The sequence below is a fragment of the Solicola agrisoli genome (assembly GCF_049059935.1).
Taxonomy (GTDB): domain Bacteria; phylum Actinomycetota; class Actinomycetes; order Propionibacteriales; family Nocardioidaceae; genus JAURVT01.
In genome coordinates, this window is sequence record NZ_JBMGQR010000007.1 from 57,002 (window position 1) to 103,096 (window position 46,095).

Annotated in this window: 46 protein-coding genes and 1 tRNA gene (1 of these 47 running past the window's edge); 16 read left to right on the forward strand and 31 right to left on the reverse strand. The window is 73.2% G+C overall.

All coding sequences use genetic code 11. The annotated features are described in order from the left end of the window. The 4 genes in view from ACI6PP_RS04395 to ACI6PP_RS04410 are tightly spaced (at most 36 nt apart) and all read left to right on the forward strand, a layout consistent with a single transcriptional unit that may run on beyond the window. Nucleotides 1–523, forward strand: the 3' portion of a protein-coding gene (locus ACI6PP_RS04395) for a glutathione S-transferase family protein (protein ID WP_421109443.1). Its footprint begins 485 nt before the window's first position; the window shows 523 of its 1,008 coding nt (coding positions 486–1,008); its start codon lies beyond the left edge, outside the window; it ends in the stop codon at nucleotides 521–523. A gap of 36 nt (nucleotides 524–559) precedes the next feature. Further along, the gene (locus ACI6PP_RS04400; protein ID WP_421109444.1) at nucleotides 560–1,366 is read left to right on the forward strand and encodes a CDP-alcohol phosphatidyltransferase family protein; all 807 of its coding nucleotides are present in this window, start codon (nucleotides 560–562) and stop codon (nucleotides 1,364–1,366) included. Between the two features lie 2 nt (nucleotides 1,367–1,368). Further along, the gene (locus tag ACI6PP_RS04405; RefSeq protein WP_421109446.1) at nucleotides 1,369–3,132 is read left to right on the forward strand and encodes a CDP-glycerol glycerophosphotransferase family protein; all 1,764 of its coding nucleotides are present in this window, start codon (nucleotides 1,369–1,371) and stop codon (nucleotides 3,130–3,132) included. Beyond that, the gene (locus ACI6PP_RS04410) at nucleotides 3,125–4,351 is read left to right on the forward strand and encodes a CDP-glycerol glycerophosphotransferase family protein (protein ID WP_421109447.1); all 1,227 of its coding nucleotides are present in this window, start codon (nucleotides 3,125–3,127) and stop codon (nucleotides 4,349–4,351) included. Before ACI6PP_RS04405 ends, ACI6PP_RS04410 begins: the two co-directional genes overlap by 8 nt. On the opposite strand, the gene ACI6PP_RS04415 is transcribed toward ACI6PP_RS04410, so the two are convergent. The 3 genes from ACI6PP_RS04415 to ACI6PP_RS04425 all read right to left on the reverse strand — a co-directional run bounded on the left by ACI6PP_RS04415 (nucleotide 4,348) and on the right by ACI6PP_RS04425 (nucleotide 8,207). Further along, on the reverse strand, nucleotides 4,348–5,658 hold the full coding sequence (locus ACI6PP_RS04415) for a polysaccharide pyruvyl transferase family protein (protein ID WP_421109448.1): 1,311 nt from the start codon (nucleotides 5,656–5,658) through the stop codon (nucleotides 4,348–4,350). The two genes, ACI6PP_RS04410 and ACI6PP_RS04415, sit on opposite strands and share 4 nt — an antisense overlap. A 175-nt stretch (nucleotides 5,659–5,833) precedes the next feature. Continuing rightward, nucleotides 5,834–6,808, reverse strand: coding sequence for a glycosyltransferase family 2 protein (locus tag ACI6PP_RS04420; RefSeq protein ID WP_421109450.1), 975 nt, complete (start codon nucleotides 6,806–6,808; stop codon nucleotides 5,834–5,836). After that, a complete protein-coding gene (locus ACI6PP_RS04425) occupies nucleotides 6,801–8,207 on the reverse strand; it encodes an SDR family NAD(P)-dependent oxidoreductase (RefSeq protein ID WP_421109452.1) in 1,407 nt (468 codons plus the stop codon). Before ACI6PP_RS04425 ends, ACI6PP_RS04420 begins: the two co-directional genes overlap by 8 nt. 143 nt (nucleotides 8,208–8,350) lie before the next feature. Between ACI6PP_RS04425 and ACI6PP_RS04430 the strand changes: the two genes are divergently transcribed. Both ACI6PP_RS04430 and ACI6PP_RS04435 read left to right on the forward strand, forming a co-directional pair. Continuing rightward, nucleotides 8,351–9,163, forward strand: coding sequence for an ABC transporter permease (locus tag ACI6PP_RS04430; protein ID WP_421109453.1), 813 nt, complete (start codon nucleotides 8,351–8,353; stop codon nucleotides 9,161–9,163). Further along, nucleotides 9,163–10,053, forward strand: coding sequence for an ABC transporter ATP-binding protein (locus ACI6PP_RS04435; RefSeq protein WP_421109455.1), 891 nt, complete (start codon nucleotides 9,163–9,165; stop codon nucleotides 10,051–10,053). Before ACI6PP_RS04430 ends, ACI6PP_RS04435 begins: the two co-directional genes overlap by 1 nt. A 6-nt stretch (nucleotides 10,054–10,059) precedes the next feature. Here ACI6PP_RS04435 and ACI6PP_RS04440 read toward each other — a convergent pair whose 3' ends face one another. Both ACI6PP_RS04440 and ACI6PP_RS04445 read right to left on the reverse strand, forming a co-directional pair. Then, nucleotides 10,060–10,944 carry a glycosyltransferase family 2 protein gene (locus ACI6PP_RS04440; protein ID WP_421109456.1) on the reverse strand — a complete coding sequence of 295 codons (885 nt, stop codon included), beginning with the start codon at nucleotides 10,942–10,944 and terminating at the stop codon, nucleotides 10,060–10,062. Between the two features lie 212 nt (nucleotides 10,945–11,156). Then, nucleotides 11,157–12,611: an amino acid permease gene (locus ACI6PP_RS04445; RefSeq protein WP_421109458.1), complete on the reverse strand. Its 1,455-nt coding sequence runs from the start codon at nucleotides 12,609–12,611 to the stop codon at nucleotides 11,157–11,159. Between the two features lie 82 nt (nucleotides 12,612–12,693). On the opposite strand from ACI6PP_RS04445, the gene ACI6PP_RS04450 reads away from it, so the two are divergent. Beyond that, entirely contained in the window at nucleotides 12,694–13,815 is a 1,122-nt protein-coding gene (locus ACI6PP_RS04450; protein ID WP_421109460.1) for a winged helix DNA-binding domain-containing protein, read from the forward strand. Between the two features lie 45 nt (nucleotides 13,816–13,860). On the opposite strand, the gene ACI6PP_RS04455 is transcribed toward ACI6PP_RS04450, so the two are convergent. Then, nucleotides 13,861–13,933 (reverse strand) — tRNA-Ala (locus ACI6PP_RS04455). 109 nt (nucleotides 13,934–14,042) lie between these two features. Between ACI6PP_RS04455 and ACI6PP_RS04460 the strand changes: the two genes are divergently transcribed. Both ACI6PP_RS04460 and ACI6PP_RS04465 read left to right on the forward strand, forming a co-directional pair. Beyond that, nucleotides 14,043–14,756, forward strand: a complete 714-nt coding sequence (locus ACI6PP_RS04460; RefSeq protein ID WP_421109462.1) for an SDR family NAD(P)-dependent oxidoreductase — start codon at nucleotides 14,043–14,045, stop codon at nucleotides 14,754–14,756. Beyond that, nucleotides 14,753–15,802, forward strand: a complete 1,050-nt coding sequence (locus ACI6PP_RS04465) for an S-adenosylmethionine:tRNA ribosyltransferase-isomerase (RefSeq protein WP_421109464.1) — start codon at nucleotides 14,753–14,755, stop codon at nucleotides 15,800–15,802. The genes ACI6PP_RS04460 and ACI6PP_RS04465 overlap by 4 nt, the downstream gene beginning before the upstream one ends. An 82-nt stretch (nucleotides 15,803–15,884) precedes the next feature. Here the strand turns inward: ACI6PP_RS04465 and ACI6PP_RS04470 are convergent, their stop codons facing one another. The 14 genes from ACI6PP_RS04470 to fdhA form a co-directional block, all read right to left on the reverse strand. Continuing rightward, entirely contained in the window at nucleotides 15,885–16,517 is a 633-nt protein-coding gene (locus ACI6PP_RS04470) for a histidine phosphatase family protein (RefSeq protein ID WP_421109466.1), read from the reverse strand. Beyond that, entirely contained in the window at nucleotides 16,514–16,882 is a 369-nt protein-coding gene (gene rsfS, locus ACI6PP_RS04475) for a ribosome silencing factor (RefSeq protein WP_421109468.1), read from the reverse strand. The genes ACI6PP_RS04470 and rsfS overlap by 4 nt, the downstream gene beginning before the upstream one ends. Beyond that, nucleotides 16,879–17,529 carry a nicotinate-nucleotide adenylyltransferase gene (gene nadD, locus ACI6PP_RS04480; protein ID WP_421109469.1) on the reverse strand — a complete coding sequence of 217 codons (651 nt, stop codon included), beginning with the start codon at nucleotides 17,527–17,529 and terminating at the stop codon, nucleotides 16,879–16,881. The genes rsfS and nadD overlap by 4 nt, the downstream gene beginning before the upstream one ends. Then, the gene (locus ACI6PP_RS04485; RefSeq protein WP_421109471.1) at nucleotides 17,529–17,669 is read right to left on the reverse strand and encodes a hypothetical protein; all 141 of its coding nucleotides are present in this window, start codon (nucleotides 17,667–17,669) and stop codon (nucleotides 17,529–17,531) included. The genes nadD and ACI6PP_RS04485 overlap by 1 nt, the downstream gene beginning before the upstream one ends. 29 nt (nucleotides 17,670–17,698) lie before the next feature. Next, on the reverse strand, nucleotides 17,699–18,958 hold the full coding sequence (locus tag ACI6PP_RS04490) for a glutamate-5-semialdehyde dehydrogenase (RefSeq protein ID WP_421109472.1): 1,260 nt from the start codon (nucleotides 18,956–18,958) through the stop codon (nucleotides 17,699–17,701). 94 nt (nucleotides 18,959–19,052) lie between these two features. Beyond that, nucleotides 19,053–19,910 carry a hypothetical protein gene (locus ACI6PP_RS04495; RefSeq protein ID WP_421109474.1) on the reverse strand — a complete coding sequence of 286 codons (858 nt, stop codon included), beginning with the start codon at nucleotides 19,908–19,910 and terminating at the stop codon, nucleotides 19,053–19,055. A 6-nt stretch (nucleotides 19,911–19,916) separates the two neighbouring features. Continuing rightward, a complete protein-coding gene (locus tag ACI6PP_RS04500; protein WP_421109475.1) occupies nucleotides 19,917–20,282 on the reverse strand; it encodes a hypothetical protein in 366 nt (121 codons plus the stop codon). Nucleotides 20,283–20,336: 54 nt separating this feature from the next. Then, nucleotides 20,337–21,431, reverse strand: coding sequence for a glutamate 5-kinase (gene proB, locus ACI6PP_RS04505; protein WP_421109477.1), 1,095 nt, complete (start codon nucleotides 21,429–21,431; stop codon nucleotides 20,337–20,339). Further along, entirely contained in the window at nucleotides 21,428–22,954 is a 1,527-nt protein-coding gene (obgE, locus tag ACI6PP_RS04510; protein ID WP_421109478.1) for a GTPase ObgE, read from the reverse strand. Before obgE ends, proB begins: the two co-directional genes overlap by 4 nt. Before the next feature lie 94 nt (nucleotides 22,955–23,048). Next, nucleotides 23,049–23,303 (reverse strand): 50S ribosomal protein L27, encoded by a 255-nt coding sequence (gene rpmA, locus ACI6PP_RS04515; RefSeq protein WP_421109480.1) that lies wholly within the window; start codon nucleotides 23,301–23,303, stop codon nucleotides 23,049–23,051. 24 nt (nucleotides 23,304–23,327) lie between these two features. Next, on the reverse strand, nucleotides 23,328–23,636 hold the full coding sequence (gene rplU, locus ACI6PP_RS04520; RefSeq protein WP_421109482.1) for a 50S ribosomal protein L21: 309 nt from the start codon (nucleotides 23,634–23,636) through the stop codon (nucleotides 23,328–23,330). A 135-nt stretch (nucleotides 23,637–23,771) separates the two neighbouring features. Next, nucleotides 23,772–26,735 carry an Rne/Rng family ribonuclease gene (locus ACI6PP_RS04525; protein WP_421109484.1) on the reverse strand — a complete coding sequence of 988 codons (2,964 nt, stop codon included), beginning with the start codon at nucleotides 26,733–26,735 and terminating at the stop codon, nucleotides 23,772–23,774. Between the two features lie 247 nt (nucleotides 26,736–26,982). Then, complete coding sequence (locus tag ACI6PP_RS04530) at nucleotides 26,983–27,753, reverse strand: TIGR03936 family radical SAM-associated protein (RefSeq protein ID WP_421109485.1); 771 nt, start codon at nucleotides 27,751–27,753, stop codon at nucleotides 26,983–26,985. A 9-nt stretch (nucleotides 27,754–27,762) separates the two neighbouring features. Further along, nucleotides 27,763–28,998, reverse strand: coding sequence for a formaldehyde dehydrogenase, glutathione-independent (gene fdhA / locus ACI6PP_RS04535; protein WP_421109487.1), 1,236 nt, complete (start codon nucleotides 28,996–28,998; stop codon nucleotides 27,763–27,765). 124 nt (nucleotides 28,999–29,122) lie between these two features. Here fdhA and ACI6PP_RS04540 point away from each other — a divergent pair, with 124 nt between their 5' ends. Continuing rightward, on the forward strand, nucleotides 29,123–30,331 hold the full coding sequence (locus tag ACI6PP_RS04540) for an MFS transporter (protein ID WP_421109488.1): 1,209 nt from the start codon (nucleotides 29,123–29,125) through the stop codon (nucleotides 30,329–30,331). 6 nt (nucleotides 30,332–30,337) lie between these two features. Here ACI6PP_RS04540 and ACI6PP_RS04545 read toward each other — a convergent pair whose 3' ends face one another. From ACI6PP_RS04545 to ACI6PP_RS04575, 7 genes are all read right to left on the reverse strand, one after another. Further along, entirely contained in the window at nucleotides 30,338–30,802 is a 465-nt protein-coding gene (locus ACI6PP_RS04545) for a GNAT family N-acetyltransferase (RefSeq protein WP_421109490.1), read from the reverse strand. A gap of 3 nt (nucleotides 30,803–30,805) precedes the next feature. After that, nucleotides 30,806–32,767, reverse strand: a complete 1,962-nt coding sequence (locus ACI6PP_RS04550) for a TIGR03960 family B12-binding radical SAM protein (protein WP_421109491.1) — start codon at nucleotides 32,765–32,767, stop codon at nucleotides 30,806–30,808. Nucleotides 32,768–32,895: 128 nt separating this feature from the next. Continuing rightward, nucleotides 32,896–34,116, reverse strand: coding sequence for a rod shape-determining protein RodA (gene rodA, locus ACI6PP_RS04555; protein ID WP_421109493.1), 1,221 nt, complete (start codon nucleotides 34,114–34,116; stop codon nucleotides 32,896–32,898). Further along, entirely contained in the window at nucleotides 34,113–36,215 is a 2,103-nt protein-coding gene (gene mrdA / locus ACI6PP_RS04560; protein WP_421109494.1) for a penicillin-binding protein 2, read from the reverse strand. The genes rodA and mrdA overlap by 4 nt, the downstream gene beginning before the upstream one ends. Then, nucleotides 36,212–36,745 carry a rod shape-determining protein MreD gene (gene mreD, locus ACI6PP_RS04565; protein WP_421109496.1) on the reverse strand — a complete coding sequence of 178 codons (534 nt, stop codon included), beginning with the start codon at nucleotides 36,743–36,745 and terminating at the stop codon, nucleotides 36,212–36,214. Before mreD ends, mrdA begins: the two co-directional genes overlap by 4 nt. Before the next feature lies 1 nt (nucleotide 36,746). Further along, nucleotides 36,747–37,631 (reverse strand): rod shape-determining protein MreC, encoded by an 885-nt coding sequence (mreC, locus tag ACI6PP_RS04570; protein WP_421109498.1) that lies wholly within the window; start codon nucleotides 37,629–37,631, stop codon nucleotides 36,747–36,749. 4 nt (nucleotides 37,632–37,635) lie between these two features. Further along, entirely contained in the window at nucleotides 37,636–38,676 is a 1,041-nt protein-coding gene (locus ACI6PP_RS04575; protein WP_421109500.1) for a rod shape-determining protein, read from the reverse strand. Nucleotides 38,677–38,737: 61 nt separating this feature from the next. Between ACI6PP_RS04575 and ACI6PP_RS04580 the strand changes: the two genes are divergently transcribed. After that, on the forward strand, nucleotides 38,738–39,046 hold the full coding sequence (locus tag ACI6PP_RS04580) for a PTS sugar transporter subunit IIBC family protein (protein WP_421109501.1): 309 nt from the start codon (nucleotides 38,738–38,740) through the stop codon (nucleotides 39,044–39,046). A 3-nt stretch (nucleotides 39,047–39,049) separates the two neighbouring features. Further along, on the forward strand, nucleotides 39,050–39,484 hold the full coding sequence (locus tag ACI6PP_RS04585; RefSeq protein WP_421109502.1) for a PTS mannitol transporter subunit IIA: 435 nt from the start codon (nucleotides 39,050–39,052) through the stop codon (nucleotides 39,482–39,484). Between the two features lie 4 nt (nucleotides 39,485–39,488). Here ACI6PP_RS04585 and ACI6PP_RS04590 read toward each other — a convergent pair whose 3' ends face one another. Then, nucleotides 39,489–41,153: a phosphoenolpyruvate--protein phosphotransferase gene (locus ACI6PP_RS04590; protein WP_421109504.1), complete on the reverse strand. Its 1,665-nt coding sequence runs from the start codon at nucleotides 41,151–41,153 to the stop codon at nucleotides 39,489–39,491. A gap of 183 nt (nucleotides 41,154–41,336) precedes the next feature. Here ACI6PP_RS04590 and ACI6PP_RS04595 point away from each other — a divergent pair, with 183 nt between their 5' ends. The 4 genes from ACI6PP_RS04595 to ACI6PP_RS04610 all read left to right on the forward strand — a co-directional run bounded on the left by ACI6PP_RS04595 (nucleotide 41,337) and on the right by ACI6PP_RS04610 (nucleotide 43,915). Next, nucleotides 41,337–42,104, forward strand: a complete 768-nt coding sequence (locus ACI6PP_RS04595) for a DeoR/GlpR family DNA-binding transcription regulator (protein ID WP_421109506.1) — start codon at nucleotides 41,337–41,339, stop codon at nucleotides 42,102–42,104. After that, complete coding sequence (locus ACI6PP_RS04600) at nucleotides 42,101–43,060, forward strand: 1-phosphofructokinase family hexose kinase (RefSeq protein WP_421109508.1); 960 nt, start codon at nucleotides 42,101–42,103, stop codon at nucleotides 43,058–43,060. Before ACI6PP_RS04595 ends, ACI6PP_RS04600 begins: the two co-directional genes overlap by 4 nt. A gap of 51 nt (nucleotides 43,061–43,111) precedes the next feature. Beyond that, nucleotides 43,112–43,369 (forward strand): HPr family phosphocarrier protein, encoded by a 258-nt coding sequence (locus tag ACI6PP_RS04605; RefSeq protein ID WP_421109510.1) that lies wholly within the window; start codon nucleotides 43,112–43,114, stop codon nucleotides 43,367–43,369. A gap of 132 nt (nucleotides 43,370–43,501) precedes the next feature. Beyond that, nucleotides 43,502–43,915, forward strand: coding sequence for a hypothetical protein (locus tag ACI6PP_RS04610; RefSeq protein WP_421109512.1), 414 nt, complete (start codon nucleotides 43,502–43,504; stop codon nucleotides 43,913–43,915). 113 nt (nucleotides 43,916–44,028) lie between these two features. On the opposite strand, the gene ndk is transcribed toward ACI6PP_RS04610, so the two are convergent. The 3 genes from ndk to ACI6PP_RS04625 all read right to left on the reverse strand — a co-directional run. Further along, the gene (gene ndk / locus ACI6PP_RS04615; protein ID WP_421109513.1) at nucleotides 44,029–44,442 is read right to left on the reverse strand and encodes a nucleoside-diphosphate kinase; all 414 of its coding nucleotides are present in this window, start codon (nucleotides 44,440–44,442) and stop codon (nucleotides 44,029–44,031) included. 10 nt (nucleotides 44,443–44,452) lie between these two features. Further along, nucleotides 44,453–44,800, reverse strand: coding sequence for a DUF4233 domain-containing protein (locus ACI6PP_RS04620; RefSeq protein ID WP_421109515.1), 348 nt, complete (start codon nucleotides 44,798–44,800; stop codon nucleotides 44,453–44,455). Continuing rightward, nucleotides 44,800–46,095: bifunctional folylpolyglutamate synthase/dihydrofolate synthase (locus ACI6PP_RS04625; RefSeq protein ID WP_421109516.1), on the reverse strand; the 1,296-nt coding region annotated here is incomplete at its 5' end. The genes ACI6PP_RS04620 and ACI6PP_RS04625, both read right to left, overlap by 1 nt.

A 46,095-nucleotide genomic window follows, 5' to 3' on the forward strand; every position in this document is an offset into this window, starting at 1 on the left:
GTACCCCGAGGCGCTGCGCGCCGAGATCGACGAGGTCGCCGACCTGGTCTTCCACGACGTCAACAACGGCGTCTACAAGTGCGGGTTCGCCGGGTCGCAGCGTGGCTACGAGCGCGCCTACGACAGCCTGTTCGCCCGACTCGACTGGCTCAGCGACCGCCTGGAGCACCAGCGCTACCTCGTGGGCGACACCATCACCGAGGCCGACGTGCGGCTGTTCACCACGCTCGTGCGCTTCGACGCCGTCTACCACGGGCACTTCAAGTGCAACCGCCAGAAGCTGAGCGAGATGCCGGTGCTGTGGGACTACGCGCGCGACCTGTTCCAGACTCCCGGGTTCGGCGACACCGTGGAGTGGCAGCAGATCAAGGACCACTACTACGTCGTCCACACCGACCTGAACCCGACGCAGATCGTCCCCAAGGGCCCCGACACCGGCAACTGGTACGTGCCCCACACGCGCGCCGCGCTCGGCGGCCGTCCCTTCGGCGACGGCACCCCGCCCGAGCCCCTGCACGCCTGACCGGACGCGGCGGCCGCCGGTGCTACGTTGGCCGCCGTGTCTGACGCCCCTCGCCCCGCCCGGCCCACGTTCGCCGAGTTCCGGGCGATCGCCCAGCCGCCGGAGATCCGGGCCCGCAAGTCGGCCGAGCACTGGACCGCCGACCTGTACCTGCGCGACATCTCGCCCTACCTGAGCCGGCCGCTCGTCCGCCTCGGGTTCAGCGCCAACGGCGTCACCGGTCTGATGATCCTGTGCGGCTGGGCCGCCGCCGCCTCCCTGCTGCTCCCGGGCCTCGGCGGTGTCGTCCTGGCCGTGTTCTTCGGGCAGCTGCAGATGCTGGTCGACTGCTGCGACGGCGAGGTCGCGCGGTGGCGCGGCACGTCGTCGCCCGCCGGCGTCTTCCTGGACAAGATCGGCCACTACACGACCGAGGCGCTGATCCCGATCGCGCTGGGCGTGCGCGCCGCGGGCGGGGTCGGCGACGCCGCCGAGCACCCCGGCTGGATCGCCGTGGGCGCGCTGCTCGCCGTCGTCATCATGTTCAACAAGGCGCTCAACGACATGGTGCACGTGTCGCGGGCGTTCGCCGGGCTCCCCCGGGTGCCCGACAGCGCCGAGGCCACCGCCCCCCGTCCGGGCCTGGTGGCCAGGCTGCGCCGCGCTGCGCGGTTCGTGCCGTTCCACCGGCTCTACCACTCGGTCGAGCTGACGCTCCTCGCGCTCGCGGCCGCCGTCGTCGACCTGCTCGTCGGGGGCACCGACGCCACCCGGGTGCTCGTCACCGCGCTGCTGCCGCTGGCGCTGCTGGCGGTCGTCGGCCACGTCGCGGCGATCATGGCGTCGTCGCGCCTGAAGGCCTGACCGTGGCGCGACTCCCCACCACCACCCTGGCTCCCGCCGCCGCCCTCGCCTCCACGGCCGGCGCGCTCGTGTCGGGCGTGCTCGGCCCGCCGCTGCTCACCGCCCTGCTCCTCGCCGTGTCGGTGGCCGCCGACGCGTGGACCGTGCGGTCCTCCCCCGCCCGCGAGCTCGTCCTCGAGCAGGGCACCGTCGGACGCTCGTCGCGCGTGCTGCTGCGTGCGCTGGCCGTCGCGTTCACCGGCGTGGACCTGTGGACCACCGGCCAGGCCGTCGCCTACGCCGTCGTGCTCGCCGTGTTCCTGCTCGGCCACGGCACGTGGGTGTTCTGCCAGCGCCAGCTGGGCAAGCGACACGCCCGACCGGTGCGCGTGCGCAACATCGACGTGCCCGACGCCGGCCCGCGCCGGGTGCTCGGCCTCCGCCGCCACCACTGGCGACGCGAGGTGCCCGCCGAGCTGGCCGTGCTGCTGCCGTCGGTGCTGGCCGAGGTCTTCGACGTCTGGGCCGTGCTGCTGCTCGGCGCCGCGGCCGCCGTCCTCATGCTCGCGCTCGTCGCCGGCCCGGTGGCCGACGTGCTCGCCAACCGCCGCGCACGGGTGCCCGAGGGCGAGATGGCGCCCAAGCTGCGCCCGCTGCAGGCGTTCGTCCACGAGCACCGGCCCGAGGTCGTCCTGCACCTCGCGGGCGGCGCCACGTCGGCCTACCAGGTCAACGTCTGGCTGCGCACGCTCGAGTCGCTCGACCAGCGGGTGCTGCTGCTGCTGCGCGACGACGAGCTGTTCGACCACCTGGCCCCCACCACGCTGCCCGCGGCCTGCGTCGTCGCCGGCACCGACGTGATGAGCCTCGACCTGTCGTGCGTGACGGTCGCGCTGTTCCCCACGCACGTCGGCAGCAACCTGCACGTCCTGCGCCTGCCCACCTTGATGTCGACGTTCATCGGCCACGGCGACAGCGACAAGAACGCTTCGGTCAACCCCTACGGCCGCGTCTACGACGAGCTCTGGGTGGCCGGCGAGGCCGGCGCAGACCGCTGGCGCCGCGCGCACGTCGGCATCGACGAGGACCAGCTGGTGGCCGTGGGCCGTCCCCAGATCGCCGGGGTCGAGCGGGTGGGCTCCCGCGCGCGCGGCCCGCGTCCGACGCTGCTCTACGCCCCCACGTGGGAGGGCTGGAACTTCGGCCAGGAGTACTCCTCGGTCGGGCCCATCGGCGTCCGCGTCGTCGAGGCCGCGCTCGCGCACCCCGCGGGGTTCCGCGTGATCTACAAGCCGCACCCGCTGCTCGGCGTCCGCGACCCGAAGGTCCGCGGCGCCCACCAGCGCATCGTGCGCCTGCTGGCCGCCGCCGATGGCGACCACGAGGTGGTCCAGGGCCCGTCCGGCCGCGAGCTGTTCGCCTGCTTCAACGACGCCGACGCGCTCGTCACCGACATCTCCAGCGTCGTCAGCGACTTCCTCGCCAGCGAGAAGCCCTACGCGGTGTTCGACTTCTCCGGGAGCACCCGCGAGCACTTCGTCGCCGAGTACCCGTCGGCGTCGGCGTCGACCGTGCTCGGACGCGACGGCTCGGGCGTCGCGGAGTTCCTCGACGTGGTCGGCGGCGTCGTGCCCGACGAGCAGGTCGAGGCGCGGGCCCGGCTCGCGACCTACCTGATCGGCCCGCCGGAGGACCGCTCGCTCGAGCCGTTCGCGCGCGCCGTCACCGCGCTGTCGGCCCGCGCCCGCGCCGAGCGCGCCCAGCACCGCGAGACCGCCCGTGGCTAGCCGCCGCGTGGCCCGCGCCCGCCACGTCGCCCGTCAGCTGCGGGCGAGCGTCACCAACCGGCTCGGCGCCGACGCGTTCGCCGCCGAGTGCGCCGCGCGCGGCCCCGTCCCCACCGGGGCGGTGTGCCTGTGGTTCGCGTCGGGCCCGGAGAACACCTACCAGCTGACGCACTGGCTCGGGCCGCTGGAGCGGTTGGCCGAGTCGGTGCCCGTCGCGATCGTCGTGGCCCGCCCCGACACCGGGCGCGCGGTGCTGGCCGCCACGTCATTGCCCGTCGCGTTCGCGCCCAGCTCGCGCGCGCTCGAGACGCTCGTGCACGAGGCCGACGTGCCGGTGGTGCTCTACGTCAACCACGTCGAGCTCAACTTCCGGATGCTGCGCTTCGCCTCCCCCGTGCACGTCTACCTCGGGCACGGCGAGAGCGACAAGGACTCGAGCGTCTCCAACCAGAACCGCGCCTACGACCGCGTCTTCGTCGCCGGACGCGCCGCCCAGGACCGCATCGCGTCGCACCTGCGCGGCTTCGACGTCGACCGTCTGACCCGCACGATCGGCAGCCCGCAGCTCGACGACGACCACGCCGGCGCACCGGACTGGGCGCCCGACGGGTCGATCCGCGTGCTCTACGCCCCCACATGGGAGGGCGACCGCCCGCGCATGGCGTACGGCTCGGTGCCCACGCACGGCGTCGCGCTCGTCCGCGCCCTGGTCGCCGACCCGCGGTTCCGGGTCGTGTACCGCCCCCACCCGCGGGCCGGCTACAACGACCCCGCCACGCGCGAGGCCGACGCCGCCGTCCGGGCGGTCCTCGCCGAGCACGGCGACCGGCACCTGGTCGACATCGGCGCCTACGGGTGGCAGTGGGACTTCTGCGACGTCTGCGTGACCGACGTGTCCTCGGTGGCCTACGACTGGCTGGCCACGGGCAAGCCGCTGCTCGTCACCCGCCCGGCCGACGCCCGCGCGTTCCTTCCCGACTCCCCGCTGCTGCGCACCACGCCCACGCTCGACGCCGCCGACGCCCCGCAGGCGGCCGACGTCGTCGGGGCTCTGGCCGCCGACGACCGGGGCGACGCCCGCGCCCGCCGGCTGGAGGCCGCCGCCTACTACTTCGGCGACACCGCGGACGGTGCGAGCACCCGACGCTTCGGCGAGGCCGTGCGCGAGGCCGTGGCCTACGCGCGCGAGCACCCCGTCCCGGTGGTGCCCGACCACTAGCCCCTGCGGAGCCTCCGGGCCACCGAGGCGGCGCGCTGGCGCACCGTCGAGCGCAGCTCGGCGGCCACCGGCGGGGTGGAGCGCAGGGCGTCGAGCTCGGCCTTCATCGCGTAGAGCTCGGCCGGGGTCAGACCCATCAGGGTCTGCACCGGGGCCGGGAAGTCGAGCGAGTCGAGTCGTGCGTCGAACGCCGACGGGTCCTGACCGTCCTGGTACACGTGCGGCAGCCCGTGGCGCGCGAGGAAGGCCTGGAAGACCTCCCAGCGCTGCTGGTGCCCCTGGTTCATCGGCTCCCAGTCGGCCTTGGCGTACAGCTCGGCGGCGTCGACGTCGTCGGTGATCTCGTTGACGGGGACGCGCGGGATCTGGTGGTAGTCGGCGAGCTCGAGGGTGCGCGAGTCGTGCGCGAGCACCAGCGCCGGCGTGCCCGCGAGCAGCGCGGCGATGTTGCCGTGGATGCGGGTGCCGAAGGAGAAGTCGTAGCCCTTCAGGTGGTCGAACCAGGTGACGGGGTCGACGAAGAACCGCACGCGGTCCTGGGCGATCAGCGGGTGGTCGAGGTACACCGGCACCCCGGCCGCGATCTGGCGCTTCTTCACGCCGGGGTACGCGCCGGTGAGCATCAGCTCGAGCGTGAGGTGGTCCTGGGCCATGTAGCGCAGGTTCGGGTACGCCGCGGCGTGCCGCTGCGAGATCGCGCCGGTGGGCAGCACGTAGGGCGAGACGTTGAACGCGATCGGCGACTCCGACGTCAGCGCGTCGACCTTCTTGTGCACGCTCAGGTCGGGGCCGTTCATGAACATCGACGGGCAGCCGATGACGTCGACGACGTCGTCGCCGAAGCCGAGGCCCGCGAGGTACTCGGCGGTGAAGCCGCCGCGGACGCCGATGGACGGCGAGCGCTCCAGCACCGCCTTGACGAAGCGGCTGACGGGGCGGGCGAGGTCGTCGAAGCGACCGTTCTCGCCGCCGAGGGTGGCCTGCGCCCCGACGCCGACGACGCTCACCGGGATCGTCAGGTTCTCGATGATCTCGCTCATGGCGTCGAGCGGCTCGATGAAGCTGAACCGGAAGGCGTTGGCGAGCGGGATGACGACGTGGTCGTACCGCTCGTTGATCGCCTTGGCCTTGTCGCGACGCAGGCGCGCCGCCTCGAGCTCGGTGCCCTCGGTCGAGAGCAGCCGGAAGACGGACTGGCTGAAGACCAGGTTGCCGGTGTTGTCACCGATCAGGTTGCGCTCGCGGGTCTCCTCGACCGAGGCGACGCGGAACGGGCTCTTGTGAGCACGGACGAGGATCCTCGTCACTATTCTGGCCTCCGGGGTCGACGGCACCGGTCGCTCCGGCCCGCCGCGATGCTACCAACGACCCGCTCCTCACCCTGAGCCGCTCCGCGCCGCGTGGGCAAGGCGCCGGCGCGAAGGCGAGCTGGGTTCGCTCGTCGAGTGCCGAGCAACGCAGCGCACGTGGATGCGGAGGGGCTCAGGCCCTTCGCAGGAAGCCCGCGCCCCAGGACAGATGCATGGTGGCGAGGACGGCGGGGAGCAGACGGCGGGCCTGGGGGTCGAGGTCGGCCCCTTCGCGCAGGCCGACGACGGTGACGCCGGCGGCGTATGCCACGGGGGCGCTGAAGCCCAGCCGCAGCCAGCGGGGCCCGACCAGCCCGACGACGCCCGCGACCGTCCCACCGACGACGGCGGCCGTGGCGGCCGGCGGGGCGAGGTAGCGCAGGCTCAGGGTGCGCGGGTGGCGCTCGACGACCCGGCGACGCCAGCCGCCGGTGGTGTACTGCTGCCGGGCGAAGGAGCGCCAGGTGCTGCGCGGGTGGTAGACGACCGCGAGCGACGGGTCGAACCAGATCGTCTCCCCGGCCTCGCGCAGCCGGTGGTTCAGCTCCCAGTCCTGCGCGCGCCGGAAGAACTCGTCGTACCCGCCGACGGCCTCCAGCGCGTCGCGACGGAACGAGCCGAGGTACACCGTGGGCTGCGGGCCCGGCTCGCCGCCGGTGTGGAACGCCGCCCCGCCGATGCCCCAGCGCGACGACATCGCCCGGGCCACCGCGCGTCCCAGGGTGTTGGTGCCCTGGGGCTGCATCCGCCCGCCCACGTTGGCGGCACCGGTGGACAGCAGCAGGTCGACGACCCGCGCCACGTAGTCCGGCGGCAGCAGCGCGTGCCCGTCGGCGCGCACGAGCAGGTCGTGACGGGCGGCGCCCACCGCGGCGTTCAGCCCCTGCGGCGTCCACCCGGCCGGGTTCTGCACCACCGTCAGCGCGGCGTGCTCGCGTGCGAGCCCCGCGGCGATCTCGGCCGTGCGGTCCTTCGAGGGCCCCACCGCGACGACGAGCTCGAGGTCGCCGTCGTACTCCTGGGCCAGGATGCGCTCGACGCAGTCGCGCAGGTCGCGCTCCTCGTCGCGCACGGTCATGAAGACCGAGACGCCGGGGAGGTCAGCCATTCGCGATGGCGGCCGGGCCGTCCTCGCGGCGCACGTCGATCACGTGGCCGGTCTGCTGCGACACCATCACGTCGAGCGACTGGGTCGCGACCTCCTGCGAGCTGAGCAGGGTGCCGGCGGGCTCTTCGCCGAAGGCCTTGGTGCGCATCGGGGTGCCGGTGCGCTCGGGGTTCACGCAGTTGACGCGCACCTGGCCCGACCACTCGTCGGCGAGCGCCTGGGTGAGGTTGACGACGGCCGCCTTGGCCGAGCTGTACAGCGAGTAGCCGCTGCGCCCGCGCGTGTAGGACGAGGAGGTGAACAGCAGCAGCGAGCCGCGGGTGCGAGCCAGGTGCGGGAAGAACTCCTGGGCGATGAAGATCGGTGCCAGGTAGTTGACCTCGGTGGCGTTGTAGATGTCCTCCTCGGACGTCGAGGCCAGCTCGCCGCGCGGCAGCACGCCGGCGGTGTTGACCACGAAGTCGACCTGCCCGCGCTCGGCGAAGACCTGCGCGGCCGCCGCGGCGACGTCCTCGCGACGCTCGACGTGGGTGCCGGTGGACGACCGGGAGAAGGAGTGGACGTGGGCGCCGTGCTTGGTGGCGAGAGCGGCGATGTCGCCGCCGATGCCGTACGAGCCGCCGAACACCACGACGGTCCTGCCCTCGAGCGCGGCGCGGTACTGGTCGTCGTCGAGCGCGGTGGGCTTGTCGGCCGACGTCAGCTGGAAGAGCTTGTCGGCGATGTAGACGTCGATCGGCTCGGTGACCTTCATGTTGCGCTCGTGGCCGTGGACCACGCCGATCGGCACCTCGGGGGTGTAGCGCAGCACGACGGTGCAGTCGTCGGTGGCGGTGAAGTCGGGGTCCTTGGCGGCCTCGGCGTAGGCGCGGCGGATCACCGAGGCGCGGAAGCACTGCGGGGTCTGGCCACGGCGCAGCAGGTGGCGCGGCAGCACGTCGGAGATGACCTCGCGGTCGTCGTGCACCTGCACCACGGTGTCGGCCGACGGGATCGCGGTGTCGACGGCCTCGTACTCGGCGAGCGCGGCGACGCAGTCCTCGATGATCGTCTGGCTCAGCAGCGGGCGGACGGCGTCGTGGAACAGGACGTTGCACTCCTCGTCGCCGAGGGCGTCGAGCGCGCGGCTGGTGGTGCCGTTGCGGGTGTCGGCGCCCTCGAGGATCTGGGTGACCTTGTCGTAACCGCCCTTCTGGACGATCGCGCGCACCGGGTCGAGGTGACCGGGCGTCATCATCACGATGATCTCGTCGACCAGCGGCGAGGCGTTGATGGTGGCGATCGTGTGCTCGATGATCGGCTTCCCGGCGATCTTGATGAGCTGCTTGGGGATGGACAGGCCGACGCGCGACCCCGTCCCGCCCGCGAGGACGACGGCCACGTTGCGCAGGGCTTCCACGCGACGAGGGTAACGTGACCCGGGCCTCGGCAGCCGCCGGGTCGTCAGGGGTCCGGGACGTCCGCGCCGTAGAGTGGCCGCGGCCCCGCACCGTCCCGCGACGGGCCTGCGCCACCTCCGACGACAGCAAGGAACCCACGCACGTGACAGTGGACACGACCGTCAGCCGGTCGCCCTGGGCGCGCATCTCGGGCATCTGGGCGGCCCGCAAGGTGCTCGCCCTGCTGATCCGGCGTGACCTCAAGGTGCGCTACGCCAGCTCGGCGCTCGGCTACGTCTGGGCCGTGCTGGACCCGCTGCTGATGGCCGGCGTGTACTGGGTGGTCTTCACCCAGATCTTCGTCCGCCTCGACGTCGGGGCCGACCCCTACATCGTCTTCCTGGTCTCGGGCCTGCTGCCGTGGCAGTGGTTCACCGCCGCGGTCAACAAGTCGGGCAAGGCGCTCAACGCGAGCGCCAAGCTGATCCGCGCCCAGAACCTGCCGCGCGAGATCTGGGTGCTGCGCCCGGTCCTGACCGGTGCGGTGGAGTACGTGTTCGCGCTGCCGGTCCTGGCGCTGTTCGTGATCGTCTACGGCGCCGAGATCACCTGGTACCTGGCGCTGCTGCCCGTGGCGATGCTCATGATGATCGTCCTGCTCACGGGCATCGGCCTGCTGCTCGCCCCGCTCATCGTCCTGATCAAGGACCTCGACCCCATCGTCAGCGTCGTCGTGCGGCTGCTGTTCTACGCCTCGCCCATCATCTACAGCCACCGCGACCTCCCCGCGGGCTACGAGTGGGCGTCGGTGGTCAACCCGCTCAACGGCATCCTCAGCGTGTTCCGGTCGGCGTTCTTCCCCGACCAGTTCCAGCTCACCAACGTGCTGACGGCCGGCGCCGTCTCGCTCGGCTTCCTCCTGGTGGGCTGGGTGGTCTTCGCCCGCCTCGAGCGCACGGTGCTGAAGGAGATCTGATGAGCAGCGACGTCACCACCGCCTCCGCCGAGGGGCTGCCGATCATCGAGGTCGACGACCTGTCGGTCCGCTTCCACAAGTCGCGTCGCCACCGCAGCATCCGCGACCTGCTGTTCCGGGGCCAGACCGGCGTGCGCGCCGGCGAGTTCTGGGCCCTGAACGGTGTCTCGTTCACGGTGCAGCCCGGCGAGGCGATCGGCGTCGTCGGCGCCAACGGCCAGGGCAAGTCCACCCTGCTCAAGGCCCTGACGGGCACGCTGATGCCCGACGGCGGCTCGGTGAAGGTGCGCGGCGGCATCTCCCCGCTCATCGAGATCACCGGCGGCTTCGTCGGCGAGCTCACCGTCCGCGAGAACATCCAGGTGGTCGCCGGCCTGCACGGCATGAGCCGCAAGGAGATCGCCGACGCGTTCGACGAGATCGTCGAGTTCGCCGAGATCGGCGGCTCGCTCGACTCGCCCTACAAGCACCTGTCGTCGGGCATGAAGGTCCGTGTCGCCTTCGCCGTCGTGTCGCGCCTCGAGGAGCCGATCATGCTCGTCGACGAGGTGCTCGCCGTCGGCGACCGCGCGTTCCGCGAGAAGTGCTGGGACCGGATCGAGGAGCTGCTCGCCGACGGCCGCACGTTCTTCCTGGTGTCCCACTCCGAGCGCGACCTCACCCGGTTCTGCACGCGCGGCCTGTACGTGCAGGCCGGCAAGGTGATCATGGACGGCCCGATCGCCGACGTCGTCGAGGCCTACCTCAAGGACTCCGACGACAACCTCGCGCTGCGTCGTCACGAGGTGCGCCAGCGTCGCCTCGCCCGCCGTCAGGCCCGCGAGGACGCCATCCGCGCCGAGGCTGCCGCCGAGGCCGACGAGCAGGACGAGAACCGCTCCGGGGCGTGAGCCCGCTCAGACCACCGGCGGCCGGCCGAGGCGGGTCATCCGCCAGACCGTCGACCAGCGCAGCGGACGTCGTCCACCCGGGTCGGTGCGCCAGCCCTCGCGCCAGCCGCCGAACCAGGCGCGCAGGCCCCGGCGTCCGGACGCGGTGCGCACCGAGCGCAGCACCTGCACGGCCGTCCACGACCCGACGTAGGCCCACGAGAACGGCCAGCGCAGGTTGCGCCGGGCGAGCCACACGCGGTTGCGGGCGTTGAGCCGCAGGTAGTCGTCGTGCCGGGCGGGATCGATCGCCGGATGACCGCAGCGCAGGTCGCCCGCGTACCAGACGGTGTACCCGGCGTCCCAGACGCGCCAGGCCAGCTCGATGCCCTCGTGGGCGTAGAAGTACGGGTCACCCCAGCCCCCGGAACGGTCGAACGCGGCCCGGCGCACCACGAGCACGCCCTCCCACAGCGAGAACGCGGGCGACGAGCGTCGCGGGTCGCCCTTGCGCATCCGCGGGATCCAGCGGGTCGGGGACGCCTCCCCCGGCGCCTCCACCCGCGGCTGCACGACCCCGAGGGTCGGGTCGTTGGCGAACCGCGTCGCGACGGTGCGGAGGAAGTCGTCGTCGAGCAGGCGCGCGTCGTCGTCGACGAACAGCAGCAGGTCGCCGTCCACCTCGGGCACGCCGGCGTTGCGGCCGCCGGGGATGCCCACGTTCTCGGGCAGCGCGTGGGCGCGGACGCCGTCGGGCAGGCCCACCGGCTCCCAGCCGTTGCCGACGCACACGACGTCGACGTCCACGTCCTGCTGGCGCAGGACCGAGCGCAGACCGGCGTCGAGGTCGTCCGGACGGCGTCCCTGCGACAGCGAGACGACGCCGAACCGGGGACGGGGCGAGTCGGTCACCGCGTCACCGTACCGAGCGGGACGCAGAACGGCGGACCTGCCCCGTCAGCAGGTCCGCCGTCCACCGTGACCTGGTGCGGTTCGGCGTCATCCCCCGATCGCGCCGAGCCGGCCACGGTTACGCGTCGACCGGGCGATGCCCAGGACGCAGCACGATTCTATGCAGAGCATGTAGGTTTTGTCCGCTCCTGAGGCACACCGATCCTCAGAGCTCACCCGCGATCGCTGGCCTCGGCCGCCCGGGGGCTGTCGGGGTTCTGCAGCGAGTGGCGCCGCGCGTAGCCCAGGTACACCGCCGCGCCGAGCAGGAACCAGATGCCGAAGCGCTCCCAGGTGTGCACCGGCAGCGACAGCGCCAGGCCGAGGGAGAACAGGACGCCGACGGCCGGCACCACCGGCATCCAGGGGCAGCGGAACTCGCGGGGGATCTCCGGGCGCTTGTAGCGCAGGGCGATCACGGCGACGCAGACCACCACGAAGGCCAGCAGGATGCCGATGTTGGTCAGCTCGGCCACCTCGCCGATGGGCAGGAACCCCGCGAACAGCGCGGACCCGACGCCGACGATCCAGGTGATCCGGCCCGGGACGTGGCGCGCGGTCGTCTTGGCGAAGTACTTCGGCAGCAGGCCGTCGCGGCTCATCGCGAACCAGACCCGCGTCGCCCCGAGCATGAAGGTGATCATCACGGTGAGGATGCTGACGATCGCTCCGACGGCGATCACGTTGGCGACGCCCGGCATCCCGACGGCCTCGAACGCGCTGGAGAAGCCGCTCTCGGGGTCGATCTCGGTGTACTTCTGCATGCCGGTGAGCACCAGCGTGGCCATCACGTAGAGCACCATCGCGATGAGCAGCGAGAGCAGGATGGCCTTGGGCATGTGCTTGGTGGCGTCCTTGGACTCCTCGGCGGCGGTGCTCATCGCGTCGTAGCCGAACACCGCGAAGAAGACGACGCCGGCGCCCGTCACCGTGCCGCCCACGCCGTACGGGAAGTAGGGCGTGTAGTTCGAGGAGTCGACGTGCACGACGCCGAGAACGACGATCACCAGCACGAGCGCGACCTTGAGTCCCACCACGACCACCTCGAACCGGGCGGCGCTGCGGATGCCGCGGCTCAGCAGCCAGGCGGTGCCGAGGCAGAGCAGCACGGCGAACAGGTCGACGACGTGGCCGTCCCCGGTACCGGGCGCGCCCATCATCCAGTCGGGCGGCGGGGCACCCAGCTGCTCGACGAGGAACCCGAAGTAGCCCGAGACGCCGATCGCGACCACGGCGACGATGGCCGTGTACTCGAGCAGCAGGTCCCACCCGATGAACCAGGCCACGCCCTCGCCCAGGGCCACGTAGCCGTAGGTGTAGGCCGAGCCGGCCTTGGGGATCATCCCCGCGAACTCCGCGTACGAGAACGCGGCCGCCGCGCTCGCGACGCCGGCGAGCAGGAACGAGATGAGGACGGCGGGCCCGGCGGTCTCGTTGGCCACGGTGCCGGCGAGCGAGAAGATGCCGGCGCCGATGATGCCGCCGACCCCGATCGCGGTGAGCTCCCACAGACCCAGCGAGCGCTGCAGGCCGTCGGACCCGGCGCCCTCGTCGGACGGGTCGACGGTCTCCACCGGCTTGCGCCTGAGCAGGAACGAGCGCGGGTCGGGGCGGGGATCAGCGGACATCGGACATCGTGGCCTCCGGGTCGGGTCGACCCTCACGGTCTACCACTCCCGGACCGTCGGTGCGCGGACCTACGATCGGCCGATGGACGTGACGCGTGGGCAGGTGCTGGCGTTCCGGGCCTCGGCCCAGGGGCTGGACGGCGGCGACGACGCACCGGCGCGGTCGCCGTCCGACCTCGCCCTGCTCGACCTCGGCGTCCAGGACACCGGCCCCGACGGCGCCGCGTGGGCGCTCGCGCTGCGCGGCGTCGCCGGAGCCGACGACGACCTCGCCACGGCCTGGACGCTGCGCGGCGCCCCGCACGTCCACCGCCGGGCCGACCTGCCCGACGTCCAGGTGGCGGTCTCGCCGTTCGGCGACGCCGACGCGGGCAAGCGCATCTTCGACGCCAACAAGCCGCTCAAGGCCGCCGGCATCGGTGCCGTCGAGGCGCTGCGCACGATCGCCCAGCTGATGCGCGAGATCGTCACGGGGCCGATGCCCAAGGGGGAGGTGTCGGCCGAACTCACCGAGCGTCTGCCCGAGCCGTACCGGCGGTGGTGCAACCCGTGCCAGGCCGTCCACCTGTTCGAGCAGCCGTTCCGCTTCTCGGCCCTCCATGCCGGGCTCGAGCTCGAGCCGGGCACCTCTCCCCCGATGATGCGACGCGTCCCGGGCTGGCCGCGCCGCGCACCCGCGCCCGCGGCCGACCCGCTGGCCGCGCCCGAGCGCCTCCAGCCGATCCGCGCCTACCTGCGCCTCCTCGGTCCCGCCACGCCCCGGCTCGTCGCCGCCCACCTCGACGCACCGCTGCGCGACGTCACGGCGCACTGGCCCGCCGACGCCGAGCCCGTGACCGTCGACGGCGAGGAGCGCTGGGTGCTCGCCGACGACGTCGCCGCGCTCACCGACGCCGAGCACGACGACGCCGTCCGCCTCGTCGGCCCGTTCGACCCCTACCTGCAGGGACGCGACCGCGACCTCCTCGTGCCCGACGAGGCACACCGCAAGGACCTGTGGCGCACGTTGGGCCGCCCCGGCGCCGTCGTCGCGTCCGGCGAGGTGGTCGGCACCTGGCGCCCCCGTTCGAAGGGCAGGCGGCTCGAGGTCGCGGTCGATCCGTGGACCCGCTGGCCCGCCCGCCTCCGCACCCGCGTCGAGCACCGGGCCGAGGCCCTGGCGGCCTTCCGCGGCCGCACGCTCGCGGGCGTCACGGACGCCTGACGCGACGACGAAGGCCGCCCCGAGGGACGGCCTTCGATGATCCTGTGGAGCTACGGGGATTCGAACCCCGGACCTCTTCCATGCCATGGAAGCGCGCTACCAACTGCGCCATAGCCCCGTTGCTCTCAGCGAGCGAACACGATCCTAGCGGGTGGTCCCGACGGATGTGAAATCGGGTCCGGGTAGTCCTTGATCTCAACAATGGTTCAGGTTCTAGCGTCGGCGACATGACCCACTCACACGACTCACACGCACCCGTCGCGCTCGTCACCGGAGCCTCCCGCGGGCTCGGCCTGGCCCTGGTCTCAGGGCTGGTCGAGCAGGACTGGGAGGTCGTCGTCGACGGCCGCGACGCCGCCGCACTCGCCGCCGCGACCCGGACGTTCGGCGACCGCGTCGTCGCCGTCCCCGGTGACGTGGCCGACCCCGCGCACCGTTCGGCCCTGCTCGCCGCGGTCGAGCGGTACGGCCGGCTCGACCTGCTCGTGCACAACGCGAGCACCCTGGGGCAGAGCCCGATGCCCCGCGTCGACGGGCTCCACGCCGCGGTGCTGCGCCACGCCCTCGAGGTCAACGTCGTCGCCCCGTCCGAGCTGACCCGCCTGCTCCTCCCCCACCTGCGCCGCGCCAGGGGGACGGTGCTCGCGATCACCTCCGACGCCGCCGTCGAGCCCTACGAGACGTGGGGCGCGTACGGCGCGTCGAAGGCGGCGCTCGACCAGCTCGTGGCCGTCCTCGCCACCGAGGAGCCCGACCTCGTCGTCCACGCCGTCGACCCCGGCGACATGCGCACCCAGATGCACGCCGACGCCTTCCCCGGCGAGGACATCAGCGACCGGCCGCTGCCCGAGACCGTGGTGCCCCACCTGCTGCGGCTGCTCGACACCGACCGCGCCGGCGTCCGGCTGCGGACGTCCGACCTGGTGGCGGTGGCCCGATGAGCGCCACCCACGCACCGTCGCGCGCCCGGACGACGTTCGTCCTGCCCGAGGGGCTGTCGGCCACCGGCCCGCCCGAGGCCCGCGGACTGGCCCGCGACGAGGTGCGCCTGCTGGTGGCGCGTCCCGGCGGCGTCCGGCACACGCAGTTCGTCGACCTCGCCGACCAGCTGTCCCCCGGCGACCTCGTCGTCGTCAACGACTCGGCGACGGTGCCGGCGGCGCTGGACGTCGTCCGCCCGGACGGACGTCGCGCGGTCCTGCACGTCTCTGGGCCGCTGGACGACGGCGCACCCGTCGGCGAGCTGCGGACGCCCGCCGGCGCCCAGCGCGTCCACGACGCCCGTGCGGGCGAGGTGCTGGGCACCGCCGGCGGCACGGTGACCCTGAGCCGAGCCTGGCCCGACCCCACCGCGACCGAGGGCTCGCGTCTGTGGCGCCTGAGCCCGGGCGACCTCGACGCCGTGCTGTGGCAGCACGGGCAGCCGATCCGCTACGGCTACCTGGACCACGACCGCCCGCTCGCGGACTACCAGAGCGTGTTCGCCACCGTCCCGGGCAGCGCGGAGATGGCGAGCGCCGGGCGCCCGTTCAGCCACCGGCTCGTCACCGCCCTGGTGGGCCGCGGCGTGCAAGTCGCGCCGATCACGCTCCACACGGGCGTGTCCTCGCTCGAGGCGGACGAGACACCGCTGCCCGAGCGCCTGCACGTCCCCGACGCCACCGCACGCCTGGTCGAGTCCACCCGCGCCGCCGGCGGACGCGTGGTCGCGGTCGGCACCACCGTCACCCGCGCCCTCGAGACGGCCGCCGACGCCGGCGGCACCGTCCTTCCGTACCGCGGCTGGACCGACCTGGTGCTCGGCCCGGAGACCCCCGCCCGGGTGGTCGACGGGCTCGTCACCGGCTGGCACGAGCCGCAGGCCAGCCACCTGATGCTGCTGGAGGCGGTCGCGGGACCCGAGCTGGTGCAGCGGGCCTACGACGCAGCACTCGCCGAGCGCTACCTGTGGCACGAGTTCGGCGACTCGGCGCTCTTCCTCCCCTGACGGCCCGCCGTCGCCGCCCGTCCCTGGAGTGGTCGGTGCCAGGCAGGGTCATGACCCCCTGACGCACCGACAACTCTGGGGGTCAGCGGTCGTCGGAGAGCACCGGCTCGGGGAGGGTGCCGGCGTTCCACTCGGCGATGCGCCAGCGGCCGCGCAGCTGCTCCAGCACCGTCCAGGAGCAGTTGTTGAAACCGCCGAAGGAGCGCCAGGTCTGGCGCGGGAAGCCGAGGAACGAGCAGATGCCGACGCGCAGCACCGCGCCGTGGGCGACGACGACGGTGGTGTCGTCCTCGCCCATCGCCGCGACGATCTCGTCCAGGCCGGTGGCGAAGCGCTCGGCGGCCTCGACGTAGAGCTCGGCGCCGGGCATCCGGACGTCGTCGTCGGACATGAACGTGGCGACCTGGTCGGGGAAGCGCGCGACGGTCTCCTCCATCGTGAGGCCCTCGCGCTCGCCGAAGTTCATCTCGCGCAGCCGCTCGTCGGTCTCGACCTCGAGCCCGACCAGGTCGGCCAGGGCGCGGGCGGTCTCGCGGGCGCGGACGAGGTCGGAGCTGACGATGCGCGCCGGTGCGAGCGCGGCGAGCCGGGCCCCGGCGTCACGCGCCTGCTGCTCGCCCACCTCGTTGAGCGGGACGTCGCTCTGCCCCTGCAGCCGACCCTGGACGTTCCAGTCGGTGAGCCCGTGGCGCCACAGGACCAGGCGCCGGCTCATCGCTCCTCGGACAGCTCGAGCTCCACCGCCGGGCAGTCGCGCCACAGACGCTCCAGGGAGTAGAAGGCGCGCTCCTCCTCGTGCTGGACGTGGACGACGACGTCGGCGAAGTCGAGCAGCACCCACCGTCCCTCGCGCTGGCCCTCGCGGCGCACGGGCTTGGCGCCGAGCGGGAGCAGCGCCTCCTCGACGGCGTCGACGACGGCCCGCACCTGGCGGTCGTTGGACGCGCTGATGATGAGGAAGACGTCGGTGATGACGAGCTGCTCGGACACGTCGAAGGCGACGACGTCCTTGCCGAGCCGTTCGACGGCCGCGTGGGCGGCGGACCGGGTGAGCTCGAGTGCTCGGTCGGTGGCGGTCACGAGATCCCTCCCGCGCGACGGCGAGCCGCGCCGGTGTCGTAGAGGCGGTGCTTGCCGATGTACTGGACGACGCCGTCGGGCACGAGGTACCAGACGGGCTCGTCGCGGTGGACGCGCGTGCGGCAGTCCGTGGACGAGATGGCCAGGGCCGGGATCTCGACGATCGTCACCCGGTCCTTGGGCAGGCCGTCGAGCGTCTGCTCGTCGATCCGGTGCCCGGGTCGCGTGCAGCCGACGAACTGGGCGAGCTCGAACAGCTCCTCGTGGTCGCGCCAGGTGAGGATCGCCGCGAGCGCGTCGGCGCCGGTGATGAAGTAGAGCTCGGCGTCGTCGTAGATGCGCCGCAGGTCGCGCAGCGTGTCGATCGTGTAGGTCGGGCCGTCCCGGTCGATGTCGACCCGGCTGACCGAGAACCGCGGGTTCGACGCGGTGGCCACGACCGTCATCAGGTAGCGGTCCTCGGGCGGCGAGACGTCACGGTCGGCCTTCTGCCACGGCTGGCCCGTGGGGACGAACACGACCTCGTCGAGCTCGAACCAGGACTGGACCTCGCTGGCGGCCACGAGGTGGCCGTGGTGGATGGGGTCGAACGTGCCGCCCATGACGCCCACCCGCGGCGGTCCGGCCGTGCGGTGAGGCAGGCTCATCAGGTGTGTTCGCGCCCCTTGCCGAACGACAGCACGCCCAGGAGCATGACGACGAGGATCACCAGGGCGATCACGCCGAAGACGGCCGGGTGGACCGGGAGCTCACGAGTCTCCTCGGCGGCGAGCAGGAGTGCATGCATGGCGTCAATCTACCGTCATCGGCGCCGGGTCAGCGCACGTGGCCGTCACCGGTGACCACGAAGGTCGTCGTGGTCATCTCCACCAGGCCCATCGGGCCCCGCGCGTGCAGCTTCTGGGTGGAGATCCCGATCTCCGCGCCGAAGCCGAGCTCGCCGCCGTCGGTGAACCGCGTGGAGGCGTTCACCATCACCGCGGCGCTGTCGACGTGCCGGGTGAACCGGTGCGCGGCGGCCAGCGACCCGGTGACGATCGCCTCGGTGTGGCCCGAGGAGTAGCGACGGACGTGCGCGACGGCGTCGTCCAGCGACTGCACCACCGACGCCGAGATGTCGAGCGAGAGGAACTCGGCCGCGTGGTCCTCCTCGGTGACGGGGACGACGGCGGCGTCGGCCGCGGCGAACGTCGCGTCGCCGTGGACGGTCACCCCCGCGTCCTTCAGCGCCGCGACGACCCGCGGCACGAACTCGTCGGCGACGGCCTTGTGCACGAGCAGCGACTCGGCGGCGTTGCAGACGCTGGTGCGGTGGGTCTTGGAGTTCAGGACGATCGCCAGCGCCATGTCGAGGTCGGCGTCGGCGTCCACGTAGACGTGGCAGTTGCCCGTGCCGGTCTCGATCACCGGGACGGTGGACTGCTCCACGACGGTACGGATCAGGCCCGCACCGCCGCGCGGGATGACGAGGTCGACCAGGCCGCGGGCGCGCATCAGGGCGGTGGCCGTGGCACGGTCGGACGGGTCGACCATCTGCAGGGCGTCGGCGGGCAGGCCGGCGGACGCCACCGCGTCGCGCAGCACGGTGACGATCGCGGTGTTGGAGCGGACCGCCGAGGACGAGCCGCGGAGCAGGACCGCGTTGCCCGACTTCAGGCAGATGCCGGCGGCGTCCGCGGTGACGTTGGGCCGGCCCTCGTAGATCATCCCGATGACGCCCATGGGCACCCGCACCTGCTGCATCCGCAGGCCGTTGGGCAGGGTAGAGCCGCGAACCACCTCACCGACCGGGTCCGGCAGCGCCGCGACGTCCCGCAGCCCCGTCGCCATGCCCGCGAGCCGGTCGTGGTCGAGCGCGAGCCGGTCGACGACGTTCTCGGGCGTCCCGGCCTCCCGCGCTGCGGCGACGTCGGCCGCGTTGGCGTCCAGCACCTCTCCGGACCGCGCCAGCAGCGCGTCGGCCGCGGCGAGCAGGGCCGCGTCCTTGACCGCCCGCGTGGCCGTCGCCAGCTCCAGCGCCGCCCCCTGCGCCCGCCTCGCCAGGTCGTGGACGTGCTCGACGTGCTCCTCGCTCATGGCGTCAGGATACGACCGCCGGCACCGGCCCCATGCGCGTCGAGGTCCGAGTTCCTCAACGCATCGGCTCCGGATGCGTTGGAGAAGCCGGACGTCAACGCCAGTCGTCGGCCGGGTAGTCGGCGTCGGACTCGAAGCCCGCGCGCGCCTCGGGCGGCAGCGCCGCGACCAGGGTCCGCGTGAACGGGGTCGTGCCGGTGACGTTGATCGGGACGCCGCGCAGCGACGTCACCGCGTCGAGGTCGTCCACGACCGGGCAGTCGTGCAGCGACAGCCAGTCGAGCTCGGGGCAGTCGTGCAGGTGGGACAGGCCTGTGATCTCGCCGACCCCCTCCATCGTGAGCCGGCGCAGGCGAGGGGCCGAGGCGAGCCAGCCGAGGTCGAACCTCTCCGGCCCCCAGATGTCGACCGCCCGGAGCTCGGAGAGGTCGAGCCCGACGTCGAGGGTGGTGTGCTCGCGACGTGAGGCCACCGAGAGCCGGCGCAGCCGTCCCGCGACCGTTGCGAGCTCGGCGACCGACGGCCCCTCACCGAGCTCCTCCAGGGTCCTGAGCCCGAGCGCCGAGGCGAAGCCCTGGTGCCATCCGTCGAGGCGACGAAGCGGTACGCGCGAGAAGTCGACGGGCACCGTCGGCTCGGCCCCGATCTCGAGGTGCTCCAGCGCGCCGAAGTCTGCCAGCGCCCTCAGGTCGAGCCGCCCGGCGGTGAGCATGAGCTCGGTGACGACGTCCTTCATCGGCGACAGGCACGTCAGGTCGGGCGTGCCCGGGCTGAGGTGCACCACGACACGAGGGTGGTCCCGTGCGATCCGAGCGATCTCGTCGGCCGTCGGCCCCCGGTCGACCAGGTCGATCATGTCGACGTGGTCCACGACGTCCGGGTGGTGGACCATCACCCCTGCGGGGTAGGGGGCACCGTCGTCGTCGGCCGGGTCGCTCCCCCGATGCTCCATGTCAGGTCAGAACGGGACCGGGGTGGGGGTCGAGGCGCCGAGGACGTCGGTGCGGCGACGGCGGGGGCCGTCCTCGTCGCGGCGCAGGTACATGTCGCGCTCGAGGACCTCGAGGCCGACGATCTCCCACTGCGGCAGGCCGGCGGACTCGCGGTGCTCGAGCCAGACGCGCATGGCCATGGCCGCGGCGTCGAGCATCTCGGGCGCCTGCTCCCAGTAGCAGAGCTCGGCGCGGTCCGACGCGTACCGCAGCGAGTGCAGGAAGGCGTGCTCCACGCGCAGCCGGTCCATCGCCTCGCGGACCTGTCCCTGGTCGTGCGGGCGCCCGGCCACCGTCACGGTGACGTGCCACAGACGCTCGTCGTCAGTCATTCCCAGCCCTCCCCAGTGCCTGTTCACACGGTAGTCCGTCGTCCGCGGCGCGTCTCACGATGTCGCAAGGACGACGAGGTCGTCACGGTGCACCAGCTCGCGCTCGTAGCCGGCACCGAGCTCGCGGGCCAGGTCGGGCGTCGAGCGGCCCGTGACCATCGGCACCTCGGAGCTGTCGTAGCTGACGAGACCGCGCGCGACGACGGTCCCGTGCGCGTCGACCAGGTCGACCGGGTCGCCGGCCGAGAACTCGCCGGTGGACGCCGTGACCCCGGCCGGCAGCAGCGAGGCCTTGCGCTCGACGACGGCCCGCACCGCGCCGTCGTCGAGGACGAGGGTGCCGCGCGCCTCGGTGGCGTGCGCGAGCCACAGCAGCCGGGTGGGTCGCCGGCGGCCCGTGGGGTGGAAGCGGGTGCCGACCCGCTCCCCCGCCAGCACCTGCTCGGCCTGCGGGGCCGAGGCCAGGACCACGGGGATGCCGGCGCCGGTGGCGATCCGGGCCGCCTCGACCTTGGTGACCATGCCGCCGGTGCCGATGGCCGAGGCCCCGGGACGGGTGATCTCGACGCCCTCGAGGTCGTCCGGGCCGCGCACGTCGTCGATGCGGGTGACTCCGGGGTCGCCCGGGCGTCCGTCGTAGAGGCCGTCGACGTCCGACAGCAGCACGAGGAGGTCGGCGTGCACCAGGTGCGCGACGAGCGCCGCGAGCCGGTCGTTGTCGCCGAAGCGGATCTCGGTGGTGGCCACCGTGTCGTTCTCGTTGACGACCGGCACGACGCCGAGGTCGATCAGGCGCGCCAGGGTGCGGTACGCGTTGCGGTAGTGGCTGCGACGCGTGACGTCGGCGACGGTGAGCAGCACCTGCCCGACGACGAGGTCGTGGGCGGCGAACCGCTCGGTGTAGCGCGCGACCAGCAGGCCCTGCCCGACGCTCGCGGCGGCCTGCTGGGTGGCGAGGTCGCGCGGACGGCTCGGGATGCCGAGTGGCGACAGGCCCGTGGCGATGGCGCCGGAGCTGACGAGCACCACCTCGTCGCCGCGCCCGCGGGCCTGGGCCAGCGCGTCGACGAGTCGGCGGAGGCGGTCGTCGTCGAGGCCGCCGGCCGCCGAGCTGAGTGACGACGAGCCGACCTTGACGACGATCCTCACCGCAGGTCGTCCCCGTCGTCGTCGTCGAAGCTGTCGAAGCGCTCGATCGGTGCCGGGACCGGGGCCAGCGGGTCCTCGCCGCGCTCGCGGGCCTCGCGGGCGTCGGCCTCGGAGCGGCGGTGGGCCGCGAGGTCCTCGCGACGCTGGCGCGACGTGCGGCGGCTGTTGTCGTCCAGGCGCATGTCCTCGCCGCGACGGGTGAGCAGCAGCTCGGACCCGGCGCCCACGTCGGGGTCGAAGTCGAAGACGACCGCGTCGTCGTCGCTGCCGATGACGATGTCGTCACCGGGCTCGGCGCCCTCCTTGGACAGCCTGGCCTCGACGCCGAGCCGCGCGAGGCGGTCGGCCAGGAAGCCGACGGCCTCGTCGTTGGTGAAGTCGGTCTGACGCACCCAGCGCTCGGGCTTGGCGCCGCGCACGCGCCACTGGCCGCCGACGTGCGAGACGGTGAAGTCCTCGCCGTCCTCGGCCTGGGGGCGCAGGACGATGCGCTTGGTCTCGACGACCTCCTCGGCCGCGCGGCGCGACTGCACGATCGAGGCCATCGCGAACGACAGCTCGCGCAGGCCCGCGTGGCTCGCGGCGGAGACGTCGAACACGTCGAGGCCGCGCGCCTCGAGCTCGGCACGGACGAAGCCGGCGATCTCCTGCGCGTCGGGGACGTCGACCTTGTTCAGCGCGACGAGGCGCGGACGGTCGTCGAGGCCGCCGTAGCGGGACAGCTCGCCCTCGATCACGTCGAGGTCGGTGAGCGGGTCGCGGCCGGGCTCGATGGTGGCGCAGTCGATGACGTGCACCAGCGCGGCGCAACGCTCGACGTGCCGCAGGAAGTCGTGGCCGAGGCCCTTGCCCTCGCTGGCGCCCTCGATCAGGCCGGGCACGTCGGCGACGGTGAACGTCGTCGCGCCCGCCACGACGACGCCGAGGTTGGGCACCAGCGTGGTGAACGGGTAGTCCGCGATCTTGGGACGGGCCCGCGACAGCGCCGCGATGAGCGAGGACTTGCCGGCGCTGGGGAAGCCCACCAGGCCGATGTCGGCGACCACCTTGAGCTCGAGGGTGAACGTCAGCTCCTCGCCCGGCTCGCCCTTGAGCGCGAAGCCCGGGGCCTTGCGCTTGGACGAGGCCAGCGCCGCGTTGCCGAGGCCGCCGCGGCCGCCGGCGGCGATGACCAGCTCGGTGCCGGGGCCGACGAGGTCGGCGAGCACCTCGCCGCCCGGGCTGCGGACGATGGTGCCGTCGGGGACGGGCAGCGTGAGGGAGTCGCCCTGGGCGCCGTTGCGGTGCCCACCGCTGCCGTGCGCGCCGCGGCCGGCGCGGCGGTGGGGCTCGTGGTGGTAGGCCACGAGCGTGGTGGTGTCGGCCGCCACCCGCAGGATGACGTCGCCGCCGTGGCCGCCGTTGCCGCCGTCGGGGCCACCGAGGGGCTTGAACTTCTCGCGGTGCACCGAGGCGATGCCGTTGCCGCCGTCACCGGCGCTGACGTGCAGCGTCACGGTGTCGACGAACGTGGGGATCGCCATGGGGTGACCTGCCTGCCTGGAGAAGGGGTGTGAACGTGCCGAGGGGTGGCCCGCCGACGGCGGACCACCCCTCAACTGTGCGGAAGGACCGAGGTCACTCCGCCGGGACGATGTTGATGACCTTGCGGCCGCGTCGCGTGCCGAACTCGACCGCGCCCGCGCTGAGCGCGAAGAGGGTGTCGTCGCCGCCGCGGCCCACGCCGGTGCCGGGGTGGAAGTGGGTGCCACGCTGGCGGACGATGATCTCGCCGGCGTTGACCTGCTGTCCGCCGAAGCGCTTGACGCCGAGGCGCTGGGCGTTGGAGTCGCGGCCGTTCCGCGTGGAAGCGGCGCCCTTCTTGTGTGCCATGAGTCAGTCAGTCCTTTTCAGACGTCAGCGGTTGATGCCGGTGATCTTGACCTGGGTGTACTTCTGACGGTGCCCCTGGCGCTTCTTGTACCCGGTCTTGTTCTTGTACTTCTGGATGACGATCTTCGGGCCCTTGCTGGCACCGACGACCTCGGCGGTCACCGAGACGCTGGCGAGGTCGGCCGCGGCCGACGTCACGGAGTCGCCGTCGACGAGCAGGACCGCGGGGAGCGTGAGCGTGTCGCCCTCGGCACCCTTGGTCTTGTCGATCTCGACGACGTCGCCCACGGCAACCTTCTGCTGCTTGCCACCACTGCGGACGATCGCGTACACGGCGGACTCACTTCCTCTTCGTCGGATGGACGCCGGTCGGCGCCCGCACTGCTTGGTCTGTCGGCGGCCCGGGCCCGCGCTCGTCGTGCAACCACGACCGACGCAGGACGCCCAGGGGCGCACCGACTGTCTAGTCTACGGAGCCGGGGTGTCGTCGGTCAAAACGGGGGCCTCGACGGCCGGCTCCGCGGCGGTCTCGGTGGCCTCGGCCTTGGGGGCGGCCGCCTTGCGGGTGGCCCGACGCGGGGCGCGGGCCGCCTTCTTGGCCGGCGCCTTGACGGGCTCGGCAGGCTCCACAGGCTCGACCGCCTCCGGGGTGGCCTCGACGGCGGGCACCTCCGGGGCCGGGGCCTCGGGAGCAGGTGCCTCGGGAGCAGGTGCCTCGGCAGCGGGTGCCTCGGCAGCAGGTGTCTCGACGACCGGAGCCTCGGCGACCGGAGCCTCGGACGGCGCCGACTCGGCGACGTCGGACGGCTTGGGAGCCCCTGCGCCGCGACCGCCGCGACGGCGTCCGCCGGTCTTGGGCGCCGGCGCGTCGTCGGACGACGCGTCGTCCTTGGGCGCCGCGGGAGCGGGAGCCGCACCGCCGCCGTTGGTGTTGCCACCGCCGTTGGCGTTGCCGCCGCCGTTGGCGTTGCCGCCGCCGTTGTCGCCACCGCGACGACGTCCGCCGCGCTGGTGGCCGCCGCCGTCGTCCTGCTTGTGCTCGACGGGGTGGTCGTGGGTGACCAGGCCGCGGCCGTGGCAGTGCTCGCACGGCTCGCTGAACGCCTCGAGCAGGCCGGTGCCGATGCGCTTGCGCGTCATCTGCACCAGGCCGAGGGAGGTGACCTCGGCGACCTGGTGGCGGGTGCGGTCGCGTCCGAGGCACTCGACCATGCGCCGGAGCACGAGGTCGCGGTTGCTCTCGAGCACCATGTCGATGAAGTCGACGACGATGATGCCGCCGATGTCGCGCAGCCGGAGCTGGCGGACGATCTCCTCGGCGGCCTCGAGGTTGTTCTTGGTGACCGTCTCCTCCAGGTTGCCCCCGGAGCCGGTGAACTTGCCGGTGTTGACGTCGACGACCGTCATCGCCTCGGTGCGGTCGATGATGAGCGAGCCGCCCGACGGCAGCCAGACCTTGCGGTCGAGCGCCTTGGCGATCTGCTCGTCGATGCGGTGGGCGGCGAACGCGTCGGTGGCGCCGTCCCAGCGGGTGAGGCGCTCGGCGAGGTCGGGGGCGACGTGGTCGACGTACGCCTTGACCATGTCCCAGGCGTCGTCGCCCTCGACGACGAGCTTCTCGAAGTCCTCGTTGAACAGGTCGCGGACGACCTTGAGGGTGAGGTCGGGCTCGCCGTAGAGCAGCGTGGGCGCCTTGGAGCCCGCGGCGGCCTTGCGCTCGATATCGTCCCACCGCGCGGTGAGGGCGCCGACGTCGCGCGTCAGCTGGTCCTCGGTGGCGCCCTCGGCGGCCGTGCGGATGATGACGCCGGCGTCCTCGGGCAGGACCTCCTTGAGCAGGCCCTTGAGGCGGTTGCGCTCGGTGTCGGGGAGCTTGCGCGAGATGCCGTTGGTCTGGCCGCCCGGCACGTAGACCAGGAAGCGGCCGGCCAGGCTGATCTGGCTGGTCAGGCGGGCGCCCTTGTGGCCGATCGGGTCCTTGGTGACCTGCACCAGGACCGTCTGGCCGGACTTCAGGACGTCCTCGATCTTGCGCTGCTTGCCGTTGCCGAGGGCCTTCCAGTCGACCTCGCCGGCGTACAGGACGGCGTTGCGGCCCTTGCCGATGTCGACGAACGCGGCCTCCATGCTGGGCAGCACGTTCTGGACGCGACCGAGGTAGACGTTGCCGATGAGCGACGTCTGCGACTCCCGGGCCACGTAGTGCTCGACCAGGACGTCGTCCTCGAGCACCGCGATCTGGGTGAGGTCGGTCTTCTGCCGGATCACCATCTCGCGCTTGACGGCCTCGCGACGGGCCAGGAACTCGGCCTCGGAGACGATCGGCGCACGGCGGCGACCGGCCTCGCGGCCGTCGCGGCGGCGCTGCTTCTTGGCCTCGAGGCGGGTGGACCCGCCGATGCTGGTGATCTCGTCCTCGACGCTCTTGGCGTCGCGCACGCGTCCGCTCTGACCGGCGGTGGAGCCGTTGTCGTCGCCACCGGAGGAGGAGCCGTCGCCGTCCCCGCCACGGCGACGGCGGCGGCGACGCCGGCGGCTGCTGCCACCGGTGGACTCGCCCGCGTCGTCCCCGGAGTCGGAGTCGTCGGAGGTCTCGGCCGAGGGGGTCTGCGCGGCGGGCGCGTCGTCGTCACCGGACTCGGCGTCGGTCTCGGTCTCGGTGTCGCCGTCGCTCTCGCCACCGCTCTTGCGGCGACGACGGCCGCCGCGACGGCGGCGACGACGGGGCTGGCCGTCCTCGTCGGAGTCGTCGGAGTCATCGGACGCGTCGGACGAGGCATCGGCGGCGGACTCGTCGTCGCTCGACTCGGCGGCGGGGCCGGCCGGCCGGCGGGCGCGGGTGCGGGTGGTGACCGCGGGAGCCTGGAAGATCGGGGCCGTCGTGGTCTCGGCGGTGGCGACCTCCTCCTCGGGGGTCTCCTCCTCGTCCTCGTCGACCGTCGCGGCGATCTCGTCGGGCTCGCTCACCGGGGCCGCGGGCGTCTCGGCGGCCGAGAACGGCGCCGCGAGCGGGGCCGCAGCCGGACGCGACGCGCGCCGGCGACGGGTGCTGGTGGTGGTGACGACCGGCTCGGCCTCGACCGGCGCCTCCTCCGCGACGGGCTCGGCGACGGGCTCGGCGGCCGGCGCCTCGGCGACGGGCTCCGGGGCGGTCTCAGCCACCGGCTCCGGAGCCGCGGCGGCGGTCTTGCGCTTGCGCGTGGTGGTCTTCTTGGCGGCCTTCTTGGCCGTCTTGGGCGCCGACTCCTCGGCCGGGACGTCGCCGGCGGGCTGCTCGGCCGCGGCGTCGGGTGCCGAGGCGGGCGGCCCGGCGGGGCGGGAGACCGCCCGGCGACGGACGCGCGCGGCGGGCGCGGGGGTCTCGGCCGGGGTGACGGCGCCGCCCTGGTCGCTGCCGGTGGTGGGGGTGTCGGTGTTGTCGTCGTCGAGCACGGTGCTCTCCTCGCCCCCGGGCACCGTTCCCTGGTGCCGCACGGGGGCCTGTCGGGTGCCCGGGTACGGCGGGGCCCCTGGTTGGGGGTGGTCGCGCCACGGACAGCAAGCCTGCGGAAGGTCTCGGGGCGGCGCCCCGGTCCCTCGACGTCGCCCTCCGGTGCTGCCGGCCTGTCACGGGCGGTCCCTGCGCCTTCGCCGCGGTCAGCGTCGAGGGGCACCTGCACCCTGTAGGGCGTGTGGTGACCTACGACGCGTCGCGGCCGAGGGCGAACGGATCGCCGACCGTGCCGGTCCGCACGTCGAGCGGACCCTGGGCCAGGCGGTTCACGCGGGGCGTGACCGGCGGCTCGAGCCCTCCGACGGAGCGGAGGCCGGCGAGGACATCGTCGGGTCGTACGGACGGCACGCCGTGTCGTACGACCAGGGTCAGTATCGCACACGCCACACCGTCGACGTCCGCAGACGCGCTGGACAGCGACACCGTCGCCTCGCGCGCGTCGAAGGTGCGCATGCCCTTCTTGCCCATCCGCTCGACCTCGACGGACGTCTCGGCGAGGAACGCCTCGACCGCCGACGCCACCGCGGCGGGGTCGGCCTCGGGCAGGACGAGCTCCCAGGCGCTGGCCTCCAGCAGGTCGGCGAGCGACCCGCCGCCCGGCTCGGACTGGACGACGCGGACCAGGTCGAGGTCGGGCGGCAGGGACTCGTCGAGACGCAGGCGCAGCTCGTCGGGGTCGCAGGTGCGGGTGAGGGCCACCTCGAGGTACTCGGCCTCGCTCGCCGCCCCGGTGGGGGCGGCCCCGGCGTACGAGATGCGCGGGTGCGGGCTGTAGCCGGACGAGAACGCGATCGGCACCCCCGAGCGGCGGACGGCCCGCTCGAAGGCGCGACCGAAGTCGCGGTGGCTGATGAACCGGAGCCGACCCCGCTTGGCGTACTGCACCCGCAGCCGCTGGACGACCGGCAGCTGCGGGTTCGGGGCCTCGGGGTTGCCGGCTCCGGCGGGGTGGCTCACAGGTCCAGACTACGAGGACGTCAGCGCGGTGGCGCCGAGGTACCCGTTGGGGTCCAGGACGAACTTCTCCGCGACGCCGGAGTCGAACTCGGCGTACCCCTGGGGCGCGTCCTGGAGCAGGATCGGCCGGGCGTTGACCGCCTTCGCGATCTGCACGCGGTCGTGCAGGATCGCCATCATCAGGCCGCGGTGGTACTTCATCACCGGGCACTGGCCGGTGGCGAGGGTGTGCGACTTGGCCCAGCCCAGACCGAGCCGGATCGACAGCGAGCCCTCCTTGGCGGCGTCGTCCACCGCGCCGGGGTCGCCGGTGACGTAGAGCCCGGGGATGCCGAGACCGCCTCCGGCGCGCGTGATCGTCATCAGCGAGTTCAGCACCGCCGCGGGCTGCTCCTCCCCCGCGTCCGAGCCGTGCCCGCGGGCCTCGAACCCGACGGCGTCGACGCCGCAGTCGACCTCCGGCGTGCCGAGCAGCTCGGCGATCTGCTCGCCCACGTCGCCCTTGGAGACGTCGACGGTCTCGCACCCGAAGCTGCGCGCCTGGGCGAGACGGTCGGCGTTGAGGTCGCCGACGATGACGACGGCCGCGCCCAGCAGCTGCGCGGAGGCCGCCGCGGCGAGCCCGACGGGTCCGGCTCCCGCGACGTAGACGGTGGACCCGACCTCGACGCCGGCCGTCACGCAGCCGTGGAACCCGGTCGGGAAGATGTCGGACAGCATCGTCAGGTCGAGGATCTTCTCCATCGCCTGGTCCTTGTCGGGGAAGCGCAGCAGGTTCCAGTCGGCGTAGGGCACCGCGACGTACTGCGCCTGGCCGCCCACCCAGCCGCCCATGTCGACGTACCCGTACGCCGAGCCGGGTCGCTCGGGGTTGACGTTCAGGCAGATGCCGGTGGCCCGCTCCTTGCAGTTCCGGCAGCGGCCGCAGGAGATGTTGAACGGCACCGAGACGAGGTCGCCGACCTTCGTGAACTCGACGCCGGGGCCGACCTCGACCACCTCGCCGGTGATCTCGTGCCCGAGGATCAGCCCCTCGGGGGCCGTGGTGCGGCCGCGGACCATGTGCTGGTCGCTGCCGCAGATGTTGGTGGCGACGGTCTTGACGATCGCCGCGTGCGGGAGCTGCCGCCCCACGTTGGCCGGGTTGACCCCGGGCCCGTCCTGGAGCTCGAACGTCGGGTAGTCGATGTCCTGCACCTCGACCTTGCCCGCTCCTGCGTAGGCCACTGCGCTGTTGCTGCTCATCTGGAACCTCCTGCTGGTCGTTGCAGTGGCCCGAGTCACACCTGGTCCTCGACCGTAGGCAGGTGCGGACCAGCCTGACAACCCGAGACCCACCTGCCGGACGCCGTCTGCCAGATTGGGTTCGGTGACCACTGCAACCACACGCCCCGCGGCGTCGGCGACCCGCGCCGGACGCATCCTCGTCCTGGTCGCGATCGTGCTGCTCGCGTCCAACCTGCGCGCGGCGGTGGGCAGCCTCGGCGTGCTGCTGACGACGGTGCGCGACGACCTCGGCATGTCGACGACCGTCGGCGGTGTCCTGACGACGCTGCCCGTGCTGTGCTTCGCGTTCTTCGGGGCGGTGAGCGGGGACGTCGCCCGCCGCGTCGGCCTGCACCGCACGGTGGCGATCTCGATGGCGCTCGTCGTGGTGGGCCTGGTGGCCCGTGCGGCCGTCGACACCACCCCGCTGTTCCTGCTCTTCTCCGGCGTGGCCCTGGCCGGCGGTGCGGTGGGCAACGTGCTGCTGCCCGCGCTGGCCAAGGAGCACTTCCCCGACCGGCTCGGGCTGGTCAGCTCGCTCTACGGCGCCACGATCCTGGGCGGCGCGGCCGTGTCGTCCTGGCTCAGCGTGCCGGTGGCCGACGCGTTCGGCAGCTGGCGCGCCGGTCTCGCCGCCTGGGCCGTGCTCGCCGCGGCGACGCTGCTGCCGTGGCTGGTGCTCAGCCTCCGCGACGTCAAGGCCGACCTCGCCGCCGCGCGCTACCCGCTGTCGCGCGTCGCGCGGTCGCCCCTGGCCTGGGTGATGGGCCTGTTCTTCGCCGCGCAGTCGGCCCAGGCCTACGCCCAGTTCGGCTGGTTCCCCGAGATCCTCGTCGACGCCGGACTCGGCTCGGGCGAGGCGGCGCTCGTCCAGGGGGTGATCTTCGGCGTCGGCATCCCGACCACGCTGCTGCTCCCGGCGATCATGCGCCGGGTCGGCGAGCGCCCGGTGCTGCCGGTCGTGTTCGGTGCCGTGACCGTCGTCGGGTGGGCCGGCGTGCTGCTCGTCCCGACGGCGGCCCCGTGGCTGTGGGCGGCGCTGCTCGGCGTCGGCGGCGCGGCGTTCACCTGGGTGCTCGCGATGCTCGGCGTGAAGTCGCGGACGGCCGGCGGCACCGCGGGCCTGTCGAGCTTCGTCCAGGGACTGGGCTACCTGGTGGCCGCGGTCGGCCCGTTCGGCACCGGGTACCTGCACGACCTGACCGGGTCGTGGACCACGCCGATCGTCGTGCTGATGGTGATCGCCGTGGCCATCGTGGTGCTCGGCGTGGTGATCTGCCGTCGTCCCCCCTTCGAGGACGACCTGGTCTGACGGGCCTCAGCCCTCCCGCACCAGCAGCGGGTGGTCCGAGGTGAAACCCGCCCGCTCGTACAGCGACACCGACCGCTCCGACGGGTTCAGCACCACCCGCGCAAAGCCGCGCTCGTCGGCGTGGGCCAGGGCGGCGTCCAGCAGCCTGCGACCGGTGCCGACGTCCCGGTGCGCCGGGAGCACGAACACGTTGCCGACGTAGCCCCAACGACCGGCGTCGAGCCCGGGCTCGGGCATCCGCTCGTGGACGAACATGAGCAGCATCCCGACACAGCGGTCGTCACGACTGGCCACCCAGGCACGCGAGCCACGTCCGAGCTGGTCGTCCAGCCACGCGGCGAACCGCAGGGGGAACCCCTCGTCGGCGTCCATCGGGATGCCGCGGCGCTCGTGGCGCCAGTGGCGGCGCAGCGTCGCCATCGCGGGCGCGTCGGCCCGCGTGGCCTCCCGGACGGTCACCTCGGCTGGCATGGGTCAGGAGGTACCGGCGATCGGCAGCAGCGTCCGGCCCGTGGGGCCGACCTGGATCTCGGTGTCCATCTGCGGGCACACGCCGCAGTCGAAGCACGGCGTCCAGCGGCAGTCCTCGACCTCGATCGCGCCGTCGGGCTCGAGCGCGTCCTGCCAGTCCTCCCAGAGCCAGTCGCGGTCCAGGCCGCTGTCGAGGTGGTCCCACGGGAGCACCTCGGCGTAGTCGCGCTCGCGGACGGTGTACCAGTCGAGGTCCACCGGCTCGCCCGCCAGCGCGACGTCGCAGGCGTCGGCCCAGCGGTCGTAGGAGAAGTGCTCGCTCCAGCCGTCCAGGCGCTGGCCGTTGCGCCAGGCGGTCTCGATGACGCGGCCGACGCGGCGGTCGCCGCGCGACAGCAGTCCCTCGATCGCCCCCGGCTTGCCGTCGTGGTAGCGGAACCCGATGGAGCGGCCGTACTTCTTGTCCGCCCGCACCGAGTCGCGCAGCTGCTGCAGCCGGGCGTCGGTGGTCTCGTGGTCGAGCTGGCTGGCCCACTGGAACGGGGTGTGCGGCTTGGGCACGAACCCGCCGATCGACACGGTGCAGCGGATGTCCTTGCGGCCCGACACCTCGCGACCCGTCTCGATGACGCGCCGCGCGAGCTCGCCGATCTGCATGACGTCCTCGTCCGTCTCGGTGGGCAGGCCGCACATGAAGTACAGCTTCACCTGGCGCCAGCCGTGCGAGTAGGCCGCGGCGACGGTCTGGATCAGGTCGTCCTCGGTGACCATCTTGTTGATCACCTTGCGCAGCCGCTCGCTGCCGCCCTCGGGCGCGAACGTCAGGCCCGAGCGGCGGCCGTTGCGGCTGAACTCGTTGGCGAGGGTGATGTTGAAGGCGTCGACGCGCGTGGACGGCAGCGACAGCGAGGTGTTGGTGCCCTCGTAGCGGTCACCCAGGCCCTTGGCGACCTCGGCGATCTCGGAGTGGTCGGCGCTCGACAGCGAGAGCAGGCCGACCTCCTCGAAGCCGGTCTTCTCCAGCCCGTTCTTCACCATCTCGCCGATGCCGGTGATGCTGCGCTCGCGCACCGGTCGGGTGATCATGCCGGCCTGGCAGAACCGGCAACCGCGCGTGCAGCCGCGGAAGATCTCCACCGAGAACCGCTCGTGCACCGTCTCGGCCAGCGGCACGAGCGGCGTCTTGGGGTACGGCCACGCGTCGAGGTCCATCAGGGTGTGCTTGACGACGCGCCACGGCACGCCCGGTCGGTTCGGCACCACGCGCTGGATGCGTCCGTCGGGCAGGTAGGTCACGTCGTAGAACTTGGGGACGTAGACGCCGCCCGACTTCGCCAGGCGCAGCAGCACCTCGTCGCGTCCGCCCGGGCAGCCCTCGTCCTTCCACTCGCGCACCACGTCGCTGATCGCCAGGACGATCTGCTCGCCGTCGCCGAGCACCGCGGCGTCGATGAAGTCCGAGACCGGCTCGGGGTTGAACGCGGCGTGCCCGCCCGCGACGACGATCGGGTCGTCGTCGGTGCGGTCCACGGCGTGCATCGGGATGCCTGCGAGGTCGAGCGCGGTGAGCAGGTTGGTGTAGCCGAGCTCGGTGGAGAAGGAGACGCCGAGCAGGTCGAACGCGCGGACGGGGCGGTGGCCGTCGACGGTGAACTGCGGGATGGCGTGCTCGCGCATCACCGCCTCCATGTCGGGGAAGACGGCGTAGGTGCGCTCGGCGAGCAGCCAGTCGCGCTCGTTGAGGATCTCGTAGAGGATCTGGACGCCCTGGTTGGGCAGGCCCACCTCGTACGCGTCGGGGTACATCAGGGCCCAGCGCACCTGCGCGGACCCCCACTGCTTGACCGTCGAGTTCAGCTCGCCGCCCACGTACTGGATCGGCTTGCCGACGCTCGGCAGCAGGGGCTCCAGCCTCGGGAACACCGAGGCGGGCTCGGGGGACGTCTCGATCGTGGCGATACCCATGCGCCCCAGGGTAGGTCGTCCCCGCCCGCACCCCGCAACGCCGGTCGTCGCTCCCGCACCTGGCGGTGGGTACGGCCCCAGGATCGGGCCGAAAGTGGGGGCATACCCACCGCTGGCCCGCAGCGGGCTCAGAAGCGGGAGCGCTGGACGCGCGACCGCACGACGGGTCCGCGACCGGCGGGACGGCCGGCCGCGTTGCGCCGGTGGACGCTGAGCAGCAGCCCGACGGCCATGAGCGTGGCGAACATCGACGTGCCGCCGTAGGAGACGAGCGGGAGCGGGACGCCGGTGACGGGCATGATGCCCAGGCACATGCCGATGTTCTGGAAGGCCTGGAAGCCGAACCAGCAGCAGACGCCGACGGCGGCGAGCTGACCGAACAGGTCGGTGGAGCGGCGCGCGATGAGCAGGGCGCGCCAGAGCACGACGCCCATCAGGACGATGATCGCGCCGGCGCCGAGCAGGCCGAGCTCCTCGCCCGCGACGGTGAAGACGAAGTCGGTGTGCTGCTCGGGGACGAACCCGGCCTGGGTCTGCGACCCGTGGAACAGGCCCTGGCCGGTGACGCCGCCGTTGCCGATGGCGATGCGGGCCTGGATCGTGTTGTAGCCCGCGCCGCGGGGATCGAGCGAGGTGTCGGTGAACGCCTGGAACCGCAGCAGCTGGTACTCCTTCAGCACCCCGGTGGCGATGGCGATCGCGATGACGGTGACGCCTCCCCCGACCAGGGCGAGCAGCCAGCGGCGTCGGGTGCCCGCCATCGACAGGACGCCGACGACGATCGCCGTCATCACCATCAGCGTGCCGAGGTCGGGCTGGCCCAGGATGAGCAGCGCCGGGACGGCGGCGATGCCGAGCACGGGCAGCAGGTCGGAGTCCTTCATGCCCGCCCGCAGGCCGCCCTCGGTGCGCTCGGCGAGCACGAGCGCCATGCCGCAGACCACGCCGAGCTTGGCGAACTCCGCCGGCTGCAGCGACAGGCCGCCGAGCAGCAGCCACGAGTGCGAGCCGTTGATGGTGGCGCCGACGCCAGGGATGAACACGCACAGCAGCCCGACGATCGAGCCGGTGTAGATGATCGGCGCCCACAGGCGCATCTGGCGGTGGTCGGTGCGGGCGACGAGCCAGCCGAGCACCGAGCCGATCGCGATGTTGACGGCGTGCCGGGCCAGGAACGCGGTGCCGTCGCCGCCGGTGAGGTCCTCGCGGGACTGGGTGGCCGACCACACCAGCAGCGACCCGATGGCGAGCAGCGCCGCCACGGAGCCGAGCAGCCACCAGTCGGTGGTGCCGGCCCACGACCGCAGGCCGCGACGGGCGCGCGGCGGCGCCGTGACGACGGCGCTCATCGCGCCGCTCCGGGGGCCTTGATGGAGCCGTCGGCGGCGAACGTCGGCAGGGCCGCGGGCGCCTTGGCGTCCGGCAGGAGCGCCTTGGACCTGTCGACCTTGCCGTCGGTGATGCCGTAGAGCTTCTCCCAGATCGCGCGGACGGAGTCGCCCGAGCTGCCCGAGCCGGTGCCGCCCTGCTCGATCATCATCACGACGACGTAGTTCTCGTCGTAGGTGGCCACCCAGCCGGTGGTCTGCTTGCCCTGCACCTCCGCGGTGCCGGTCTTGGCGCGGATCTGGACGTCGTCGAGCGGGAAGTCGCCGAACTTCCAGGCGATCGTGCCGCCCGGCTTGGCGGTGCCCTTGAGCGCGGTGTCGATGTACTTCAGCCGCTTCTTGCTGACCGGGACGCGGCCCTCGGCCTTGGGCTCGATCTCGCGGACCTTCGTGCCGTCCTGGCTGACGACGGCCTTGGCGGCGCGGGGCTCCCACAGCGTGCCGCCGTTGGCGAGCGCGCCGTAGGCGGTGGCCAGCTGGATGGGCGTGACCATGGTGTCGCCCTGGCCGATCGCGAAGTTCACGGCGTCGCCGGCCCGGTAGTACCAGCCCTCCGCGCAGAACTCCCTGGCGAACAGCCCGGCGAAGTCGCGCTTGGTCGACTTCTTGGCCTGCTTGCAGTAGTAGTCCTTGTTCTGCTCCCAGTACGACCGACGCCAGGTGCGGTCGGCGATCCGGCCCGACGCCTCACCGGGCAGGTCGATGCCCGTGGTGCTGCCGAAGCCGAACTTCTGGGCCATCGTCACGAGCGGGTCGGCGGCGTCGACGTCGGTGGGGTCGGCGCCGTGCTTGCGGTACTCGCCGTAGGCCACCCGGTAGAAGAAGGTGTTGCACGAGACCTGCAGGGCCTTGTCGAACCCGATCGAGCCGTACGCGCCGGACTCGAAGTTCTTGAACGAGCGGTTGCCCACCTGGAAGCTGCTCGAGCAGTTCAGCCGCGTCGAGGTCTTGTAGCCGTTCTCCAGCGCCCCGGCGGTCATGAACGGCTTGAACGTCGAGCCGGGCGCCAGCTGCGCCTGGGTGGGACGCGACAGCAGCGGCTCCCCTGCCTTGGTGGAGTACAGCCGCTTGAGCTGGGCGGCCGAGATGCCGCCGGCCCAGACGCCGGGGTCGTACGTCGGGTAGCTGGCCGAGGCGATCAGCCGCCCGGTCTTCGGGTCCAGGACGATGGCCGCGCCCGAGGACGCCTCGTAGTCGCGGCCGGTGATCTTGTCGCGGGTGCCGCGAGCCTTGAGGATCGACTTCTCGAGCTCGGACTCCACGACCGACTGCACCTTGGAGTCGATGCTGGTGACGACGGTGTCGCCGGGGGTGGGCGCGGTGGCCTCGCCCTCGCCGATGACCCGTCCGCCGGAGTCCACCTGCTTGCCGGTGGTGCCGGGCACGCCGCGCAGGATCGAGTCGTAGGAGCGCTCGAGGCCCGAGCGGCCGACGAGCGAGGACGCGTTCAGCGTGGTGTCGCGGTCCTTCAGCGCCTGGTCGTACTCGTCCTCGGTGACGCCGCTGACGTAGCCAAGGACGTGCGCGGCGTTGACGCCGTCGGGCCCGGGGTACGAGCGGACGTTGCGTTCCTCGGCCGCGACGGCCGGGAAGTCTTCGGCCCGCTCCTGGATGGACAGCGCGACGTCGTCGGGGACGTCCTGCGCGACCGGCACGGGCTCGTACGGCGAGCCGTTCCAGCACACCGGCGGCTCGGGCGCACCGTCCTCGCCGCAGAGCTTCGTGCGCTGCAGCAGCCCGTCGTAGGAGGTGTCGAGCACCCCGGCCAGGCGGGTGAGCACGGTACGCTGGTCGGCCTCGGGCTGCTGGCTGAGGGCCGAGCGGTCGATCGTCACGACCCACGACAGGCGGTTGGCCGCGAGCACGCGCCCCATGTCGTCGACGACGAGCCCGCGCTGCGGCTGGACGACGACGTCGCGCACCGCGTTGTCGGCGGCCTGCGCCTGGTAGGACTCGCCGCCGACCACCTGGAGGAACCACAGGCGTCCGAGCAGCGTGCAGAACAGCGCGAGCACCAGCACCTGGACGACGAGGAACCGCCCGCTGGTCAGCCGGCTCACCGTGCCCCCACCAGGGTGGGAAGGGCGCGACGACGCGGCTCGAACCGGTCGAGCAGGTGGGTGATCGGGCGCAGGAGCACCAGGCCGACCGCGACGTCGTAGGCCACCGCAACCGGCACCACGAGCAGCACCGCGGCCACCGAGACCCCGGGGTCGCCGAGCACCAGGCCCGACAGCGCGAAGATCGAGGTGCCGACGAAGGCGCAGGCGCCGACGAGCACGGCGGACGCGGGGACGGATCGGCGTGCGTCCTGACGCACCGACCCGGCGAGCCAGCCGACGACGACCAGCGCGAGCGCCCAACGTCCGAGGGTGTGGTCGGCGGGCGGGGCGGCGTCGAGCACGAGACCCGCGACGAGGCCGGTGGCGGCGCCGCTCTCGGGTCCGCGCACCAGGGCGACGGCGACGACGACGAGCAGCACGAGGTCGGGGACGACGCCGGCGAGCGACAGGTGCGGGAACAGCCCGACCTGGAGGGCGACGGCGGCCACCACGAGCAGCGTGACGACGAGCAGGCGGGACACCCTCACGTCAGTCCCCCTGCGCCTCGGTGGTGGTCGTGGCGGCGTTGCCGACCACGACGCCGACGACGTCGAGGGAGGAGAAGTCGACGTACGGCGCCACGGTGATGCTGCGCGTCTGCTGCCGCGGCGAGGACTCGACCTTCTCGACCCGGCCGACGGGCACGCCCGCGACGTAGGGCACGGCGTTCGGCGAGCCCCACGAGACGACGGAGTCGCCGACGGCCGGGGCCACCTGCGCGTCGACGGTGGTCAGCGTGAGACGACCAGCGCCGGCGAGCGAGCCGTCGCCGCGCAGGAAGCCGAGCTCGTTGTCCGAGCCCAGGCGTCCGCCGACGGTGGACCCCTTGTCGACGAGCAGCAGGACGGTGGCGTGCGTGGCGGTGGCCCGGAGCACGCGACCCACGAGCCCGTCGGCGTTGAGCACCGTCATGTCGCGGCGGACGCCGTCGGCGGTGCCCTTGTCGATGGTGGCGGTGCGCGAGAACGACTGCGCGCCGCCCATCCCGACGACGCGGGCCTGCACGGTCTGCAGCCCGCGGTCGGACGCGGACTTCGCGAGCCCGTCGTACTCGGCCAGGCGGTTGCGGTCGACGCCGGCGCGTCCGAGCTGGTCGCGCAGCTCGGCGTTCTCGGCCTCGAGCCGGGCGTTGCGGTCCTCGAGGGTGCCGCGGCCGGTGGCGAGGTCGCGCACCGCGCGGACGGGGGCCAGGACGCCGCTGGCGCCGCCCTCGGCCGGGCCGAGGACGCTGCCGGTGACGCGGCGGACCGGGTCGGAGACGACGCCCGGGCCGAGGCCGGCGTCGAGGCTGAGGACGGCGAGGGCCGCGAGCAGCAGCAGGATCAGGACGCGCGGGGACCGGCGGCCGTCGGGGTCGCGGGAGGGCACGGGCATCGCGTCACCGTCTCGCGTCGGCGGTCAGGACCTGGCGCAGCGCGTCGAACTCCTCGACGCACTTGCCGGCGCCGACGGCGACCGAGTGCAGCGGGTCGTCGGCGACGTGCACGGGCATCTGGGTCTCGTGGCGCAGGCGCTCGTCCAGGCCGCGGAGCAGGGCGCCGCCGCCGGTGAGGACGATGCCGCGGTCCATGATGTCGCCGGCCAGCTCGGGCGGCGTCTTGTCCAGGCAGGCGATCACCGCGTCGACGATGTCGTGGACGGGCTCCTCGAGGGCCTTGCGGACCTCGGCGCTGCCGAGGGTGACGGTGCGGGGCAGGCCGCTGACCATGTCGCGTCCGCGGACCTCGACGTCGGTCTCGTTCAGCAGCGGGAACGCCGAGCCGACGGCGATCTTGACCTCCTCGGCGGTGCGCTCGCCGAGCATGAGGGAGTGCTCCTTCTTGCACCAGGCGGTCACGGCGGCGTCGAGGTCGTCGCCCGCGGTGCGGATCGACAGGCTCGTGACGATGCCGCCGAGCGAGATCACGGCGACCTCGGTGGTGCCGCCGCCGACGTCGACCACCATGTTGCCGGTGGCCTCGTGGACCGGGAGGTCGGCGCCCAGGGCCGCGGCCATGGGCTCCTCGACGATGAACACCTGCCGGGCGCCGGCCTGGTAGCCGGCCTCGGTGACGGCCCGCTGCTCGACCGACGTGATGCCGCTGGGCACGCAGACGACGAGGCGGGGCTTGGCGAAGTAGCGACGGCGGTGCACCTGCTGGATGAACAGGCGCAGCATCTGCTCGGTGGACTCGAAATCGGCGATCACGCCGTCGCGCATGGGCCGGATGGCGGTGATGGCCTCGGGCGTGCGCCCGATCATCCGCTTGGCCTCGGAGCCCACGGCGAGGATCTCGCGTGTCTGGGCGTTGAGCGCGACGACGGACGGCTCGTTGAGCATGACGCCGCGGCCGCGCACGTACACCAGGGTGTTGGCGGTACCGAGGTCGACCGCCATGTCACGTCCGATGACGTGCCGTCCGGGGAAGGAGGACGACATGCAGACACGGTAAGCGGGTGCCGCCGTCCCACCCGGGTCCGACACGCAGCACAATGAGCCAATGACCACCGTGAACGGCGCCCAGGTCCACAAGCTCGTCATCGCGTGCGACGCGGGGATGGGCACCAGCGTCATGCTGGCCAGCGCCCTGCGCGGCGAGTTCGCGGGCACCGACGTGAACGTGGAGCACACCACCGTGACGTCGATCCCGCAGGACGCCGACCTCGTGCTGTGCCACGACTCGATCGCCGAGCGCGCCCGCGGCAACACCCCGGGCGTGCCCGTGGTGGGCTTCCGCGACTTCCTCGGCGACCCGCTCGTCCAGCGCGTCGTCGACGCGATCAAGGACCACCGCGACATCGAGGGCTGACCCGTGGACGTGCCCGCCGGCCTGCTGACCGCCGACGCCGTCCGCCTCGACGTCGAGCTCGCCGACCGCGAGGAGGCGATCCGCTACGCGGGCCGCCTGCTCGTCGAGGTCGGCGCGGTGCCCGACGCGTACGTCGGGTCGATGCTGCAGCGCGAGCGCACCACGACCACCAACCTCGGCCGCGGGTTCGCCATCCCCCACGGCAGCGAGGGCTCGCAGGCGCTGGTGCTGCGCGACGCCCTGTGCGTCGTCCGTCTCGCCCGCCCGGTGCCCTGGGGCGCGTCCGAGGTGGACGTCGCCGTCGGCATCGCCGCCCAGGGCGACGCCCACGCCCCTGCCCTGGGCCGTCTGGCCCGCCTGATCAACGACCCGGCGCAGTCGGCCGCCCTCCGCGCCGAGACCGACCCCGAGGCCGTCGTCCGCCTGCTGGTGGGCTGACGGGCTACGAGGCCAGCGCCTCCTCGGCCGCGGCGCGCGCGGCCAGGGGGTCGGACGCCGCCAGCGCCGCCTCGGCGGCGGACTGGCACTGGGCGAGGGTGTGACGCTCGAGCCGGGCACCGACGGCGGGTGCCGCGGTGCTGGCCGACGACAGCGACGTGACGCCGAGGCCCGTCAGGACGCAGCCGAGCAGCGGGTCGGCCGCGGCCTCGCCGCACACGCCGACGGGCTTGCCCGCCAGCTGTCCGGCGCGGGCCACCTGCGCGACGAGCGCGAGGAGGGCGGGCTGCCAGGGGTCGGTGAGGTCGGCGAGCGTGGGCGCCATCCGGTCGGCGGCCATCGTGTACTGGCTGAGGTCGTTGGTGCCGATCGAGACGAAGTCGAGGTGGGTGAGCAGCCGGTCGGCCAGCAGCGCAGCGGCGGGCACCTCGATCATCGCGCCGGGCACCAGGCCGCGGGCGCGCACGCGCTCGGCGAACCACTTGGCCTCCGCCTCGGTGGCGACCATGGGCGCCATCACCCAGACGGTGCCGGACGACGTCGCGGCGGCCTGGGCGATCGCGTCGAGCTGGCGGTCGAGCATGTCGGGGTCCTTGAGCCCGATGCGCAGGCCGCGGACGCCGAGCGCCGGGTTGGGCTCGTCGGCGATCGTGGCGAACGCGAGCGGCTTGTCCGAGCCGGCGTCGAGCGTGCGGACGACGACCTTGCGCTCCCCCATGGCCTCGAGCACCTCGCCGTAGATCGCGGCCTGCTCGTCGACGGTGGGCTCGCTCTCGCGGTCCAGGAAGCACAGCTCGGTGCGGAACAGCCCGACGCCCTGCACCGGCGTGCCGGACGCCTTGCGCGCCCCGTTGCCGTCCTGGACGTTGGCGAGCACCTCGACGGCGTGACCGTCGGACGTGGCGCCGGGTCCGGTCCAGCCGGCCGCGGCCTCGGCGACGGCGCGGGCGGCGTCGGTGCGCTCCTGCACCATGTCGGCGGGCGGGTCGACGACGACCTCGCCGGTGGAGCCGTCGACGAGCACCGACGAGCCGTCCGCGAGGTCGTCCAGGCCCTGGACGGCGACGACGCAGGCGATGCCGAGCTGGCGGGCGATGATCGCGGTGTGGCTGGTGGCGCCGCCGAGCGAGGTCGCGATCGCGACGATGCGGGCCGGGTCGAGGCCGGCGGTGTCGGCGGGCGCCAGGTCGTCGGCGCACAGCACCGACGGCTCGTCCGGCGTGGGGATGCCGGGCTCGGGCTGCCCGGTGAGCTCGGCGACCACGCGGTCGCGGACGTCGCGCAGGTCGGTGACGCGCTCGGCCATCACGCCGCCGGCGGCCATGAACATGGCGCTGAGCTCCTCGATCGCGCCCGCGGTGGCGGTGGCGGGACCCTGCCCCTCAGCCAGGCGCTTGGAGACGAACGTGGCCAGGCCGCGGTCGCGGGCCAGCGCCGCGGTGGCCATCAGCACCTCCGAGGCCGATCCCGTCGCGCTCTGCCCACGCGCCGACAGCCGGTCGGCGACGGTGGCCGCGGCCTCGGCGAACAGGCGCTCGCCCTCCTCGGTCGACGACGCCGCCGCCTCGTCCGCAGGGACCTCGGGACGCGGCGCGGGACGGACCACCGGGCCGGCACCGATGCCGGGGACGACGGCGGTGCCGCGGAAGACGGTCAGGGACTCGGGCACGGGGTCTCCTCCTCGATCGGACCTGGGACCAGGCCTGGGGTCAGTCTGTGACCCACCTCACCGCGAGGGCTCGGCGAGGGTTGACGATACACCGATTCGGGCGTAAAACAATACTCGATCGTGGGGAAAACCACAGATAGCCACGCAATCGCACAAGCGGGACATGGACGAGGGGAGACGCCGATGTACGCCGCCGAACGCCACGAGCGCCTTGCCGAGCTGCTGCGCGAGGACGGGCGCCTCGCGGTCGCCGACGTCGCGGAGATGTTCGGCGTCTCCGGCGAGACCGTGCGCCGTGACCTCGCCGTGCTCGAGCGGCACGGGATCGCCCGCCGGGTGCACGGCGGCGCCGTGGCCGCCCACGGCCTGCGGGTCGTCGAGCCGGGACTCGGCCAGCGCAACGCGTCGCGCATCGACGCCAAGAACCGGATCGCCGAGGCGGCCCTGGCGTTCCTGCCGCCCGCGCAGGGGAGCATCGCCCTCGACGCCGGCACCACCGTGAGTCAGCTGGCCGACCGCATCCCCACCGACCGCGACCTCACCGTCGTCACCCACGCCGTGCCGATCGCCGCCAAGCTGACCGGCGCGCCCGGCATCGTCCTGCACGTGCTGGGCGGCCGGGTGCGCGGCGTGACGGCCGCCTCCGTCGGGTCGGGCACCGTCGCGGCGATCGAGCGCCTGCAGGTCGACGTCGCCTTCATGGGCACGAACGCGCTGTCGCCGGAGCACGGCCTGAGCACCCCCGACGGCGACGAGGCCGCGGTCAAGACCGCCCTCGTGCGCTGCGCCCGCCACGTCGTCGTGCTCGCCGACTCGGGCAAGCTCGACGTCGACCACCTCTTCCGATTCGCCGCGGTGGAGGACGTCGACGTCCTGGTCACCGACCGGGACGCCGATCCCGCCCACGTACGAGTCTTCGAGGACAAGGGGATCGAGGTCGTGCTCGCATGATCGTCACGCTCACGCCCAACCCGAGCATCGACCGCACGGTCGTGCTGGCCGGGCCCCTCGAGCGCGGGGAGGTGCAGCGCTGCTCCGACACCTTCGACCACCCCGGTGGCAAGGGCGTCAACGTCGCGGGCGTCGTCCACCACGGGGGCGAGCGCGCGCTCGCGGTCCTGCCGGGCGACGACGCCGACCCGTTCGTGGCGCTCCTGCGCGGCACCGGGCTCCCCCACCGCACCGTTCCGGTGGGCGGCACGGTGCGCGTCAACCTCACGGTGAGCGAGCCGTCCGGCGTCACCACCAAGATCAACGCCGCCGGGCCGCTGATCGACGAGGACCTGCGCGCCACCCTCGCCGAGGAGGTGGCCGCGAGCGCGAGCGACGCCCGCTGGGTGGTGCTGTGCGGCTCGCTGCCGCCCGGCGTCCCCGACAGCTGGTACGCCGAGCTCGTCGCCCGGTTGTCCCGGCCCGGTCTGCAGGTGGCCGTCGACACCTCCGGCGCGGCGCTGGCCGCCACCCTCGACACCGACGGCCCGCTGCCGGCCCTGGTCAAGCCCAACGGTGAGGAGCTCGCGTCCGTCGCGGGCGGCGACGCCGAGGAGATCGAGGCCGACCCGCGCGCCGGCGTCGAGGCCGCCCGTCGGCTGCTCGCGCGCGGGGTCGGGCGCGTGCTGCTCACCCAGGGCGGCCACGGAGCCGTCCTGGTCACGCCCGAGGGGGCCTGGCGAGCACCGGTCCCCCGCATCACCCCGATCAGCACCGTGGGTGCGGGCGACTCCGCGCTCGCCGGCTACCTGCTCGGCGACCTGCGGGGGCTGTCCGAGCCCGACCGGCTGGCGCTCGCGGTGGCCTACGGCAGCGCCGCCGCGTCCCTGCCCGGCTCGCAGACCCCGACCCCCCGCGACCTGCCCGAGCGGACCGTCGCGGAGGCCGTCGAGGGTGCGGCGCCGTCCGCCTCCTGATGCAGTACGTTCGTCAGCACCGCACCCGCCGCACACCCTGAGGATGGACCCATGCCGAGCAAGACCGTGACCGTCGGATCCTCGGTCGGGCTGCACGCCCGTCCGGCCGCCCTCATCGCGCAGGCCGCCGCCGCCGGCGCCACCCCGGTGACGCTCGCGACCGCCGGCGGCACCCCCGTCGACGCCGGCTCGGCGCTGATGATCATGACCCTCGGCGCCAAGCAGGGCGACGAGGTCACCGTCGACGGCGCCGACCAGGCCCTCGTCGACTCCGTCGCCGACCTGGTCGCCCAGGACCTCGACGCCTGACCCTCTCCCCTCCCCGGATCGCCGAGTGGCGCAAAATCGGGGTCGACACGCGCGATCCGGCCCGAGTTTGCGCCGCTGGGGTCGGGTTCTGCGCCACTCGGCGCACCGTGGCCGCGACGAGAGGCCCCGACGGTGAGCGGTAACGCCGTCGGGTTCCTCGTCCTGGCGACCGCGCTCGTCGCTGTGGTCGCCCTGTTCGTCGTGCTGTCGCGCCTCCGGAGCGACGACCTCGTCGCCGCACTGCGATCGGGACAAGTGCCAGAAGGCCTCACCTACGTCGAGCTCGACGAGCTCGCCGAGTCGCTCCTGAACCTCCGGGAGAGCGCCTCGGTCATCCTCACGCGCGGCCTCTACCCGAGCGTGGTCCTCGCCGTCGCCGGGGCCCTGGCCGCGATCGCCCTGCGCTCGTGGGCGTACGCCGCCGGCGCCGCGGGGCTCGCCCTGCTGGCCGTCGCACTGTGGTGGGCGTACCGACGACGCACGTCCCGCCTGGACGAGCTGCTGCTCCAGGTGGACGAACGACTCGCCGACCCTCGCGAGGCCTGACCGCGCCCGACCGACGCCGACTGGCGCAAGAATCGACCCGAGTGGCGCAAAGTCGGGCCGGATCGCGCGTGTCGACCCCGAACTTGCGCCACTCGGCGGTCAGGGGCGGAGGGTCAGGCGCTGAGGGCGGGGAACCAGAGGGAGATCTCGCGGGCGGCGGACTCGGGAGAGTCCGAGCCGTGGACGAGGTTCTCGCGGTTGGACAGCGAGAGGTCGCCGCGGATGGAGCCGGGGGCGGCCTTGCGGCCGTCGGTGGCGCCGTTGAGGGCGCGGACGGCCTCGATCGCCTCGTCGCCCTCGAGGACGAGGGCCACGAGCGGGCCGGAGGTGACGAACGCGCGCAGCGGCGGGTAGAAGTCGCGCTCGACGTGCTCGGCGTAGTGGGCGTCGGCCTGGGCGGCGTCGATGGTGCGCTGCTCGAGGGCAACGAGCATCAGGCCCTTGGCCTCGTAGCGGGACAGCAGCTCACCGACCAGACCGCGGCGGACGGCGTCGGGCTTGAGCAGGACCAGGGTGCGTTCGGACATGGCCCGAACCCTATCCGGACCCCTCGGCCTCGGCCGCCCAGCGGGCCCGGTCGGTCTCGATCCGGCGCCCGATCAGGTAGGCGGCGACCCACAGGCCGCCGAACATGGCGCCGACGAAGAACATGGCCGGGACCAGGAAGCCCATGGCGATCGCGCCCACCTGCACCAGGTGGCCGACGACGTAGCCGCCGGGCCGCCGCAGCATCCCGGCCGCGAGGATCGCGACGACGGCCAGCCCGAGCCCGACGGTCAGCGCCACCGGCACGGACACGTCCTCGACGGCGATCATCACGGGGGTCGCGAGCGCGATGACGATCGCCTCGAAGCCCAGCGTGGCGGCGCACAGACGTGCCCTCATCAGGTGTCCTCGGCCTCGGGGTCGCCGTGCAGCCCGAGCATCGCGCGCGCCTCGCCGACCGTCACGACCGATCCGGTGACGAGCACGCCGCCGGTGCCCATGGCATCGGCCTGCGGGTCGCCCTCCTCGGCGAGCTGGACGGCGACGGCGATCGCGTCGGACAGGTGACGGACCAGGTGCACGCGCTCGGAGCCGAAGATGCCCTCGGCGATGTCGGCCAGCTCGGCGGCGGACATCGAGCGGTCCGAGCCGTTCTGGGTGCAGACCACCTGCCCCATCACGGGCTCCATGACGTGGAGGATCTCGTCGACCTCCTTGTCGGCCATGACGGCCACGACGCCCACCAGCGGGCTGAAGGAGAACTCCTCCTGCACCGCGTTCATGGTGGCCTCGGCGCCCGCGGGGTTGTGCGCGGCGTCGAGCAGGACGGTGGGGCTGCGGCGCGCCACCTCGAGACGGCCCGGCGACGTGACGCGGGCGAACGCCTCGCGGACGAGGTCGGAGTCCAGCTCCTCCCCGCCGACGAACGACTCGACGGCCGCGAGCGCGACCGCCGCGTTCTGCGCCTGGTGGGCGCCGTGCAGCGGCAGCAGGATGTCGGAGTGCGTGGTGCCGAGGCCCTGGAGCGTCAGCACCTGCCCGCCCACGGCGACGAGACGGTCGGCGACCCCGAAGTCGACGCCCTCGCGGACGGCGGTGGCCCCGACCTCGGCGATCCGCTGGCCGAGCACCTCGGCCGCCTCGGGGTCCTGCACCGCGAGCACGGCCGCGGCGCCGGGCTTGATGATGCCGGCCTTCTCGCGGGCGATGTCGGTGAGCGTGTCGCCGAGGTAGGCCGCGTGGTCCAGCCCGATCGGGGTGACGACGGCGACGCGTCCGTCGGCGACGTTGGTGGCGTCCCACGTGCCGCCCATGCCCACCTCGACGACGGCGGCGTCGACGGGCGCGTCGGCGAACGCCGCGTACGCCATCGCGACCATCGTCTCGAAGAACGACAGCGGGTGCGGCTGGGAGTCGTCGACGACCCGCGCGTACGCGGCGACGTCGGAGAACGCGTCGACGAACAGCTCCTCGCTCAGCGGCAGCCCGTCCAGGCTGATCCGCTCGGTCATCGACGTCAGGTGCGGGCTGGTGAAGCGACCCGTGCGCAGCCCGAGGGTGCGCAGCAGCGAGTCGACCATCCGGGCGACGGAGGTCTTGCCGTTCGTCCCGGTGACGTGGACGACGGGGTAGGCGGCCTGCGGGTCGCCCATCAGGTGGCACAGGGCGCGGATGCGGTCGAGCGAGGGCTCGAG

Excerpts from the sequence above, each read along its gene's own strand:
- ACI6PP_RS04420 (WP_421109450.1), bottom strand. The coding sequence starts at position 6,808 with ATGGCTGACCTCCCCGGCGTCTCGGTCTTCATGACCGTGCGCGACGAG.
- ACI6PP_RS04435 (WP_421109455.1), top strand. The coding sequence starts at position 9,163 with ATGAGCAGCGACGTCACCACCGCCTCCGCCGAGGGGCTGCCGATCATC.
- ACI6PP_RS04445 (WP_421109458.1), bottom strand. The coding sequence starts at position 12,611 with ATGTCCGCTGATCCCCGCCCCGACCCGCGCTCGTTCCTGCTCAGGCGC.
- ACI6PP_RS04450 (WP_421109460.1), top strand. The coding sequence starts at position 12,694 with ATGGACGTGACGCGTGGGCAGGTGCTGGCGTTCCGGGCCTCGGCCCAG.
- ACI6PP_RS04460 (WP_421109462.1), top strand. The coding sequence starts at position 14,043 with ATGACCCACTCACACGACTCACACGCACCCGTCGCGCTCGTCACCGGA.
- ACI6PP_RS04465 (WP_421109464.1), top strand. The coding sequence starts at position 14,753 with ATGAGCGCCACCCACGCACCGTCGCGCGCCCGGACGACGTTCGTCCTG.
- ACI6PP_RS04470 (WP_421109466.1), bottom strand. The coding sequence starts at position 16,517 with ATGAGCCGGCGCCTGGTCCTGTGGCGCCACGGGCTCACCGACTGGAAC.
- nadD (WP_421109469.1), bottom strand. The coding sequence starts at position 17,529 with ATGAGCCTGCCTCACCGCACGGCCGGACCGCCGCGGGTGGGCGTCATG.
- ACI6PP_RS04485 (WP_421109471.1), bottom strand. The coding sequence starts at position 17,669 with ATGCATGCACTCCTGCTCGCCGCCGAGGAGACTCGTGAGCTCCCGGTC.
- ACI6PP_RS04490 (WP_421109472.1), bottom strand. The coding sequence starts at position 18,958 with ATGAGCGAGGAGCACGTCGAGCACGTCCACGACCTGGCGAGGCGGGCG.
- ACI6PP_RS04495 (WP_421109474.1), bottom strand. The coding sequence starts at position 19,910 with ATGGAGCATCGGGGGAGCGACCCGGCCGACGACGACGGTGCCCCCTAC.
- ACI6PP_RS04500 (WP_421109475.1), bottom strand. The coding sequence starts at position 20,282 with ATGACTGACGACGAGCGTCTGTGGCACGTCACCGTGACGGTGGCCGGG.
- obgE (WP_421109478.1), bottom strand. The coding sequence starts at position 22,954 with ATGGCGATCCCCACGTTCGTCGACACCGTGACGCTGCACGTCAGCGCC.
- rpmA (WP_421109480.1), bottom strand. The coding sequence starts at position 23,303 with ATGGCACACAAGAAGGGCGCCGCTTCCACGCGGAACGGCCGCGACTCC.
- fdhA (WP_421109487.1), bottom strand. The coding sequence starts at position 28,998 with ATGAGCAGCAACAGCGCAGTGGCCTACGCAGGAGCGGGCAAGGTCGAG.
- ACI6PP_RS04545 (WP_421109490.1), bottom strand. The coding sequence starts at position 30,802 with ATGCCAGCCGAGGTGACCGTCCGGGAGGCCACGCGGGCCGACGCGCCC.
- ACI6PP_RS04550 (WP_421109491.1), bottom strand. The coding sequence starts at position 32,767 with ATGGGTATCGCCACGATCGAGACGTCCCCCGAGCCCGCCTCGGTGTTC.
- rodA (WP_421109493.1), bottom strand. The coding sequence starts at position 34,116 with ATGAGCGCCGTCGTCACGGCGCCGCCGCGCGCCCGTCGCGGCCTGCGG.
- mreC (WP_421109498.1), bottom strand. The coding sequence starts at position 37,631 with ATGCCCGTGCCCTCCCGCGACCCCGACGGCCGCCGGTCCCCGCGCGTC.
- ACI6PP_RS04575 (WP_421109500.1), bottom strand. The coding sequence starts at position 38,676 with ATGTCGTCCTCCTTCCCCGGACGGCACGTCATCGGACGTGACATGGCG.
- ACI6PP_RS04580 (WP_421109501.1), top strand. The coding sequence starts at position 38,738 with ATGACCACCGTGAACGGCGCCCAGGTCCACAAGCTCGTCATCGCGTGC.
- ACI6PP_RS04595 (WP_421109506.1), top strand. The coding sequence starts at position 41,337 with ATGTACGCCGCCGAACGCCACGAGCGCCTTGCCGAGCTGCTGCGCGAG.
- ACI6PP_RS04600 (WP_421109508.1), top strand. The coding sequence starts at position 42,101 with ATGATCGTCACGCTCACGCCCAACCCGAGCATCGACCGCACGGTCGTG.
- ACI6PP_RS04605 (WP_421109510.1), top strand. The coding sequence starts at position 43,112 with ATGCCGAGCAAGACCGTGACCGTCGGATCCTCGGTCGGGCTGCACGCC.
- ndk (WP_421109513.1), bottom strand. The coding sequence starts at position 44,442 with ATGTCCGAACGCACCCTGGTCCTGCTCAAGCCCGACGCCGTCCGCCGC.
- ACI6PP_RS04620 (WP_421109515.1), bottom strand. The coding sequence starts at position 44,800 with ATGAGGGCACGTCTGTGCGCCGCCACGCTGGGCTTCGAGGCGATCGTC.